Annotated in this window: 35 protein-coding genes and 1 pseudogene; 20 read left to right on the plus strand and 16 right to left on the minus strand. The window is 57.6% G+C overall.

Annotated features, from left to right (window positions below; all coding sequences use genetic code 11):
• Nucleotides 1–158: 158 nt before the first annotated feature.
• Both AC5RE1_RS00855 and AC5RE1_RS00860 read left to right on the plus strand, forming a co-directional pair.
• Nucleotides 159–359 (plus strand): LPXTG cell wall anchor domain-containing protein, encoded by a 201-nt coding sequence (locus AC5RE1_RS00855; RefSeq protein WP_006680342.1) that lies wholly within the window; start codon nucleotides 159–161, stop codon nucleotides 357–359.
• Nucleotides 360–554: 195 nt separating this feature from the next.
• The gene (locus AC5RE1_RS00860; protein ID WP_040318328.1) at nucleotides 555–854 is read left to right on the plus strand and encodes a hypothetical protein; all 300 of its coding nucleotides are present in this window, start codon (nucleotides 555–557) and stop codon (nucleotides 852–854) included.
• A 435-nt stretch (nucleotides 855–1289) separates the two neighbouring features.
• On the opposite strand, the gene AC5RE1_RS00865 is transcribed toward AC5RE1_RS00860, so the two are convergent.
• Entirely contained in the window at nucleotides 1290–3035 is a 1746-nt protein-coding gene (locus AC5RE1_RS00865) for a glycerol-3-phosphate dehydrogenase/oxidase (RefSeq protein ID WP_103632982.1), read from the minus strand.
• An 898-nt stretch (nucleotides 3036–3933) separates the two neighbouring features.
• On the minus strand, nucleotides 3934–4635 hold the full coding sequence (locus AC5RE1_RS00870; RefSeq protein WP_006680338.1) for a TetR/AcrR family transcriptional regulator: 702 nt from the start codon (nucleotides 4633–4635) through the stop codon (nucleotides 3934–3936).
• A gap of 93 nt (nucleotides 4636–4728) precedes the next feature.
• Between AC5RE1_RS00870 and AC5RE1_RS00875 the strand changes: the two genes are divergently transcribed.
• Complete coding sequence (locus AC5RE1_RS00875; RefSeq protein ID WP_006680337.1) at nucleotides 4729–5952, plus strand: MFS transporter; 1224 nt, start codon at nucleotides 4729–4731, stop codon at nucleotides 5950–5952.
• A 509-nt stretch (nucleotides 5953–6461) separates the two neighbouring features.
• On the opposite strand, the gene AC5RE1_RS00880 is transcribed toward AC5RE1_RS00875, so the two are convergent.
• The 11 genes and pseudogenes from AC5RE1_RS00880 to nrdI all read right to left on the minus strand — a co-directional run bounded on the left by AC5RE1_RS00880 (nucleotide 6462) and on the right by nrdI (nucleotide 18224).
• Entirely contained in the window at nucleotides 6462–7874 is a 1413-nt protein-coding gene (locus AC5RE1_RS00880; RefSeq protein ID WP_493938204.1) for an ABC transporter ATP-binding protein, read from the minus strand.
• Nucleotides 7871–8557 carry an energy-coupling factor transporter transmembrane component T family protein gene (locus tag AC5RE1_RS00885; protein WP_103632985.1) on the minus strand — a complete coding sequence of 229 codons (687 nt, stop codon included), beginning with the start codon at nucleotides 8555–8557 and terminating at the stop codon, nucleotides 7871–7873. Before AC5RE1_RS00885 ends, AC5RE1_RS00880 begins: the two co-directional genes overlap by 4 nt.
• Entirely contained in the window at nucleotides 8550–9146 is a 597-nt protein-coding gene (locus AC5RE1_RS00890; protein WP_103632986.1) for an MptD family putative ECF transporter S component, read from the minus strand. Before AC5RE1_RS00890 ends, AC5RE1_RS00885 begins: the two co-directional genes overlap by 8 nt.
• 36 nt (nucleotides 9147–9182) lie before the next feature.
• Entirely contained in the window at nucleotides 9183–10931 is a 1749-nt protein-coding gene (locus AC5RE1_RS00895) for an ABC transporter ATP-binding protein (RefSeq protein WP_285100993.1), read from the minus strand.
• Nucleotides 10928–12715 carry an ABC transporter ATP-binding protein gene (locus AC5RE1_RS00900; protein ID WP_285100991.1) on the minus strand — a complete coding sequence of 596 codons (1788 nt, stop codon included), beginning with the start codon at nucleotides 12713–12715 and terminating at the stop codon, nucleotides 10928–10930. The genes AC5RE1_RS00895 and AC5RE1_RS00900 overlap by 4 nt, the downstream gene beginning before the upstream one ends.
• 107 nt (nucleotides 12716–12822) lie before the next feature.
• Nucleotides 12823–12948, minus strand: a pseudogene (locus AC5RE1_RS00905) (terminase TerL endonuclease subunit); the annotation flags it as partial.
• Between the two features lie 729 nt (nucleotides 12949–13677).
• Entirely contained in the window at nucleotides 13678–14061 is a 384-nt protein-coding gene (locus tag AC5RE1_RS00910) for a primase alpha helix C-terminal domain-containing protein (protein WP_493938205.1), read from the minus strand.
• 102 nt (nucleotides 14062–14163) lie between these two features.
• Nucleotides 14164–14370 carry a hypothetical protein gene (locus tag AC5RE1_RS00915; RefSeq protein ID WP_480939358.1) on the minus strand — a complete coding sequence of 69 codons (207 nt, stop codon included), beginning with the start codon at nucleotides 14368–14370 and terminating at the stop codon, nucleotides 14164–14166.
• Between the two features lie 192 nt (nucleotides 14371–14562).
• Complete coding sequence (gene nrdF, locus AC5RE1_RS00920; protein ID WP_179369981.1) at nucleotides 14563–15585, minus strand: class 1b ribonucleoside-diphosphate reductase subunit beta; 1023 nt, start codon at nucleotides 15583–15585, stop codon at nucleotides 14563–14565.
• A 42-nt stretch (nucleotides 15586–15627) separates the two neighbouring features.
• A complete protein-coding gene (gene nrdE, locus AC5RE1_RS00925; RefSeq protein WP_218840341.1) occupies nucleotides 15628–17781 on the minus strand; it encodes a class 1b ribonucleoside-diphosphate reductase subunit alpha in 2154 nt (717 codons plus the stop codon).
• Nucleotides 17778–18224, minus strand: coding sequence for a class Ib ribonucleoside-diphosphate reductase assembly flavoprotein NrdI (nrdI, locus tag AC5RE1_RS00930; protein ID WP_464812787.1), 447 nt, complete (start codon nucleotides 18222–18224; stop codon nucleotides 17778–17780). The genes nrdE and nrdI overlap by 4 nt, the downstream gene beginning before the upstream one ends.
• Before the next feature lie 661 nt (nucleotides 18225–18885).
• Here nrdI and AC5RE1_RS00935 point away from each other — a divergent pair.
• The 5 genes from AC5RE1_RS00935 to AC5RE1_RS00955 all read left to right on the plus strand — a co-directional run bounded on the left by AC5RE1_RS00935 (nucleotide 18886) and on the right by AC5RE1_RS00955 (nucleotide 24350).
• Entirely contained in the window at nucleotides 18886–19230 is a 345-nt protein-coding gene (locus AC5RE1_RS00935) for a hypothetical protein (RefSeq protein ID WP_285100980.1), read from the plus strand.
• Nucleotides 19231–19241: 11 nt separating this feature from the next.
• Nucleotides 19242–19442 carry a helix-turn-helix domain-containing protein gene (locus AC5RE1_RS00940; RefSeq protein ID WP_006680313.1) on the plus strand — a complete coding sequence of 67 codons (201 nt, stop codon included), beginning with the start codon at nucleotides 19242–19244 and terminating at the stop codon, nucleotides 19440–19442.
• Between the two features lie 79 nt (nucleotides 19443–19521).
• Nucleotides 19522–20046, plus strand: coding sequence for a site-specific DNA-methyltransferase (adenine-specific) (locus AC5RE1_RS00945; RefSeq protein WP_285100978.1), 525 nt, complete (start codon nucleotides 19522–19524; stop codon nucleotides 20044–20046).
• Entirely contained in the window at nucleotides 20046–21362 is a 1317-nt protein-coding gene (locus tag AC5RE1_RS00950) for a DNA methyltransferase (RefSeq protein ID WP_493938206.1), read from the plus strand. Before AC5RE1_RS00945 ends, AC5RE1_RS00950 begins: the two co-directional genes overlap by 1 nt.
• A 15-nt stretch (nucleotides 21363–21377) precedes the next feature.
• Nucleotides 21378–24350: a restriction endonuclease gene (locus tag AC5RE1_RS00955; RefSeq protein WP_493938212.1), complete on the plus strand. Its 2973-nt coding sequence runs from the start codon at nucleotides 21378–21380 to the stop codon at nucleotides 24348–24350.
• A gap of 430 nt (nucleotides 24351–24780) precedes the next feature.
• Here the strand turns inward: AC5RE1_RS00955 and AC5RE1_RS00960 are convergent, their stop codons facing one another.
• From AC5RE1_RS00960 to AC5RE1_RS00970, 3 genes are read right to left on the minus strand one after another with little or no spacing between them, the layout of a single operon-like run.
• The gene (locus tag AC5RE1_RS00960; RefSeq protein WP_285100974.1) at nucleotides 24781–25242 is read right to left on the minus strand and encodes a septum formation family protein; all 462 of its coding nucleotides are present in this window, start codon (nucleotides 25240–25242) and stop codon (nucleotides 24781–24783) included.
• 5 nt (nucleotides 25243–25247) lie between these two features.
• The gene (locus AC5RE1_RS00965; protein WP_179369976.1) at nucleotides 25248–26309 is read right to left on the minus strand and encodes an inorganic phosphate transporter; all 1062 of its coding nucleotides are present in this window, start codon (nucleotides 26307–26309) and stop codon (nucleotides 25248–25250) included.
• Between the two features lie 3 nt (nucleotides 26310–26312).
• On the minus strand, nucleotides 26313–26945 hold the full coding sequence (locus AC5RE1_RS00970; RefSeq protein ID WP_179369975.1) for a DUF47 family protein: 633 nt from the start codon (nucleotides 26943–26945) through the stop codon (nucleotides 26313–26315).
• A 240-nt stretch (nucleotides 26946–27185) separates the two neighbouring features.
• Here AC5RE1_RS00970 and AC5RE1_RS00975 point away from each other — a divergent pair, with 240 nt between their 5' ends.
• The 12 genes from AC5RE1_RS00975 (at nucleotide 27186) to purL (ending at nucleotide 40656) form a co-directional block, all read left to right on the plus strand.
• Nucleotides 27186–29021 carry a phosphoenolpyruvate carboxykinase (GTP) gene (locus tag AC5RE1_RS00975; protein WP_006680307.1) on the plus strand — a complete coding sequence of 612 codons (1836 nt, stop codon included), beginning with the start codon at nucleotides 27186–27188 and terminating at the stop codon, nucleotides 29019–29021.
• Between the two features lie 146 nt (nucleotides 29022–29167).
• Nucleotides 29168–30157 (plus strand): AAA family ATPase, encoded by a 990-nt coding sequence (locus AC5RE1_RS00980; protein ID WP_493938207.1) that lies wholly within the window; start codon nucleotides 29168–29170, stop codon nucleotides 30155–30157.
• A 50-nt stretch (nucleotides 30158–30207) separates the two neighbouring features.
• Nucleotides 30208–31101 (plus strand): DUF58 domain-containing protein, encoded by an 894-nt coding sequence (locus tag AC5RE1_RS00985; protein ID WP_493938208.1) that lies wholly within the window; start codon nucleotides 30208–30210, stop codon nucleotides 31099–31101.
• Nucleotides 31091–31561, plus strand: a complete 471-nt coding sequence (locus tag AC5RE1_RS00990; RefSeq protein WP_493938209.1) for a hypothetical protein — start codon at nucleotides 31091–31093, stop codon at nucleotides 31559–31561. Before AC5RE1_RS00985 ends, AC5RE1_RS00990 begins: the two co-directional genes overlap by 11 nt.
• Nucleotides 31558–32577 carry a vWA domain-containing protein gene (locus AC5RE1_RS00995; RefSeq protein ID WP_103632481.1) on the plus strand — a complete coding sequence of 340 codons (1020 nt, stop codon included), beginning with the start codon at nucleotides 31558–31560 and terminating at the stop codon, nucleotides 32575–32577. Before AC5RE1_RS00990 ends, AC5RE1_RS00995 begins: the two co-directional genes overlap by 4 nt.
• Before the next feature lies 1 nt (nucleotide 32578).
• Nucleotides 32579–33655, plus strand: a complete 1077-nt coding sequence (locus AC5RE1_RS01000) for a vWA domain-containing protein (protein ID WP_493938210.1) — start codon at nucleotides 32579–32581, stop codon at nucleotides 33653–33655.
• Entirely contained in the window at nucleotides 33645–34742 is a 1098-nt protein-coding gene (locus AC5RE1_RS01005) for a hypothetical protein (RefSeq protein ID WP_493938211.1), read from the plus strand. Before AC5RE1_RS01000 ends, AC5RE1_RS01005 begins: the two co-directional genes overlap by 11 nt.
• Before the next feature lie 123 nt (nucleotides 34743–34865).
• A complete protein-coding gene (gene purD / locus AC5RE1_RS01010) occupies nucleotides 34866–36197 on the plus strand; it encodes a phosphoribosylamine--glycine ligase (RefSeq protein ID WP_006680300.1) in 1332 nt (443 codons plus the stop codon).
• 25 nt (nucleotides 36198–36222) lie between these two features.
• On the plus strand, nucleotides 36223–37134 hold the full coding sequence (locus tag AC5RE1_RS01015) for a phosphoribosylaminoimidazolesuccinocarboxamide synthase (RefSeq protein ID WP_006680299.1): 912 nt from the start codon (nucleotides 36223–36225) through the stop codon (nucleotides 37132–37134).
• A gap of 75 nt (nucleotides 37135–37209) precedes the next feature.
• Nucleotides 37210–37476 carry a phosphoribosylformylglycinamidine synthase subunit PurS gene (gene purS / locus AC5RE1_RS01020; RefSeq protein ID WP_006680298.1) on the plus strand — a complete coding sequence of 89 codons (267 nt, stop codon included), beginning with the start codon at nucleotides 37210–37212 and terminating at the stop codon, nucleotides 37474–37476.
• A complete protein-coding gene (gene purQ, locus AC5RE1_RS01025) occupies nucleotides 37473–38180 on the plus strand; it encodes a phosphoribosylformylglycinamidine synthase subunit PurQ (RefSeq protein ID WP_006680297.1) in 708 nt (235 codons plus the stop codon). Before purS ends, purQ begins: the two co-directional genes overlap by 4 nt.
• A 103-nt stretch (nucleotides 38181–38283) precedes the next feature.
• Nucleotides 38284–40656 carry a phosphoribosylformylglycinamidine synthase subunit PurL gene (purL, locus tag AC5RE1_RS01030; RefSeq protein ID WP_006680296.1) on the plus strand — a complete coding sequence of 791 codons (2373 nt, stop codon included), beginning with the start codon at nucleotides 38284–38286 and terminating at the stop codon, nucleotides 40654–40656.
• Nucleotides 40657–40677 lie beyond the last annotated feature (21 nt).

Consider the following 40677-nt stretch of genomic DNA (forward strand, 5'->3'; position numbering starts at 1 on the left):
AGGCCAAGGAACGTTCGCTTGCGTTAACAGGCCTATCTAGCAGCAATCTTCTCGGGATTGGAGCCGCTATGTTCGCAGTAGGAGTTATTGGACTATCTACTCGAAAGCGCTCAAAGGAGTAACTTCCTAGCTAGTTGAAAAGGAACGGAGCCAAGAATATGACAAAATCTTATTCTTGGCTCCGTTCCTATACTCACCAGCCGATTGTTCCTCCGACCCCTCCGGCTTCACCGAAGACGAAGTTGTCGAAGGCCGGTGCTTCCGGAATCCTGACACTGCTGGCCCTCGGTGGCCTGATGACAGCAGATGGAGCTCTTCTGGTGACACGTCGCAAGAAGAACCTCATGCGACCCATTTGATTACAAGGACCTAGTCCTGATCACACAATGGTGCGCCGTCGAATCTCACCGGTTCGGTGGCGCGTCATTATGTATACCCGCACATGAGCCTCGTCCCCCATGATCAGCACTGTTTACGCCTAGGCTGAAAGACAAAAACACCAACCACACAGCCAAAAGGCGAATACTGAAAAAAGGGGAAGCGCGATACCCAACGTGGAACTCAAACCACCTGAGGTGGATGCATCGCCCCTAGCCCCGCACTGCGTTGACGGAGCGAAGGTAGAGATTCTGACCTTGCGCGCAGTCCCTCTTGGAGGCTTGTGCGCAATGACTGTCGCACGCACGCTACTCCAACGCCGGTCCCTCATTGGCGCGTGGTGCTTTGTTGACCATTACGGTCCCGACAGGGTCTTAGACGTTGGCGGCATGGGCGTTGCTCCGGAGTTCCCGCGCGTCACTATCAAACCGCGCCTCAACGTCGAGCCCGTCGCTCGGTTAGACGTGCGGGCCTGATCAGCGTCTCAAAGCCGAGCCTTCCAAACATTCATCGGGTCGGGCGTTTCGATCTGCAGTCGGGTGGTCAGCCAAGATGTTCCCAATCGTCTGCGTGAACCCAGCCGTTATCTGCGATCCAAGCTCATCACGTTACCGGCTGCACTTAGTGCGACGGTTTTGGGTGTTTGAGCCTGGATGTGTCGCGTGGGGTGTACTTGGTGCGGTCGTGGGGGTGGTTCTAGGTCAGTAAACTTAGAATGATATTGTCTTATTTCTCGGGCATTAGCCCGAATATCGCATTATCGAAAGTGCTTTTACAGCAAGCGCCTAAAACTGAATTTTGCTCTGTTGCCAGAGCGGGTCTAGTGGCATCCGAAGCGCGTCTAAGGCCTTGGAGTACACGCCTCCAAGGCCTTAGAGTCAGCGATTTAAAAGGGAAAAATCCCCACGGATTTAACCGTCAATTTGCGGAGACACGTCAACAAATTCGGTTATAGGCGCCGCCTGCTCACGTACCTTTTGCGCTTCGGCTTCGCTAACTATAGCCTCTGCCTTTTCTTCGGCATCACACCGCGCCTTGTAGTTTTCTATCTCATGCGCCTTGGCCGCCTCGTCCCAGCCAAGAATATCCGCAGCTATTGTCGCAACCTCGTCAATAACAGCCAATCCGCGATCCCGATGCTCGTAAGAGAGTCTGGTGCGGCGCGCCAGTAAGTCTTCCACATGCAAAGCGCCCTCATGCAAAACACCAAACGCTATTTCTGCACGCAGATACTCTTCAGCGCCCTTAAGCTCCTTCCCTAAAGAAGGATCCTTCTCAATCATTTTGAAAATCAGCTTGATATCACTTCCGTACCTGTTTAACAGATCTTCTACGTGATCCACGCTCAAACCGTTTTTCTTTGCCAGCGCCTCACGCTGTTCCCACATAGCTTCATAGTCAACAGCTCCAGAAAGCGGAGTGCTTCTGGTAACGCACGGCATTTGCTTAGCCAGCTCCTTACCCAAGGCAAAATCAACAGCATCTTCAGCCATCTGCCTGTAACTCGTAAGCTTCCCACCTGCTATAACAGTGAGCCCCGGAGCAGCTTCGGTAACTGTGTGCTCCCTGGAAACCTTGGTTGACTTAGCCTTATCTCCGTCCAAAGTTCCTGGCTGCAACAAAGGCCGTAGCCCAGCGAAAGCCCCAATGATGTCATCACGTGTTAGCGGGTTAGCCAGCACCGAGTTCGCATGTTCAAGCAGATAATCAATATCCTCAGAATCAGGTACCGGTTCCAACCTGTTTTCATGGTATTTGGTATCAGTAGTTCCTATAACCCAATAACGCTTCCACGGGATTATAAACAACACAGACTTCTCTGTGCGCAAGAATAAACCAACTTTGGAATCAATCTTTTCCTTCGGCACAACAATATGAATGCCCTTGGAGGCCAAAACTTTCAAGCCACCCGTAGAACCGGAAAGAGACTGTGTTTTCTCAGTCCAAACTCCCGTTGCGTTAATGATGGATTTTGCCTTAACCACATGTTCAGCGCCTGTTTCCATATCACGAAGTTTGGCGCCAACCACCTTGTTTCCATCCTTGAGCATTTCAACAACCTGGGTACGATTCGCAGCCAAAGCGCCAAACTGAGCGGCCGTGCGAACCAGATTCACCACCAGACGGGCGTCATCCACCCTGGCATCGTAGTAAACCAAAGAGCCAATAAGTGCGTCTTTTTTCAACGCGGGCGCAAGCTCCAATGACCCTTTCTTCGAGTAGTGCTTTTGAATGGGCACTGAACCCCTATGTGCAAACTGTGCGATGGCGTCATACATTCCCACCCCAACAGCCGAATAAGCCCGCTCTATTACGCGCATTTTTATGGGCCACAAAAAAGGCTGTGCTTTCACCAAATGTGGAGCCGTGTGGGTAAGTAATAAGCCACGTTCCCTCAAAGACTCAGCAACCAAGGCAAAATTAAGTTGATAAAGGTATCGCAGACCACCGTGCACCAGCTTTGAAGATCGCGACGAAGTGCCGGAGGCCCAGTCTTGCGCCTCGACTATACCGACTCGTAAACCACGGCTTGCAGCATCCAGTGCGATCCCCGCTCCCGTAACACCTCCGCCAATCACTAAAACATCAAGCGGCTTTTCCTCCATGTTGCGTAGCGCCTCTTCGCGCTTGCTTGGCGATAACTGCGTTGTGAACATCGTAGCTCCAGTCGTATTAGTTGATTTAGGGCAACCCAATCAGCCCCTAAGGTTAGACTAACCTAAGTGAGCACTAATGGTCATCACGCTTGAACATTTTTTCACCGGCCTCTCGCCTTAGGGCATAAAATCACGTATTTACCCGTGAAAAATAACCCGGACTTAAAATAAGTAGAAAGAATTGTGTCCTTTGAAAACTCCCCAGGTCCGCTAAAAGCCCTAAAACAGTAAAGGGGCAATCAAAACAGGCCCTAATGCGCGGAAGGAAACATAAAATGGGGGTGGCGGTTATTAATCGAACCCCCGACAAGCTTTCGTTGGCCAATCACAGATGCGGCCAAAAGGAAGTATCAATTCTACTTAAGGGCAATGTAACCTCGCTGTGCGGCCTTTATTAAACGCCGTTCTGCGAGGGTGGACTGTGTGAGAAAACATCTAGCGGCACGGAATCCGGTAGCTACCACAGTCCTGACATCTTCCGAAGCGGGCATCAGTACTTCGTTGACATCCAGTGTTGCCCTGGTGAGTGTGGCTGCTGCCTCGACCTAGAGACCATCGACGTCGAGGGTTAGTCTGCCGGATTTAAATCCTTCAGTTGCCATGATGTTTCCTCTTCGTCCATACGCAATAGGCTGGGCTTAGGCTTCGGTATAGGCTGCGGATTCCTGGGAGAAGCCTGCGTGCTGTGAAGAGCGATAGCTAGTTCATTGGTGGTGACGTATTTGATGTAGTCGTACCAGTTGTTTGGAAAGCTCTGGATGCGGTGGATTTTCTTGTGTTTATTGGAAAATCGCAGGAAATAGAGGGAGAGGCTGAAAGGCTCTGTTCTTAGCTGGATGACTTGCGATTTTGGGAAATATTTTATGCGTATTGATGATTTCTCTTGTTCTCGGGTTCGCTAGGCGTTTTCGCGAGGCAAGATCGCTATCTCTAAACCGGCGAGTACGACTTCTATGATGATTTCAAAGTATTCCTGACTCATGCGGTCTTCGTTTTTCGGGTTGGCTAGCGGAATTAAGTAGCCCTGGATTATGTCGGTCAGCGTTGTGGAGCAGGCAGCTAGGGGCTGAAGTTGGGTAATCATTTGGCCTAGGTCGTGGCGCTGTTCCTGTTTGGTTGGGCTGCGCAAGTTGCGAGCAGTGATGCTCCACAGCGTCGTGTTGATGATAATTGAGTATGTGATGTGAATGTACTTGTTAAAACCAGCGTCCCGTAGTTTTTCGTAAGCCGCCTCCAAGATTGGTATAAACGCGGCGTCCATATGTCCATACATCAGTTTGTCGGTGACTCCGGGGAATTCAAGAAAGACGGGCCTGACATTTTCTGCTAGGGAGATGAACCAATCTTTCCATTCCAGCTGCTCGTCCGGTAGCTCGATGGTGCTAGTGATTTCGCCGATTACAGAAGCGGTAATGGCGTCACGGTTTTGGTAATGGTGGTAGATGACAGAGGGAACTACTCCCAGACGCTGCGCAAGGTCACGAATCGACCATTTTTCTAGACCGCACTCTCGGGTCAGTTCCATTGCGGTGTACGTGATCTTTTCCTGCGTCAGCCAGGCGCGTCTACCCGTGTTTACCCGCTTGTCTTTATTTCCCACGAAAACAGCATACCCTCAACCTCGACAATACTAGAACATTGTTCTAGTATTGTTTCGGCTTGATTGTCTGCTCACTTTGGAAAGGATGTTTTAATGTGCGCCACTAACGAACAAAACGAGAAAGTCGAATCAAAAATAACGGGACTGTTTCCCCTGTTTTTGACGGTGTTACTGGCGTATATGGGGCAGATGATTCTTAATCCAATTCTGGCTCCGCTATCGCGCGAAATCGGGTTGAAGGAATGGCATATTGGCGCCACCATTTCGTTAGCAGCCGTAATGTTTTCTCTTACCTCCACCAGGTGGGGACGGGTCTCATTGCGATGGGGATCTCGGCGTATCTTGCTTATTGGCATGCTTGCCGGAATCCTGGCTCTAGGCGGATTCGCTATGGTGGTGTGGCTAGGATTTAAGGGTCTGCTCACCGGCATAGCGTTGATTATAGGAGTAGTCATAACTAGGGGCGTGCTGTACGGCGGTGCCATCGCATCAGTTTCCCCAGCCGCGCAAACCTACGTTGTGACTCATACCTACAGTGAGACGCAACGGGTAAAAGGTGTGGGAGTCTTGGGCGCTGCGCAAGGATTCTCGTCTATTCTTGGAGCCTTAGTGGGTGGCAGCCTTGCAGCTATAGGAGGCTTCATGATGCCCCTGCTGGTGATGCCTCTGGTCATGCTTTTAGGCGTTGCCGTTTTGCTTCTAACATTCAAACCCACAGGTGGCGAAGAAAAAGTCGCTCAACCGGCAAAAGTTTCCTACTTTGATTCAAGAGTATTCGTGTTCCTGGCTTGCGGTTTCCTCATGTTTACCGCTTTTTCTACCGTGGCTACACTTTTCGGCTTTTTGCTGCAGGATGTTTTGAAGCTAGCGGCCGGCGCCACAGCAGGGTTCACCGCTTTGTGCATGTCAATAATGGGTGTGGTGATGATACTGGCGCAGGCCTTGGTGGCTCCAAGGTTAAACTGGGGTGCTAAAAAACTCTTTAGAAGAGGATTAATAATCGTTCTTCTCGGGTTACTGCTCTTGGTTTATCCACTAAATCTTGGACTGTTCATCGTGGCCAGCATCTTGACAGGCTTTGGTCTAGGTCTGGCGATGCCTGGCTACAACACGGCGCCTACTTTGCAAATGAAGCCCGAAGAGCAAGGTGGGCTGGCCGGGTTGATTAATGCTAACAATGGTGCAGCCTATGTAGTGGCACCGATAGCCTCCACCGCACTTTACGGACTCTCTCCGTGGCTACCAATGACATGTTGCACAGTTCTGATAGCTGCGGCAGTTTTGCTGAGTTTTTATCATCCCGAGTTCCGCGAATAATCTCTTTATGATTAGAAGCAAAAACCATAAAAATCCCTGCTAAAGCGGTGTTGACTTCAGCAGAACTATGATGTCTAGTCGCTGCGAGATTCAAACAAACTCAAACGTCTCAAAAACCCATGTAAACACGGGGGCATTCAGCTCAATCGCTTGTAATGGTGTGTATATTCTTCTTGGTAATGACCCTGAAGCTATTGAGAACACCTGGTGCTATATAGGCAAGACAGAAAACTTTGTTGAGCGCTTACGCGATCGTGACAAAAAGAAGCCGCAGTGGGAAAGAGAGTCGGCGAACGAGTGAACAACGTCGACGAGGAGGGTGCCAAGCTTCCTGTCATAAACGCGCCGATAGCTTGCGCCAGGACGATGCTAAACACGAGTCCGAATGCGATGGCGAGCTTTTTCGCAGATGTGAATCTGTGGCGGCTTCTTGCGCACTCGGCCCGTGATCGTGGTGGTGTTCGTTCACGATGAGTTCCTTGTAGAAACCCGGCTCGTGAATCCCTCGTTCACTCTTGTAGGCACATGTCTGAGCAGGTGTTGATTTGGTCGAGGTGGATAGCGTGGTCGGCGGCTTCGGTGACGAGTTCGGCGTCGTGGGTGATGACGATGACGACGGCACCGGTATCGGCGAGTTTGCGCATCACTTGAGAGATTGCGACGAGGTGCTTGTAGCCAACACCCGAGGTCGGCTCGTCAAAGATGTAGACATTTTTGTTCGCTGCAAGTGCTGTGGCGATGACCAGGCGTTGGCGCTGCCCGCCAGACAGCGCTTGCGGATGATCGGACTTGTGCTCCGCAAGATCGAGTTCTTCAAGGATCGCCTGGGCGTCGATGTGTTGTTTTTCGGCTCTCGTTATCCCGAGCGTGACTTCGTCAATGACGGTGTCTGAGAACAGCTGCCGGGTGGGGTCTTGCATGACAAGGTATGTGTCCCGGCTGGCGAATTTCTGTCCATTGAGTGTGATGGATGCACCTTTGGCCTTTTCAAGTCCGCAGAGGATCCGTGCCAGTGTTGATTTGCCCGACCCGCACGGGCCCAACAGTGCGCTGATTTTCCCTGCCGGAAAGAGCACATGGTCGATGTTGAGAACCGTTTTCCCGTGCCGGTAGGCGAAGGTGAGATTGCTGATCTCCAGCCCATCTCCTGCCGGTTGCGGAAGTTGTGGCATAGACACAGTCACTAGGGATCGCAGTCCAAGGTGTTTGCGCTCCTCATCCGAGGTAGCGTAGAACTCTTCGCCGGTTGCGGTGAGGGCGATGTTACCTTTGTCGAAGCAATAGACGCGGTCGACGATCCCGGAAAGGAAACTTAGCCGGTGTTCAGCAATGATGATGGTGTGTCCATCGGCTTTGAGCCTGGCGATGAGTGTGGCGAGTTGGTCGATAACGTCAGCGGACAAGTTCGCGGTCGGCTCGTCAAAGACGATCAGCGACGTGTTGTTGCACATGGCGACGGCGCAGGCCACGCGTTGCATCTGCCCACCCGACAGTTGTGTGACGCGGGATTCCAGCAGGTCGGCGATACCTAACTCGGCTGCAACCTCGTCAATGCGCGCACAAATCTCCTGCGGATCGCGGCCGAGGTTTTCTGGGCCGAAGGCGAGTTCTTGACGCACGTGAGTGGTGTAGAACTGGGTGCGCGGGTTTTGAAACACTGTCGAACAGTGGTGGGCAAGGCGTGGCAGGTCGGCTCGTGCCACGTCAATGTTGTCGACTGTGACGCTTCCGGTAAGGTCGCCGTCGTGGAAGTGCGGGATCAGCCCGTTAAACAGCCGTAGCGCGGTAGTTTTCCCAGACCCTGACGCGCCACACAGCAAGGTGACAGTTCCCGGCGAAATAGTGAGGTTGGCGTCATTGATTGAGGGGTGGTCTGCTCCTCGATAGGTGAAGGTGACGCCGGTGGCTTGGGCTGTTGTCATAGGACGATTCTCCATATCGCGAAGCCGATAACGATGAGCAGAATGCCTGCGTCGATCACACGGAATTTCACGACTGTGACTGAGGTGGGCTTTGCGGTTCCGCCCAGTCCGCGCACGAGGGCAGCAGATGCCAGTTCGTCCCCGCTGCGTACCACGGTCGATAGCAGCGGGATTGTGAAGTACTGGGCCGCGCGCAGGGAAAGCGTGGACATGCCGCGTAGCTTCATCGCATCTGAGATCGCTTTAACCTCGTGGCCGATCACGGGCAGCACACGTAAGGCAACCGAGATTGGGATCGTGAAACAGGTCGGGATCCGTGAGCTGGCGAGCGCTTTTTGCAAGGTTGCGGGTCGGATCACGCCGATCGCGTAGGCTCCCATTCCTGCGCTGACACTGAATCGCCACATCCACTGCAAAAACAGCACGAGGAACGCGCTGACCGTTGACTTCCACACCAGTGGTATCGCGAAGATGAGCCCGCCGGGGACCGCAAACGTGGCCAGGTAGACGGCCACCCAGCTCGGGCGCACGAGCGTGTTGGGGTTGATCGCAGCGCTCGCCAGCATCACGGCGGCGAATCCGCCCAGAGCACACACAAACCACGGCGAGTAGGCACTGTAGATCGTGGTGGAAACGATGACGAGCGCTACGATAATCGTGCGCGGGTCGGGAAGTTTAGACAAGACCGGCCCGTTCAAAGTGTTTGCGCGCGACCCTGGTTCCCAACAGACCAGCAAGCCAGCCAACGATGAGCATCACGACGAAGAAGCCCAGTAGAATCGGAATCGTGACAACCTGCGCCATCTTGGCGGCGTACTCTGCGCCCATTTGTTCGGCGATCTGCGACATATATGCTTTTTGGTTCATAAACAGCGGCATCCACGGGGAAACATAGATCGGCAGAATAAACAGTGCGTATGCCAGCGGGACGCGAACCTTCACGTTCTTCGGCCCCTTGGTGATGACTAGGTCGGCGAGCAGGCCGAACACAGCGGCCACCGCGATTCCTCCCACCCAGTGGCCGGTCACGAAAAAGAGGATTTCGACGAGGATCAGCATGATTGTCAATGCCCCCATCTTTGGGGTGCGTGCTGTGAACAGCGCAAAGATGATGCCGTTAACGAGGATAGAAAGCAAGAAACCGGCATACATGGCGGCGGGGATGAACCCGAGCATTCCGAACGCGAACACGATGACGAACATCAAAGCGGTGAAGACGCCGATGTTAATGAAGTCGCGCGTGTTGAGGCGCGAGGACGTGGGTGTGGACATAGTTATTCCTTTCACGATTGTGAACAGTGCTGTGTTTTAGACGAGTTGCCATCCGGCGGCGTTGATGCGCTCTTGCCAGAAATCGCGGTATTGACCCGGCTGGTTGACCAGCTCGTCGTGGCACCCGCGCTGGGCGATACGCCCACCATGGGAGAGCACAATGATTTGGTCGGCTTGGCGAATGGTTTCAAGTTTGTGGGCGATCACGATCAGTGTGGAGTGCTTGCGTAGCTCGTTCATCGCCGCAACAATGTTGGCTTCGTTTTCTGCATCCAGCGCGCTGGTGGCCTCGTCGAACAGCACAATTGGGGCTTTCTTCACCAAGGCGCGGGCGATAGAGACGCGTTGCCGTTCCCCACCTGACAGTGCGCGCCCGCCAGCCCCAGCCAGTGAATTCCAGCTGTCTGGGAGCCGGTTGACGATTTCGGTCACGCCCGACAGGTCAGCGGCCCACCTGATTTCTTCATCGGTGGCTTCGGGGTTGCCAAGGCGAATGTTAGCCTCGAGCGTGTCATTGAATAGGTAGACGTCTTGGAAGACCAGGGATATCTGGCGCATCAAATCTTCGGTGGTCTGCTCGCGCACGTCCACTCCGCCAACGCGCACGCTGCCGGACTGCACATCCCAGAAACGTGCAACCAACCTCGCGATTGTGGTTTTTCCGCAGCCGGAAGGGCCAACCAGGGCACACATGCCGCCTTGCGGGACATGGAAGGAAATATCGTGCAGCACCGGAGTGTCCGGATCGTAGCCGAAGGTGACGTCCTCGAAACGAACATCGCCAGGAGCGCTCACCGGTGTGGAGACATCGGGTTCGGACAGTTCGGGAGCGTCCATGACCTTGTCGACGTGATTCATCTGCTGGCGGCGTTCTTCCAGCCCGGTCATGCAGCCACCGATGTCTTGGAGCATGGTGGTGAACCGCAGGCACATGCCGATGGTGACCACAGCGTTCAACGCATTCATCTGCCCGCCGAGGGCGAGTTGGGCGGTCAGCCAAATCATTACTACGACAAGCGCTTGGACGAACATCCCATTAATCAGGTTCGCTAATGTTTCAATCCATAACGCGGTGCGGCCCTTACGGTCAGCCTGTTTGAATGCCTGATCAAGGGCTGGGTAGTCGTCGGCGACGTGGCAGGAACGTAACGCGCCTTGGCAGGTGGCGAATTCGACCATGCGAGCCGCCAACTCTGATTCGGCTGGTTCGGAAATCTGCTTACCTTTATTGAGTAGGACACGGGAGCTATGAAGGAAGGCGAGCATGATCGGGAAGGCGATCGTCAAGGTTAGACCCAGCCGCCAATCCCAGAACCAGGTTCCCACAGTGACTACGAGCACGGCTGAGAGTTTTTGGACGAGGGAGAAAATGAAATGTGCCGCTGACTCGCCCAGGTTCATCATTTCCTGGGTGACCATGCGCGACAGTCGGCCAGAGCTACCCGAATCGAACATGCCCAGTGGTAGGCGGGCTACCTTGTTACCCACCGCTTGGTGGACGTCGTGAATGAATCCGAGCGCGCCGATATAGCCGGTGCGCATGCCATAAAACTCGGTGCCTACACCCGCTACCGAGATCACCGCCAAGGCGATGAGCCAGCCCCAAAACGATAACCCCCACACCGGCATTCCGGTCGCTAGGGCACTTGCTGCGGGAAGCAAAGTCAGCAGGGCAAAGCCGTGACACAGTCCTGAGACCGCACCCCACGCTTGACCGACCGAGAGGTCTCGCCACGAGGCGGGTTCCATCAAACGCTTAAAGCGTGGCAGCAATAGTTGATTCATCGTGTCATCTCCTCGCATGCACCTTGGGCAAGAAGTGCCTGATAGTGCGCATTACCCAACAGCTCGTCGTGTTTACCGACCACAGCAATGCGCCCGCGTTCCATGACGACGATTTGGTCTGCCCCTCTGATCGAGGCCAGTCGGTGGGCGATCACAATCACGGTTCTGCCTTTGGCAAGAGTCGAGAGAGCTTGTTGGATTTTCGATTCCGATTCCGGGTCCGCCATCGCCGTCGCCTCGTCCAGCACCAACACTGGGGCATCAACCATGAGCGCCCGGGCGATCGCGATACGGGCTGCCTGCCCGCCCGAAACGTGGGTGTCCTCCCCCAACACGGTGTCGTAACCATCTGGCAGGCTCATGATGAACTCATCGATCTGCGCTGCCCGCGCCGCCTGCCGCACCTGATCCAAGGTTGCGTCTGGCGCGCCCAGGGCAATGTTGTTGTGGATGGTGTCGCGAATAAGCTGTGCATCTTGCAGGACAAATGCGACCGTCGAATACAACACATCCTGGGAAATGCTCTTTAGATCAACCCCGCCGATGGTGATCATGCCAGCGTCCGGGTCATCGAAGCGGGCCATCAAACTCGCCAACGTCGACTTCCCCGCACCCGACGGACCAACCAGCGCGGTCACCGTGCCTGCCGGAACGCTCAGGCTCACCTCGTCTAATGCCTGGGTGTCGTCATAGGCATACGACACACCCCGAATCTCAATATCATGACCGTGTGGTGTCTGTGGCGCATCGGGCTGACTCAACGCCGGTAGCTCCATGACGTTCACCAGCCTCACTGCCGCAGACCCTGCGAGCTGGTACGACCAGGCGATCGTTGCCACCGTCATCAACGCTCCCGGCAACACCAAGGCAATCAACGTCGTCGTTATCACCTCGTAGATGCTCACCCAACCGGCGTTCATCATCAACGCGCCACCGCCAAGGTTCACGATCAACAACACCGGGATCGACACCCACGAAAATGAGGCGACCGACATCGACACCAGCGGCATACACCACGCCCGGTAGAACTTAGAAAACTCGTTAGCTGCATCTAAATAGGCTTTATGTGCTTGGCCAACCTTGCCGAACGCTTTCACCACTGAGATACCGGCAACGAACTCGGCCATCGTTGCCGAAACCTGAGCGAGCTTGGTGTCCATTTGGGCGGTCTTCTCATTCATCCCACGCATCGACATGCCATACATGCCCACATAGAGCGGGATCGTCGCAATCGACAGCAACGCGAGTCGCCAATCCACCACAAACGCATATATCAACAAGGCGAGCGGGGATACGATCGCGTTCAGTTTCTCGATCGGCCCGTGCGCGATCACTGTGTGCACCGTGGACGTATCATCCTGAATGGTCTTGCGGATCTTCCCCTCACCCTCGCGGGTAAACCACGACAGCGGAGCAGTCGACATTCGGGCGGCAATTTGCCGACGCATCTGATTACGCAACGACAGGTCAATAAAATGCGTCACGCCCAATGCAACAAAATATAAGGTCAACCGGGTCATGTATGCGCTGACGAGAAGCATGACAATCCAGTTCACCCGCGCCGGGTCCATCTGGTCTTGCATAAGTTCTCTGCCAAGCTCCACCAGAGCCACATACGGGGCAATAGCCAACACACCAGAGAGAAAAGCCAAAACCTGCGCGACGAACAGCTTGCCTTTCACCGGCTGCGATAGCTGACGGATTGCGTTCTGGCCAGCGACAGATTTTTCCTTCGCGGACCCATACTCACCGTCAACAACCTGATCCGTTACACTATCGTTCACGCAAACACCATCCTTAATTAGATAAGGCTAAACTTACTTTATTTCTGGGAGGTGTACCTAACTGTGTGCGTCAACCGCTACAACATCATCCTTGCAGGGCCATGCTCACCGTCGATCTTCTCGGTGCTCTTTTGTTTGTCGGGTTTGATGTTGCCGGCCGGGTCGGTACGCGCGTGAATATTGTCAACCATCCACGATAGGACTGGGTGCCCGCTGTAACACACCCGCCCCTCGTGACAGGAGGTCCAGCATGACCTGAGGGTTCCACTCGAGGTGGGAGTCACTGGTCACTGAGTAACCTCCGCTGCTATCGTTCGTTAACGAAGACCCCGGAACGATCACCAGCCTCGGTTGCATCGCCGGGGTTACGTCTATTCCGGCACTGCGTCTACGCGAAAGCCCGTGCATGAACACGGGCCTCGGAATGGGAGCGCTATCTGGCGTCCCATAACGAGGTTAGCCGAATCAGCTCCCTGCCACCGGCAACTATAGGCAGCGCCTTGGCGTCGACGCCGGTCGATGAGTAAAGATCGGGTTAATACCCAAAGATCCAGCCCGCTCCCAGAAGCAAGGCTCCGAGACGGGCTGAACAATTATGCCCAGTTTAACCGATGCCAAGATGACGACTTTGCCCGGCCTTGCCCCGGCGAGAAACTCTGCCAGCGAGAACTCTAGATAGCACGCCGCCCAGGCTCCGCAATAGGCATGTCCCTCCCTTCGACCGATAAGCGAACTCAGATCTCGACGGGGATGATGTCGTCGATGCTGGGCTCAGCGCTGTTGCGGCCGGGTTGGGTGTGTTGCCAGTGGCATTCGACCAGGTCGAGCAGCACGCCCAGGGGCATGAGCGCGACCTCCCACCGGTCCAGATGTAGGTAGCGGTGTGCGAGGTATGTCAGACGGGTGAGGTTTTCACCCCAATTCCCTGACGGGCTTGTGGTTAGGCTTTTGGGGAGGCAACCTCACGCCGAGTTCCAAATCGTCGTCAGCTCGCTGTCACTGAGCGGTGGTTCGCATAGATTCGCTTTGTGGTCGAACAAGTCACGCGCCTGGTTGGTCTGCTCGTAGCGGATGAGGACCCGCCCGGCGAAGCGAGAGAGCGTGGCATTGCGTGACCCTTCACCGATCACGAGAGTGCTCTGATCGAAGGCAGCGAACACGTCGATCTCGTCAGCCGCGTCCAGCCATGCATCGAGGAGCTGATCGCCTTCATGCGCCGTCACCACAGCGTTCAACGTGCCGTAGATGAAGCGACCGGCATCCAGAGCATTGCGATCAAAGAAACCAAAGCGCTCTGGTGTGATCCGCTCGGTGTGGGTTTCGGTGTGGTCGTTGTTGATGCCCATGGCCACGCAGTCCGACGCTATGAAGGCTGCAGTTGAGCGGCGGCCATTCACGTACATGGCAGCAACGTGATCAAACCCGCGACCCCCGATAGTGAGGCCGCGTCAATGACCTGATGTGGGTTCGGGTAGTGGTTGTTGTTCTGAACGCCTGCCATCCATCCGGGGGTCGCTGCCCGGCAGGTTCCTGGTGCCGCCACCGTTGAGCACGGAGGGCGTGGCCGGGGTGCAGAACTGTTTGATCAGCCGCTTACCCGCCGTGTTCTTCTGAACCTCAAGGTCAAGAGCCGTACCGACCGCATCCAAGCTCATCGGCAGACCGATATCGAGGTCGTCGGCGTCGCCATGTCCGGACCGGAGGCGATCGCCCTCGTCGACGAGAAGCGCCTGGATGTGTCGCGTGGGGTGTAGGTGGTGCGCTCGTGGGGGTGGATCTGATCGCTCTCAGGAGCGATGAAGGGAGGAAGGCGGGCGGGCCCCATCGGGACCCGCCCGCCTGGCGGATCAGAACTCCCAATCCTCGTCGCTGGTGTCCTCGGCCTTGCCGATGACGTAAGAGGAGCCCGATCCGGAGAAGAAGTCGTGGTTCTCATCGGCCCCGGGGGCCAGGGCCGCGAGGATCTCCGGATTGACCTCGGTCTCCTCGGGCGGGAAGTACGCCGGGTATCCGAGGTTCATCAGGGCCTTGTTGGCGTTGTAGCGCACGAACACCGCGACGTCGTCCATCAAGCCGAAGGGCTCGTACAGCTCCCCCGAGTACTGCAACTCCAGCTTGTACAGCTCGGAGAGCAGCGCATGGACGAATTCGTCCATCTCCTCGCGCTCGGCGGCCGGGTGGGTTTCCAGGCCGCGCTGGTACTTGTATCCCGAGTAGTAGCCGTGAACCGCCTTGTCGCGCAGGATGAGCCGGATCATGTCCGCTGTGTTCGTCAGGGTCGCGTGAACCGAGAAGTGCAGCGGAAGGTAGAAGCCCGCGTACAGCAGCAGAGAGGACAGGAGGGTCGAGGAGGCCTTCCGTTTGAGCGGGTCGTCCCCGTAGTAGTGCTGCAGGACGGTCTTCGCGCGCTGTTGGAGCAGGTCGTTGTTCACCGCCCACCTGTAGGCCTCGTCGATCTGCGCGGTGTCGGACAGAGTCGAGAAGATCGACGAGTAGGAGCGGGCGTGGACGGATTGCATGAATGCGATGTTCGTGTAGACGGCCTCCTCGTGCTCGGTGCGGGCGTCCTGGATCTGGGACACCTCGCCGACCGTCGCCTGGACCGTGTCGAGCATGGTGAGTCCGGTGAAGACTCGCATGGTGAGGGTGCGCTCCTGCTCGCTCATCCTCTTCCACGAGCGCAGGTCGTTGGACAGGGGGACCTTCTCGGGCAGCCAGAAGTTCGCGGTGAGGCGGTTCCAGACCTCGAGGTCCTTGTCGTCGGACACCCGATTCCAGTTGATGGGGCGCAGGCGCGCATTCGGGTCGAGCCTGTAGTGGGGAGGGGTCACCGAGATGTCGGTGAGGGGCGCAGCGGTATTGGTCGTCATTGTCGTCTCCTGTTTCGGGTCAGCGGATCGGGTGGGCGGGGCTCACAGGGAGCAGGACACGCAGGTCTCGACCTCGGTGCCCTCGAGGGCCTTCTGACGAAGGCGGATGTAGTAGAGGCTCTTGATCCCCGCTCGCCAGGCGCGGATCTGCGCCCGGTTGATATCGCGGGTCGTGGCCGTGTCTCGGAAGAAGAGGGTGAGGGAGAGTCCCTGATCGACGTGCCGCGTGGCCGCGGCGTAGGTGTCGATGATCTTGTCCGGGCCGATCTCGTAGGCGTCCCGGAAGAACTCGAGGTTGTCCTGGGTCATGTGGGGGGCCGGGTAGTAGACGCGCCCGAGTCTTCCCTCCTTGCGGATCTCGATGGGCGCCGCGATCGGGTGGATGGATGCGGTGGAGTCGTTGATGTAGCTGATGGATCCCGTGGGCGGCACGGCTTGGAGGTAGGCGTTGTAGATGCCGTGCTCGGCGACGGACTCCTTGAGTTCGGCCCAATCCGCCCTTGTGGGGATCGCGACCCCGGCTTCGTCGAAGAGGCGGGCGACGCGTTCGGTGGCGGGTTTCCATTCGCGTTCGAGGTACTTGTCGAAGTAGGCGCCGCTCGCGTAGTCGGACTCCTCGAATCCCTCGAAACGCCGCCCGCGCTCTTTCGCGATGAGGTTCGAGGCTCTGATCGCGTGGTAGGCGACGGTGAGGAAGTAGATGTCCGTGAAGTCGATGCCCTCCGGGCTCCCGTAGTGGATGCGTTGGGACGCGAGGTAGCCGTGGAGGTTCATCTGCCCCAAACCGATGGAATGGGATGCGGCGTTGCCCGCCGCGACGGAGGGGACGGCGTCGATATTCGTCCGGTCGGACACGGAGGTCAGCGCCCTCACGGCTCGTTCGACGGTGGTGGCGAGGTCCCCGCTTCCCATGGCCTTGGCGATGTTGAGCGAACCGAGGTTGCAGGAGATGTCCTTACCCACGCTCGTGTATCCGCCGGCCGCGTCGTAGGTCGAGGGGCTGTTGGATTGGAGGATCTCCGAGCACAGGTTCGACATGTTGATTCGCCCGGACACGGGATTGGCGCGGTTGACGCTGTCCTCGAACACGAGGTACGGGTAGCCGGATTCGAATTGGAGTTCGGCGAGGGTCTTGAAGAAGTCCCTGGCGTTGATCGTGCGCTTGCGGATGCGCGGATTGGCGACCCATTCGTCGTAGTGGTCGGTGATGGACAGGTCGGAGAGGGGCGCGCCGTATTCGCGTTCGATGTCGTAGGGGCTGAACAGGTGCATGTCCTTGTTGTCGCGCGCCAGAGCGAAGGTGATGTCGGGGATGACGACGCCCAGGGAGAGGGTCTTGATCCGTACCTTCTCGTCGGCGTTCTCCCTCTTGGTGTCGAGGAAGGCCATGATGTCGGGGTGGTGGGCGCTGAGGTAGACAGCTCCGGCTCCCTGACGGGCTCCGAGCTGATTGGCGTAGGAGAAGGAGTCCTCGAGGATCTTCATGACGGGGACGATCCCGGAGGCCTGGTTCTCGATGCGCTTGATGGGGGCGCCCGCTTCGCGCAGGTTGGTGAGCAGAAGGGCGACGCCGCCACCTCGTTTGGAGAGTTGGAGGGCGGAGTTGATGCCGCGGCCGATGGATTCGAGGTTGTCCTCGAGGCGCAGCAGGAAGCAGGAGACGAGTTCGCCGCGAGCGGCCTTGCCGGCGTTGAGGAAGGTGGGGGTGGCGGGTTGGAATCGTCCGGAGACGATGTCGTCGATGAGCCCGAGGGCGAGGTCCTCGTCGCCTCGTGCGAGGAGCAGGGCGGTGATGACAACGCGCTCCTCGTAGCCCTCGAGGTACTCCTCGCCGTCGAAGGTCTTGAGCGCGTAGGAGGTGAAGAACTTGAAGGCGCCGAGGAAGGTGCGGAAGCGGTGGCGGTGGGCGGCGGCGCGTTCGTGAGCGGCGACGAGAAAGTCCCGCGAATAGGGGGCGAGGACGTCGGCCTCGTAGTAGCCGTTGTCGACGAGCCAGTCGAGCCGGTCGAGGACGGAGTCGAAGCGCTTGGTCGCGGGGATGATCTTCTGGAGGAAGAACTGTCGGGCAGCCGCGCGGTCCTTGTCGAATTGGATGGTGGAGTCGGGGCCGAAGATGTTGAGTTCGGCGTTGAGCGCGTGGTAGTCCTCGCGCTTTCCGGCGCCGGTGGTCGTCGGCGCGCTGATCGTGCTGGTCATCGTGTTCCTTCTTCGTTGAGTCGTTCCCAGAAGCGGTCGAGTCCCTCCGCGACTTTCTCGACGTCGCGTCGGGTTCCGAGCAGTTCGAACCGATAGAGCTCCGGCACCGCGCATTTGGCGGAGATCGTGGGGCCGGCGATGCCGTAGTGCTCGCCGAAGTTCGTGTTCCCGGAAGTGATGACGCCGCGCAGGAGGCGGCGGTTGGCGGGGTCGTTGAGGAATGCCGCGACCTGTCGCGGGACGGCTCCTCGGGGGTCGCCGCCTCCGTAGGAGGGGACGATGAGGACGTAGGGGTTGCTCACGCGGATCATGCCCTCGATCGCCGGGCGCAGGGGGATTCTCACGGCGGGGCGGCCCAGACGTTGAATGAAGCGGTGGGTGTTCTCCGAGACGGAGGAGAAGTAGACGAGGTCGGGGGATTCCTCGGGCGACAGTTCCTTGATGGGCCTATCGCGTTCGAGTCGGTTGGAGGTGCCGGGCACGGATGTCCTTTCTGTATGAAGCCACCACAAGAAACACTAGATATTGGGTCGAAATGATCATTCCGCCACTACATGTAGTGTCTTGATGGGCTTTTACGATAAGTTCGGCACGCCGAATCCTCTAGTTCGCCACGCCGAACTTTTGATGTTCCGTGCGTCACACCCGCACTTCTCATCCATTACCCAGAGCCCCGCCGTAAGGAGCCGCTTGCCCCGCCGAATCGGACTCGTCGTCGGAAACGGACGGATTGGTGGAGCTGACCGGAGTTGGCATTGACTCGTCCCTTCAAATGAAGGGAGAGCCGTTGAGCTGTTACGGGCTCACAACGGGAGGAAAACTGGTAAAAAGACCAAGGCGGGCACCCCGCAAACAGGGCACCCGCCAGGTCAACTCAACAGCTCTCCCACGTGAACACGTGGGACCGGGCTTGATCAGGGCCTGGCCAAGAATCTCGGCCAGTCACCCACACTCGCGATGGGACCTGAGTTACACTATTTTCCTAGGAATTGATGGGAACCAGTTGGATCTCGTCTCGAGCGTGGAACGAACCCTGCCGTTCATCTCTGACATCAACCGTGATGTTCAGAAGGTGCAGAACGTTCGGAATTTTCGGGAGTAGCCATGGGCCAGCTTGAACAGCCACATGTTCGGCTCACAGGCGGCACGTTGCTCGCCTTACTTAAGGGTGCCTTCCGCACGCGTTCTAAGAAGCGAGACTCCTACGAAGGTAAGTCGGATGGCCTGACCGATGTGAGAATCCTGTGCTCAGGCATCCGCGTGGAGTACTGTGCGATCGATACCGTCCCTCAACGGGTGATCAACGATCTGCTCACAGAGTTGGACCTGTGGGGCAATAGCCGATTCAACGAGCTCAACCAGACACACTGGGCCCTGAAGAACGTGGACCTCCTTGGGGTTCTAGGAGCCGCAAGCGCCCCAATGCGGGGCGTCGCCAACGCACTGTAGGGAGGCAAATCATGACGAACGACGTCAACGAACCCTGGGTGAATCTAGAACAAGTAGCCGATCACCTGACAGTCAGCAAAGACACCATCCGTAACTGGATCAAAGAGGGACTCTTGCCCGCCTACAGGGTCGGCAAACTGTACAAGTTCAAACTCTCTGAAGTAGACCAGTGGGTGCGCGAAGGACGACTGGACTTGGAAGCCAAACAATGAGCAGTCGCAGTGACAAGATGCCAGATAGGCCGGCCCCAGCGTTTCGCCCCAATCCCAACAATCACCGGAGTACAGAAGAATGAACGAAGAAGACATCCAGCAGGTTCCGCCCACAACACTGAACCTTCACACCGACGTCGCACGCAAGCTCGCAGACCTCCTGCCCGAGGTCGTTGCTGACGGCAAGATCGATGTCGCCGCGCTCCAGGCTGTACTCGGCGATGACGCCACAACCGGCACCGAGCGCTTCGGCCTGTTCTGGCCGGGCAAGACACAAGCCATCCGCGCCGCCCAAACACCCACCACGGCCACGCTCGCACCCGACCGGGAGAACTCTCTGAACTGGGACACCACAGGCAACGTCATCATCGAAGGCGACAACCTTGAAGTGTTGAAAGTGCTGCAGAAGCACTACTACGGCAAGATCAAAATGATCTACATCGACCCGCCCTACAACACTGGTAGCGACTTCGTTTACCCGGATGACTACGCAGACCCGATCGGTACCTACCTCGAAAAAACAGGGCAAATAGGACGGGGGGGGGGAGACTTTCCACTAACCCGGAAACAGGCGGACGATTCCACTCCAACTGGCTCAACATGATGTATCCGCGCCTCAAACTTGCAAGGAATCTTCTGACCGATGACGGTTGTCTCATCGTCTCGATCGGCGACGAGGAGATTGATCACGCAAGGGCGGTTCTGTCGGAAACGTTTGGCGAAGCTAACTACGTCGGCACCCTCGCCGTTATTAGGGCGGAGGGAGGCGGCCTGGCAAAACATTTAATCCGAGGACACGATTATGCACTCGTTTTTGCAAGAAATATTGGGACGTTTCAGCCCCTTCTGCGGCCCAAGGATATCCGAGGCTCGCGGGTAGTGATCGATGGGGAGGAATACTGGATCGAAGAAGACTGGCTTCGTAAAGAATTCGGTAAGTACGGTACCTGTCTATATGAGGAGATAGAGAAGTACCATGGCGCGAAGAAATTGGCTGAAATAGACGAAGGACTTGCAGCCGGAAAATATGTGTTGAAGAAGAAGGCTGAAGGCCACATCGTCGGACGTTACCGAAAAGTCAGCGAAGATGGCTCCAAATTCTATTCCGTGATTAAGCATCTCAACAAAGATGGCGTCCATGATCTGGCTCAACTTGGCTCTGACCTGAGCGCTTCTTTTGATTTCCCCAAGCCTGTCTCCTTGGTGAAATCATTTATTCGAGGCGCGACAATGAAAAGCTCATCAAACGCCGACATCATTCTTGACTTTTTTGCTGGTTCGGGTACGACGGCTCATGCTGTGATGACGTTGAATGCTGAGGATGGTGGGAACCGTCGGTGTATTTCGGTGCAGTTGCCTGAGCCGACCGATGAGAAGTCTGAGGCCCGCAAGGCGGGCTATGAGAATATCGCGGAGATTACGCGTGAGCGTATCCGTAGGGCTGGGGCGAAGATTCTGGAAGAGGAATCTGCCAAGCTCGATGGGCGTGCTGAAGGCTTGGACGTGGGCTTCCGTGCTTACCGGTTGGTGGATACGAATTTTGCGAAGTGGCGTGCGGACTCCTCGCTGTCCGAGGAGGAGCTGGCCGATTTGTTCGCTGGGATGGGTGAGTCCGCGGATGATGACGCCCGCCCTGAAGCGCTGTTGACTGAGGTTCTGCTCAAGCTTGGTTTCTCGCTGACCGAGCAGGTTGAGCGTGTGGATGTGGCCGGGCTGGAGGCGTTCAGCGTCGCCGGGGGCCTGGTGGTCGCTTATCTGAACGAGCACGTCAAGCCCACCCTGGAGCAGTTGCGTGCCATGGTCGCCCTCGAACCGGGTCGTCTGGTGGTGCTTGAGGATGCTTTCCAGGGCGATGACGTGCTCAAGACGAACCTGGTTCAGGAATGCCGCTCCCGTGGCGTGGACTTGTGGACGGCCTAAGAGGGAGCGGGTGTGATGCGTTTTCAGTTTGATCCTCATCAGCCGTATCAGGCTTCCGCGATCGAAGCGGTCACGGACTTGTTCGATGGGCAGCCCGCGGACGCGGACCAGCTGGTGACCACCTTCCGGCTGTTGCCGTCCGAGCCTGCCTTGTTTGACCAAGACGAGGTGTCTGGTCAGGTGAGTTTGGATATCGCTGCCGAGGTCGGCGCGGTGGGTAACAACTTGGTGCTGGACGAGGACACGATCCTGGCGAACGTGCAGCGGGTTCAAGACCGTAACGGTCTGGAGAGTGCTCAGGCGCTTGCTGATGGTTTGCAGTTTGATGTGGAGATGGAAACCGGTACGGGCAAAACCTACGTGTATTTGCGTACCGCGTTTGAGCTGGCCAAGCGTTACCGGTTTACCAAGTTCATCATTCTGGTGCCGTCGGTGGCGATCCGTGAGGGCGTGAAGACCTCGATTGATTTGATGCGGGAGCATTTCCGCCACTTGTATCCGGAGATCAATATGGATGCTTCGGTGTATGCGGGTGAGCGCGCTGAGGAGGTGCGTGATTTCGCGTCGGCGACGAGTTTGCAGTTCCTGGTGATGACGATTGATTCGCTGCGTGGGGATAAGAACACGCGCATCATGCACCAAACCAGGGACAAGCTTGCTGGACTGCGGCCTCTGGATTATTTGCGGGCGACTCGTCCGATCGTGATCATGGATGAGCCTCAGAACATGGAGTCACAGTTGGCTCAGTCAGCGGTGGCTGATCTGGACCCGTTGTGCACGCTGCGCTATTCCGCAACCCACAGAGTGACCCGTAACGTGGTGTACCGGCTTGACCCGCTCGACGCCCACCAGCTCGGCCTGGTGAAGACGATCGTGGTCTCGGACGCTCAGGAGCTTGGCGGGAGCGCTAAACCGTATGTGAAGCTGCTTGGGGTGTCTCGCGACCCGTTCAAAGCCTCCCTGGAGTTGGTGTGCCGTAAGAAGGACGGCTCGTACGCCAAGCGTAAAGTGACCGCTACGCAGGGTGATGACTTGGAGCATGTCTCTGGCGGTAACCCGGCTTATGAGGGTAACTGGCGGGTGAGCGAGATCAGTGTTGAGCCTGAACGCATCGAACTATCCAACTACGGGTACCTGCATGTCGGGGATGAGATCGGCTCGAACCAGGACGCGGTGTTCAGGGAGATGATCCGCGAGACCATCCGCGAACATATCCGTAAAGAACTCCAGGTTCATGCCCGGGGTATCAAGGTGCTGTCTTTGTTCTTTATCGACAAAGTCGCCTCGTATCTGGGCGACGGTGTCAACAACCTGGACGCGAACGGTGATTTTGCTACCTGGTTCGATGAGCTTTACACCGAGGAGCTGGATCGCCAGCCCGAGGCCAGGGACATCATGCCTGTTACGGCGTTGGAGGCGCGTAGTGGTTATTTCGCCCAGATGAAGTCTGGCAAGGGCAAAAACGCGGTGATGACGTTCAAGGACTCGTCTGGCAAGACCAAGGCTGATGATGACGCGTATGAGTTGATCATGCGTGACAAGGCCCGCTTGTTGAGTATGGATGAGCCGGTGCGGTTTATTTTCTCCCACTCTGCTTTGCGTGAGGGCTGGGATAACCCGAACGTGTTCCAGATCTGCACGCTGCGTGACATGGCCTCGGAAACCGAGCGCCGCCAGACGATCGGTCGTGGCCTGCGTCTACCAGTGAACCAGGCCGGGCAGCGCATTAGCGATACTGGGCTGGCGCAGTTGACGGTGGTGGCCAGCGAGTCGTATCAGGCGTTCGCTTCAGCGCTTCAGAACGAGTACCAGAAGGCGGGCGTGGCGATCGGGTTTGTGCGTAAGCAGGAATTCTCGCGCCTGCCGATCACGGTTGATGGGAAAGAGACCGTGCTGGGTGCGAAGCGGTCGGCCGAGATCTGGGATCACCTCCACCGGCGCGGTTTCATTAACGAGCAGGGTGAGGTCCAGGGCAGCTGGGTGCCCGAGCAGCTTGGCTTCACGGTTGATCTGCCCGAGCCCTATGCGGAGTACGAGGATGATGTCATCAACATCGTCAACGCGTGCAAGATGGAAACCATCATCAAGCGCAAGCGCAAGCGCAAGCGTGTGGCCCGCAAACTGAACAAGGAACTCTACGCAGCCCCTGGGTTTGAGGAGTTCTGGGACAAGATCACCCAGCGCACCATCTACCGGGTCAACTTTGAACGCCAAGCCCTGGTGGACGCGTGCGTGAACCGAATCAAGACGGCTCCCAGGATCGAGCCGATCCGTATCCAGGTCACGCGCACGAAAATGACGATGACTCGTGGTGGCACCAAGGGCAGCGCGCTTGGGTCGCGTGGCGCGAACCTGACCGGCTCCTACCCTCTGCCCGATATCGTGGCCCAGCTGCAGGAAGCGACCTCGCTGACCCGGCGGACGATCATCGATATCCTCACCGACTCGGGGCGGCTTGGGGAGTTTTTGGGGAACCCGAACGACTTCATCAAGATGGCGTCGACCTGTATTCAAGAAGAACTCGCTCACGTGGTGGTTGAGGGTATCCAGTACGAGAAGATCGGCGGGAGTATCTACGAGCTGCGCGAGTTGCAAGAAGACGGCCTCGAGGAGAAAGACCGCTTCCTTGACCAGCTCTACAAGGTGACCAACACGGGAAAGACAGACTTTGACTACGTCGTCTTTGACTCCGCGGTCGAGCGCCAGTTCGCCGAGCACCTGGACGGGCGAGAAGACATCCGCTTGTTCATGAAACTGCCCGACAAGTTCCGTATCCCCACCCCGGTTGGGGATTACAACCCGGACTGGGCGATCATCAAAACCGAGGAGGGACAGGACCGGCTGTATTTGATCCGGGAGACGAAGTCGAGCCTGGATCCGACGAAGCGTCGCCCGGGTGAGAACGCGAAGATTAACGCGGCGATCAAGCACTTCGAAGCCATCGGGGTGAACTACAAGGTCGCCGCCCCGGACAACTGGAGACTGTAACCGTGATGGAGGGTGGTGTGCTCAGCGATTAGCAGGCCAAGTTCTACGCCTACGAGCTGGATCGCTCCTATGCGGATCTGGCGCGCTCGATCACGGTTAATTAGAAAGCCGTCAAACTCGTTGACGCTCTCGAGCAAGGCTTTGATCGTCTGGGTGAGATCGGCGGTCGTGGGGGTGGTTTGTGTGCACTGGCTGCACTTGGTGCGACGGTTTTGCGCGAAAGAGCCCGGATGTGTCGCGTGGGGCGTAGGTGGTGACGCTCACCAGCTGGTCGCTTCCTTATCGACGAGGCCGCCTCCACCGCAACCCGCTTAACCGCATCTGATGGCGGACCGGAACAGCTAATCATCCGGTAAAAACACACGGGGTGGGGGCGTCTCGGCAAGACGCCCCCACCCCGTATACAGCTTCAAAGCCGAAGAAGCGAGCCCTACAAGTTCGAATCTTTCACAGACTGCGTGAGCTTTTGATCGCCCTGGGCATACACAACGCACGCAATATGACGATCTCCGTCCTTCCAAGACTGTTCAGTCGGAACAAGCCACGATACATCCAACGATGACGTCACATAGTTTGACCCAACATAGTCGGTAAAAGAGGAAACGCACGCCTCTTCAGCCTGCGAGTTCAGTTTGGAAGCGCCAGGGAACGCATCATCAGCACCGTTTGGGTTTGTCTGAACAACGGCTGAAACCTCGCCCCGATGTTCCTCGGAACAGGACGTGCGATCGATCGTCACCGCCGTCTCTGTGTTCGGCAGCTGAATACAATCACCGACCTTCAAATCAAGGACAGACGAATTCGAACACCCTGCTATTAGCGCGACGGCTGAAACAGCGAACGCGCCCGCGCCGGTGGCGTGGGCCGTTCGGCCTCGTAAATTGGCGAACACTATCGTCACAGTCCAACAGCCGCGTGAACGATGAAGTACACGATCGCCGCAACCGCAGCAGCAGCCGGAAGCGTCAAGAACCAACCGACCACGATGTTGCCAGCAACACCCCAGCGGACAGCCGAGAAACGCTTCGTCGCACCCACACCAAGGATCGCCGACGTAATCGTGTGCGTCGTAGAGATCGGAGCATGAAGAACGAATGCGGACAGGTATAGAACGATGGCGGAAACACCCTCGGCGACGAAGCCACGAGCCGGATCCAGATCGATGATCTTACGGCCGAGCGTACGCATAATGCGCCAGCCACCGGCATACGTGCCCAGCGAAATTGCACCTGCGGCAGCGAGCTTGACCCACAGCGGAATCGTGAGGTCACCCGTCACCGGGTCAATCACGTTGTGCGTCTCGCCGTAGCCACCGGCGATCAGCGCCATCACAATGACACCCATCGTCTTCTGAGCGTCCTGCAGGCCGTGGCCAAGGGCCATTGCTGCAGCTGACAGAGTCTGAAGAATACGGAAGCGACGCATCGTGCGGTGATAGGGCAGATTCTGCAACAGCCTCATCAGGCCCTTCATGAGGAAGAATCCCAGAAGGAAGCCGATCACCGGGGACGCGAACATCGGGATGATGACGTGCTGAAGAATTCCAATCCACTTCACCTGGGTCGCTGAAGCAAGGCCAGCGCCCACCAAACCACCAATCAAGGCGTGTGATGAGGACGATGGAAGCCCAAACCACCATGTGATCAGATTCCACACAACCGCACCGACCAGAGCGCCCAGCACAATCGCCAAGCCCTCTCTCTGTTGAAGAACGTCGGACGAATTCGTGTAGTGCGAGATATCGATGATGCCCTCACCGATAGTTTTTGCGACCTCCGTGCCCAAAAGTGCGCCAATAATGTTCATGACAGCAGCCATGAGGAGAGCGGCTCGCGGGGTCAGTGCCCTGGTGGACACGGAAGTTGCGATTGCATTCGCTGCATCGTGGAAGCCGTTGGTGTAGTCAAAACCAAGAGCAATGATCACGACCAGCGAGACCAGGACCAGATTAAGATCCACGGGTCAGGACTCCTTCACCGCAATCGTTTCAACGCAGTTTGCGAGGTCTTCGAATGCGTCGGATGCCGATTCTAGGACCTCAACAAGGTCCTTCAGCTTGATGATCGTCACCGGATCAAGGCCGGAATCGAAGATCGAAGTGAGAGCACGACGGTAGGTCGTGTCACCTTCGTTCTCAAGGCGGTTCAGCTCAACCCAGAAGTCGCGCATGTCCAGTGGGGACTTGAGGCCGGGGATCTGCTCTGCCGTCAGCGCTGCGCAACGAGTCAAGATATCGACCTGCTCGTGTAGAAGCGAGTGTATGTAGTCCGGTAGGTCGTTCAGACCGTACATGACGTAGAGGTCGCCGGCCTCGTCGATGAGGTCCATGCAGTCGTCGAGGCACGAGGCCAAGGCGCCAAGGTCTTCACGATCGAAGGGGGTGATGAAAGTCTGGTTGATGAGGTTCAAAATGTGGTGATTAATTTCATCACCGGAGTGTTCGACCTCGTGCAGTTGATCGCGCATTGCGACCTGTTCCTGCGGTGAGGAGTCAAGGATTGACGAAAGAATCGTCGTGCCGGAAACAAGGTTCGCGGCCTGCTGTGAATACAGGTCGAAGAAGGACGGGCCGTCAGCGGCCTTACGAAGTCCCACGATTTTTCCTCCTGAGGATTGGGGATGCGTTCCAAAACGCACTTACAGATTAAGGCACTCGAGGCGTTCAGATGAATGAAGGAAGACGAACGGATACCGACGCGCCACGTTTGTGAAGTGTTGCACACATGCTCACGGGACTTATCGCCCGCGCATTTTCCTCCACTATCTGGGATTATGGAACACGTAGAACAGGGGCGCACCCGTCGCCCTGGAATACCGAAAGCCTCAGGAGGCAAAATGTCCGTGACCGAACAGGATGTGCGAGCAGCAGCTCCGTCCAACGCTCCAGAAGACGTTCTCGCATGGGTTGCTAAGATCGCCGCGCTGACGACGCCTGACGCCATCGAGTTTGCCGATGGTTCGCAGGAAGAGTGGGATCGCCTGACCTCTCTCATGGTTGAGACTGGCATGTTCACCAAGCTCAACGAAGAGAAGCGTCCGAACTCCTTCCTTGCTCGCTCCAAGCCCTCTGACGTTGCACGTGTCGAGTCCCGTACGTTCATCTGCTCCGAAAAGGAAGAGGACGCCGGCCCGACCAACCACTGGGCAGACCCGACCGAAATGAAGGCCATCCTCAAGGAGAAGTTCACCGGCTCCATGAAGGGCCGCACGATGTACGTGATCCCCTTCTCCATGGGCCCGCTGGGCGGTCCGATCTCGCAGCTCGGCATCGAGATCACCGACTCCCCCTACGTTGTCTGCAACATGCGCATCATGACCCGCATGGGCACGGCTGCAATGGACCTCATCGCTGAAGGTGCAACCTGGGTTCCCGCCGTTCACTCCGTGGGCGTTCCGCTCGAAGAGGGCCAGGTTGATGACAACTGGCCGTGCAATGACGAAAAGTACATCACCCACTTCCCCGAGACCAACGAAATCTGGTCCTTCGGCTCCGGCTATGGTGGCAACGCCTTGCTCGGCAAGAAGTGCTTTGCTCTCCGTATCGCTTCGACCATGGCTCGCCGCGATGGCTGGATGGCAGAACACATGCTCATCCTGCGCCTGACCCGCACCGAGACCGGCCAGCAGTTCCACGTCACAGCTGCGTTCCCGTCAGCATGTGGCAAGACCAACCTCGCTATGCTCCAGCCGACCATCCCGGGTTACACCGTTGAGACCGTCGGTGACGACATCGCCTGGATGCGCCCGGGTCCGGATGGTCGCCTGTACGCAATCAACCCGGAAGCCGGCTTCTTCGGTGTTGCACCGGGCACCTCGTACGACACCAACCCGATGGCTATGGACACCATGCGCGCCAACTCCATCTTCACCAACGTCGCACTGACCGACGATGGCGATGTGTGGTGGGAAGGCATCGACGGCGAGGTCCCGGCACACCTGATCGACTGGCACGGCAACGACTGGACCCCCGAGTCCGGCGAGAAGGCTGCTCACCCGAACAGCCGCTTCACTGTCCCGGCATCGCAGTGCCCGATCATCTGCTCCGACTGGGAAGCACCTCAGGGTGTTGCCATTGACGCCATCCTCTTCGGTGGCCGTCGCGCCACCAATGTCCCGCTCGTTGCAGAACAGTACGAAGCAGCACACGGCGTCTTCATCGGCGCATCCGTTGCTTCCGAGGTCACCGCAGCAGCAACCGACGTCAAGGCCGGCTCGCTCCGCCACGACCCGTTCGCAATGCTCCCCTTCTGTGGCTACCACATGGCTGACTACTGGGGCCACTGGCTCGAGATGCAGGCAGAGCTTGGCGACAAGTTCCCGAAGGTCTACCAGGTCAACTGGTTCCGCAAGGACGAGAACGGCAAGTTCATGTGGCCGGGCTACGGCGACAACTCGCGCGTCCTCGACTGGATCGTCCGTCGTGCCGCTGGCGAGGTTGAGGCAATCGACGGTGTCACCGGTCGTTACCCGAAGTTCGAGGACTTCAACCTCGATGGTCTCGACATTGACGAGTCCGTGTGGGCCAAGCTCTTCGCGATTGATCTCGACGCATGGACCGCTGAGATGGACGACACTGAGGAATACTTCAAGCAGTTCGGTGACAAGCTCCCCAAGGAGATCACCGAGCAACTCGCGAAGTTCCGTGAGCGCATCGCAGCAGCCCGCGCCTGATTTCAGGTAGCGCTCTAGCGCGCGCGATCTATACCGGTGGTCGGACCCGATGGGTTCGGCCACCGGGCTTTTATATGCAAACCGTGTTCTCGGTGGCCTGCGATAAAATTTCGGCAATACACACAATCGAGTGGGGGAGGCCATTGGTGGCACCAACTATTTCCGCTGAAGAGATTGAAAAGGCCGGGGAGCTTTTAGGGCGAGTCTCCGACATCTTCTCTTCGAAAGTTGTCGGCCAGCACGACCTCAAGCGTGCACTGATGGTGGGACTGCTGACTCGTGGTCACATCCTGATTGAGTCCGTACCCGGCCTAGCGAAAACGACTGCCGCCCAAACGCTTGCTTCCGCTGTCTCCGGTTCGTTCCGCCGAATCCAGTGCACACCGGACCTGATGCCTAACGACATCGTCGGTATGCAGATCTGGAACCAGGCAACCGCAGAAATGAGCACTCAGCTTGGTCCTGTCCACGCAAACTTCGTGTTGATGGACGAAATCAACCGTTCCAGCGCGAAAACCCAGTCCGCGATGCTTGAAGCAATGGCGGAATATCAGACAACGATTGGTGGCGTGAACTATCCGCTTCCCCAGCCGTTCATGGTGATGGCCACCCAGAACCCGATCGAGGAAGAAGGCACGTACGTTCTTCCCGAGGCTCAGATGGACCGCTTCCTTTTGAAGCAGGTCATTACATACCCCCAGCCACGCGAAGAACTTGAGATCCTGACCCGCATTGAGTCTGGCCAGATGGCGAAACCCTCAACGGGTGACCCGATTTCGATCGAGGAGCTGGTGGGATTGCAGGACACCGTTCAGAAGGTGTTCATTCATGACACGTTGAAGGGCTACATCGTAGACTTGATGAACACGACCCGCGGTTCCGGGCCCGTTCCGTTGCCAGCGTGGGCACATCATGTGCGTGTGGGTGCGTCTCCGCGCGGTGGTATTGCGCTGATGCGTGCCGCTCAGGCCATTGCGCTCCTTGAAGGTCGTCATTTTGTTGTTCCCGACGATGTGAAGGCCATGCGCTATTCGGTGCTCCGCCACCGCATCATCCGCACGTTCGATGCGTTGGCTGACGATGTGTCGGTTGAAGGCCTGATTGATGCTGTCTTCAACGCTGTCCCTGTTCCGTGAGCCCCGCTTCATGTTATTTCGGTCGAATTCTAGGAAGCTGATACGCCGTCATGCCCGTTCGTAGTCGCGAGATCCACGCGTTGTCGTCGCGTGCGCGCTTGCCGATCATGCGCAAACTGCTGTCCATCATGGATGGGCAGCATTCCGGCGTGCGTCCGGGCCGTGGCTGGGATTTCCTTGATCTTGCCGAATATCATGCGGGCGATGACGTCCAGGATATTGATTGGGCTGCGACCGCTCGTACCGGGCAGGCGATTATTCGTCGCTATGAGTCGACGGCTAACCTGCAGGTTGTCATGCTGGTCGACACGGGGCGTTCGATGGGGGCGCTTGCTCCATCGGGCGAGCCGAAGATCGATGTTGCCGCCAGAGCCTGTGAGGCGATCGCATGGTTGGCGGTAGCGCGTGGCGACCAGTTGGGTGCGATTTCAGGGGATAGTCAGAAGATCACGATTTCCCCGGCGCGTTCAGGTAATGCCTACGCGGAGATGCTTCTGCGACGGATCAGCCCGGCGATCACGCTTGAAACACCCGCGTCGAATGTGACGGCGCTTCTTGAGCGAGCGTGTGTTGCGATTCGTCGTAGGTCCCTGATTGTTCTGGCAACGGATTCGCTCCAGCCTGAGCCAGGTTCGCAGGCGGATGCAGTCTTAGCGAAGCTGACGCGCAAACATGCGGTGATCGTGGTGTCTGTAGATGATATGAATCCGACGGACTTGCCGAAGGGGACTCGCATTATCGATGTCGATCAGGGGCCGTTGCCGGATTTCCTGTTGGGTGACAAGCAGTTGGCCGACCAGGCAAAGTTGATCGTGTCGGCCAGGCGTCAAGAGGTCGCATCCCTACTGGATCATCGCGGTGTGATCCGAGTGTCGGTTTCGGGCTCGAAGGACGTGCCACGTGCTCTGATGAGCGCCCTCGAAAGGGGGACTCGTGTCAGGTAACATTCTGGACGGTGTTCGCGAGCCGGTCGTGTATCCCGAGTGGATGTGGGTTGCCGGTCTCATTCTGTTCCTCATCATCGTCGCGTGGATTGTGGCGTGCCTTGTCCGCTGGTGGAAGTCGGATGCGAATCGTCCGCGGGGCCTGCGTGATCTGAGCGCTGAGCAACGTCGTGCATACCGTGACAATCTTGTGCAGATCGAAGCGAATTTCTTCGCCGGAGAATGGAACGAATCCGAGGTTCACTTGGCGGTTGCGGGCTTGATGCGCGCGCTGGGGACCGAGCGGACGGGGCGCAATCTTGAGTCCGCGACGGTCGCTGAGATTCGCGCGCTCGTGCCGATGTGGCCGGCGTACGTGCATCTGATGGAGCGCTGCGTCGAACCCTCGTTCTCCGGCCAACCGACGCGCAAGTGGGTGTCGACGCTTCTTGAGTCAGCGTTGAAGGTGATCGATCAGTGAAGTTCACCTTTTTCGTTGTTCTCGTTATCGGAGCCGCCCTGGTCGCGTTGGTCGTTGGGTGGAGGCGTGCGGCCTCGTCCTCTATCGCGAATGATTCACGAGGCTGGGTGGCGCATTCCGGCTATATCTCAACGTTGCCCGGCTTTAAACGCCTGGTCAGGCGTAGTCGCATCATGCTTGCGGGCGCGATTGTCTTTTTGAGCTTGGGCATTGTCGGCGTGGCATTCAGTGCCGGGGCACCCATTGATCGCGTGATCCAGGATGAGAAGACGGCGTCACGTGACATTGTTTTGTGCCTGGATACGTCGGGGTCGATGATCCCCTACGACGGGAATATCGGCGATGCTTTTTCGCGGATTGTTCAGCATTTTGCAGGCGAAAGAATCAGCTTGAACCTGTGGAATTCTCGCACGTTGGTGAAGTTCCCGCTGACGAACGACTACGACCTTGCGGTGTCTGAGCTCGACGAGATGAGCCGAATCATGAAGGAAGGCTACCTGGGTGAAAGCGCCGACGGCGTGTATGTCACGCAGGAGCTGATTGACTACACGGCGGCGACCCTTGACGACGAAGAAGAAGCCGCGTCGCTTGCAGGCGACGGCTTGGCGTCGTGTGTGCTGAGTTTTGACCACTCCGGCGAAGACCGTTCACGTCTGATTCTTTTTGCCACGGATAACGAGATCAACGGTCCGCAGATTTACACGCTTGCTCAGGCGTTTGATTTTGCTCATCAGCAGAACGTTCAGGTGACCACCCTGTATCCCGGGGATGGTGACCTGCTGACCACCGAGGGTGAAGAACTGAAAGAGCTGACCGAAGACAACGGCGGTGTCTTCTATGATGCCTCCGACGCTGCGAGCGTCCAAGGGATCATCCAAGAAATCGAATCTCTACAGCGCATCGAATTGTCCGAGCATGCGAAGGTTCTTGAGATCGATAAGCCGGCTGGCTTCCTCAGTCTTGCCGCTGTTGGCATTATCGGGTTCCTCGGTCTGCTTGCGATCGGGAGGCTCTGACATGTTCTTCCGTCCCGTGTTTTCTTTAACAGCTTTCATTCTTGTGGCGCTTGTTGGATTCGCGCTGGTCCTGCTTGGGCTGAAGCGAGGTACTCGCACATCGAAACGTGAAGCCGCCAGACGTGCCACGATCGTTGCTCTGTTGGTCTTTATGATGGCGGGCCCCTCCATTCCTGGCAAGGCAAGTGACGTTGGCTCGGCGGCCGAAGCGTGGATTGTCATCGACCGGACAGGATCGATGGCGGGTGAAGACTGGGATGGCGATCGGCCTCGAATCGAGGGTGTCAAACAGGACGTTCAGACCATCCTTGATGCAATGCCGGGTGCTCGCATCACGATCATGGTCTGGGATTCGAATGTCAGCACGGTTCTCCCTCTGACGACGGATCGGGATGCTGCCGACAGCTATCTGACGAACCTGCGTCAGGAGCTTTCTGACTCGTCCCACGGGTCGACACCGAATCGTCCGGCTTCAGCTCTTTTCAGTGCGCTGTCTGACGCTGAAGAACAAGATCCGGACGCAATCCGTGGGCTTTTCGTCTTCTCTGACGGGGAAAGCTCGAATGAAGACGTCTGGAGTCCCATCGACGACATGAGTACGTCTTCGTGGGGGTTGATGAGCCGATACGTCGACGGTGGTGCGATCATCGGGTACGGCACGAAAGAGGGTGGGCCGATGAAGGTGCGTCGCCTGACGGGTGACGCACAGGAGCGCGGATACACCGAAGACTCTCAGTCGGGCGATCAAGCAGATGAAGTGGTCGAAGACGAGTACATTCGCGATGGTTCCGAGCCGGATTCTCCGATCGCGATTACGCGCATTGACGAGGACGCCTTGAAAGACATTGCCGAGCAAACGGGGCTGACGTACATCCACTCGCCGGCAACTGCCGAGGTCAAACAGGCTGCGTCGACTCTGGATGAAAACTCGCAGGTAGTGGCCACTCAGCGAGCCCAAGTGAAGGCAGCACGCTACCTGATTTGGCCGTTTGCCCTGTTCTTGGGCGGAATGCTCGCGTGGGAAACCGCGATCGTTGCAGGTAAAGCCCGAAACATGAGGAGGGCTCGTGCCATCTAAGAAGAACACCCGTAAGGCGAATAAGTACGAGGTCGCGCTTCCCTTCGGTGGGCGTACTGCCGGTGATCCTGAACGCCAGCCTGTTCCGGCAAAGCGGGAGCGAACAAAGGAAGATCTGCGCAGACTCCTGAGGTCTACGCCCCTCATTGTCGTTGCTAGCCTGATTGCGTCGTTCCTTGTGGGGCTTCCCGTCTGGTCTCATCACACGCGAGACCAGTGGCAGGCGGGCGAGTACACCCAGGCAACGGGCGAGTATTCAACGCAACGTACGTTGACGACCTACGGGCCAGAGTCATGGGTGGCGCATTACAACGTGGGCACGTCTCTTTTGAAAGAGGGCAAAGCAGGTCAGGCGCTCAGCGAATTGCAGATTGCTCTTGAAGGCGTCCCGAAGGCTACACAGGACGAAGAGGGGCACATTCAAGCCTTCTCTTACGAGTGTCAGGTGCGTATTAACACTGCTCTTGCGCTCGAGGTATTGGGCGACCAGGCGACGGAATCCGGCAAGGGCGATGAAGCGGATCAGAATTACCAGCAGGCGGATGAAATGCTTGTTGCGTGCACTCTTGATTCCCGGCCGCAAGACACGTCGGATCCGCAGGATCAGTCCTCCGGTGGCCGAGGGGGCCAAGGTGGCGATCAAGGTCAGTCTGGCGATTCCGACCAATCGAGTTCGTCGCAGTCCGGTTCGTCTTCGGATAACGAGGCCGACCGGCAGGGCGGAGACTCTCAGCCTGACCAGGGGTCGGGTGACGGATCTGCTGATCAGGAAGAATCTTCCCAATCTGAGCAGGCAAGTAGGGCTCGCGAGCGCTTGAAGAATAAGCGTCAGCGCGCACAAGGTAAGCCGGATAAGTCGAATAATTCGCAGAGCAGCGACTCTTCGGGCCAGAGTTCTTCCGGTGGCGGTCAAGAACAGAGTCAGCAGGGTGATTCGTTGGACCAGGAGGGCGATGAAGAATCGAAGCCATTGACCCCAGAAGAGCAACGTCGTCAAGAAATTGAACGTCGATTGCGTCGTAGCACTGACGTTGATGAAGATTCGTCTGCGACCACTCGGACCGGCGATTCGAATGGCGCATGGTAGGTCGGATCCGGCCTCGTCAATCACGAAACTGGGCGGCGCGGAAGGTGGATTCGTGGCACGTCCCACGTCGGGAGGAATTGGACGAGTGTCGCGCCAGCTCGCAAACATCGATAGGCTGAAGCCATGAAGGTCCTCTTAGTGGGAAATGGGGGGCGCGAGGTCGCCCTCGCCCGAAACCTCGTACGTACTGCATCTTCATCTGATCCGGTTGAACTGATTGTTCAGGCGGGTAACCCGGGGCTTGAGCCACTGGGGCAATCACTTGTATTTAACCCGCTGAATCCGGATGATGTCGCTGTGCGCGCGAAGGGTCGCGGAGTGGACCTGGTTGTTGTTGGCCCTGAGGCTCCTCTTGTCGCCGGCGTCGCTGACGCTGTGCGCGCTGAAGGTATCCCGGTTTTTGGCCCGTCGAAGGTTGCTGCTCAACTTGAGGCGTCCAAGGCATTCGCTAAAGAGGTCATGGAAGCAGCTGGTGTTCCGACCGCTCGCGCTTTCACCTGCCGTACGACCGAAGAGGTCGAGGCTGCGTTCAACGCATTCGGCGCTCCCTACGTGGTGAAGGATGATGCGCTTGCCGCTGGCAAGGGTGTTGTGGTGACTGATGATCGCAATGTGGCGCTTGCTCACGCAACCACCTGCCTGAACCGTGAAGATGGCGTTGTCTTGGTTGAGGAATACTTGGATGGCCCCGAGGTCTCTCTGTTCTGCGTCAGCGATGGCACGACTGTTGTTCCGCTAGTTCCCGCTCAAGACTTCAAGCGTGTTGGCGACGGAAACTCCGGTCCGAATACGGGTGGCATGGGTGCGTACACGCCGCTTCCGTGGCTGGATGACTCGGTTGTCGACGAGGTCGTGAAGACCGTTGCTCAGCCGACCGTTGACGAGATGGCTCGTCGCGGAACCCCGTTCGTGGGGCTGCTTTACTGCGGTCTGGCAATGACGTCGAAAGGTATTCGCGTCGTCGAATTCAATGTTCGCTTCGGTGATCCTGAGACGCAGGTTGTTCTTGAACGCCTCGATTCGTCACTTGCTGACCTGCTCTACGCCGCGGCGACTGGAACGCTTGCTCATTTGCCTGCTCCCATCTGGTCCCCGGATGCGGTGGTCACGGTTGTGATGGCATCGGGTGGCTACCCGGACACACCCGATACCGGACATGAAATCACAGGCATTGAGGACGCGGAAGCTATCGACGGCGTGCATGTTATTCACGCGGGTACTCGTTTTGAGATCACATCTTCGGCGGAGGAGGTTGCACTGGGGTGTTGCGGGTTCGAACCCGACGAAATGCTGGTGAATTCCGGTGGGCGTGTGCTGGACGTCGTGGGACGCGGCGCAACCGTTGAAGAAGCCAGAGCCAAGGCCTACGAGGGCGTCGATTGGATCAGCTTCGCTGGTGAGCATCACCGTAAAGACATTGCAACCTGGCCGGCCGAGCTAGACGCTAAGAACTGAACTGAATAGAGACGGAGGACGCGTAATGGCTGCTATGGAACTTCCAGGATGGAAACATGTGTCCTCCGGCAAGGTGCGTGACATCTACGCGCCCGCCGATCAGGAAACACCTGACCGTCTTCTTCTGGTGACCTCGGACCGCATCAGCGCTTACGACTACATTCTGCCGTCGGAAATCCCCGGAAAGGGCAAGGTGCTGAACCAGCTTGCTCTCTGGTGGATGGAACAGCTACGCGACGTGATTGAAAACCATGTCATCACTGCTGAAACTGATGCCACAGATCCTTTGAGCGTTCCGGCTCCCCTCGTCGGTCGATCAGTGGTTGCCAAGGCTCTGAATATGATTCCGATCGAGTGCGTCGTTCGCGGATACCTGACGGGTTCCGGCTTGGTCGAATACAAAGAGTCGGGCACCGTTTGCGATATCGCTCTTCCCGAGGGTCTGGTTGAAGCCTCGCGCCTCGAAACCCCGATCTTTACTCCCGCTGCCAAGGCGGAACTGGGCGATCACGACGAGAACATTTCCTTCGGACGCGCAGCTGAAATGGTCGGCGAAGAACTTGCGTCTCGCCTGCGCGACGTTTCTATCGCCCTGTATGAAGGTGCTCGCGAAATCGCTGCCGAGCGCGGTGTCATCATCGCCGACACCAAGTTTGAATTCGGGCTGGATCCCGCAACAGGCAACCTGGTCCTGGGCGACGAAATCCTGACCCCTGATTCCTCGCGATTCTGGCCCGCCGACCAGTGGCAGCCCGGCCAGATCACCCCGAGCTTCGATAAACAGTACGTTCGCGACTGGCTGACCAGCGCCGAATCCGGATGGGACAAGAAGTCGGGAGAAAATCCGCCCGTCCTTCCAGAATCCGTTGTGACCGCAACTCGCGACCGTTACATCGAAGCGTTTGTTCGCCTGACCGGCGAAGAACCGACACTATAACCATCACCACCAATTAAGCGGGTCAAGCCCGTCACCCAACACGCGGAAATTCCGCACGCACAATAGGAGGACGCCGTGGGGCGAATCATCGTGGAAGTGATGCCGAAGCCGGAAATCCTGGATCCCCAGGGTAAGGCAGTGGGATCTGCACTTCCGAGGCTTGGAATCACAAGCTTTGCTTCTGTTCGCCAGGGCAAGTGCTTCCACCTGACGGTTGACGGCCCGGTCACCGAGGAACTTCTCGCGGATGCCCGCAAGGCAGCTGAAGAGGTTCTGTCGAACCCGATCATCGAAGATGTCGTCCGCGTCGAGGCGCTGGATGAAGGCGAGGCCACCAAGTGACCCGCATTGGTGTTGTTACCTTCCCGGGCACCTTGGATGACCGGGATGCTGCGCGCGCCGTCCGCCTTGCCGGTGGCGAGCCCGTCGCTCTCTGGCATAAGGATGCCGACCTGCACAGCGTTGACGCGGTCGTCATCCCCGGTGGTTTCTCCTACGGCGACTACCTGCGGTGTGGCGCAATTGCTGCGACTGCTCCCGTGATGGGTGAAATTGTCGAGGCAGCCGGTAAGGGTATGCCCGTTCTTGGCATCTGCAATGGCTTCCAGGTTCTCTGCGAAGCGCACCTGCTTCCCGGCGCTCTGATCCGTAACGATCATCAGAAGTTCTTCTGCCGCGACCAGGAACTGCGCGTCGAAAACGCCGATACCGCGTGGACACGTGCGTTTAGCGCTGGCGAGCACTTCACGGTTCCGCTGAAGAACGGTGAAGGCAACTTCCAAGCCTCCCCGGCTGAGCTGGAGCGTCTCGAAGGTGAAGGCCACATCGTCTTCCGCTACATCGGCCTGAACCCGAATGGTTCCGCGGACGATATTGCTGGCGTGACAAATGCTGCGGGCAATGTCGTTGGTCTGATGCCACACCCCGAACACGCGACCGAAGCGGGCTTTGGTCCGCTGGCCACGAAGGATGGCGTGCACTCCGGACACGGTGGTACCGAAGGCCTGAAGATCTTCCAGTCCGCCCTGATGGGATTAGTGGGGTAATCCGACGTGTGGCCTCGTGAATAGATACGAGGCCGCGCCCGCTGAATTTTTCACGAAACGTTCATAGACGCGAACCGAAACGTGCGTAACGAATGGAGCAGGTATGACCGCGAAGGTCAAAGCAGAGAATCCTCGGGAATTGCCGGATACGACAGAAGATGCGGCCGCAACCCCCACGAAAGATATGCCCTGGAAAGAACTGGGCCTGAAGGAAGACGAATACGCCAAGATCTGCGAGATATTAGGTCGTCGCCCCACGAACGCTGAGCTGGCGATGTACTCCGTCATGTGGTCAGAGCACTGCAGCTACAAGTCATCGAAGAAGCACCTCGCTGAGCAGTTCGGCGAGCGCACCACCGAAGAAATGAAGCGCCACCTGTTGGTCGGCATGGGGCAGAACGCTGGCGTCGTCGACATCGGTAACGGGTGGGCGGTTACCTTTAAGGTTGAGTCGCACAACCATCCGTCGTTCGTTGAGCCCTACCAGGGTGCTGCAACCGGCGTCGGCGGTATTGTCCGCGACATTATCTCCATGGGCGCGCGCCCGGTCGCCGTCATGGATCAGCTACGTTTCGGCGCGGTTGACCACCCGGATACCCCGCGCGTCGTTCACGGTGTGGTTTCCGGCGTGGGTGGCTACGGCAACTGCCTCGGCCTGCCGAATATCGGTGGTGAAACTGAATTTGACCCGTCCTACCAGGGCAACCCGCTGGTCAATGCACTCTGCGTCGGTACCCTGCGTCACGACGACATTCACCTGGCAAACGCAACCGGTGAAGGCAACCTGGTTGTCCTCTTCGGCGCGCGCACCGGCGGTGACGGCATCGGTGGCGCATCGATTCTGGCGTCCGAAACCTTCGAAGACGGCATGCCCGCCAAGCGTCCCTCCGTGCAGGTCGGTGACCCCTTCATGGAGAAGGTCCTCATCGAATGTTGCCTCGACCTGTTCAAAGCGGACGTCGTTCAGGGTATCCAGGACCTCGGCGCCGCAGGTATTTCCTGCGCCACCTCCGAGCTGGCCTCTAACGGTGATTCTGGTATGCACGTCGACCTTGAGAACGTGCTGTTGCGTGACCCGACCCTGACCGCAGGCGAAATCCTGATGTCCGAGTCGCAGGAACGCATGATGGCGATCGTGACCCCCGAAGATAAGGAACGTTTCTTCGAGATCATCAACAAGTGGGACGTCGAGGCGTCGATCATTGGCACGCTGACCGGTGACGGTCGCCTGACCATCGACCACTTCGGACACCGCATCGTCGACGTTGACCCGAAGACCGTTGCCCATGACGGCCCGGTCTACGACCGTCCCTACGCCCGCCCAGCATGGCAGGACGAACTGCAGGCGAACACGTCCGCATCCCTGAAGCGTCCCGAAACTGGTGGAGAACTGCTCGCGGATATCAACGCGGTGATCTCCAACGTTAACCAAGCCTCTAAGGCTTGGGTCACCGACCAGTATGACCGCTACGTGCAGGGCAACACCGCTCTTGCTCAGCCCGATGATGCCGGCGTTATCCGCGTCGACGAAGAAACCGGTCTCGGCGTTGCCCTGGCCACCGACGCAAACGGCTGGTATACGAAGCTCGATCCTCGTGAAGGTGCGCTACAAGCACTCGCGGAATCCTACCGAAACGTCGCCATCGTTGGTGCCGAACCGGTCGCGATTACCGACTGCCTCAATTTCGGTAACCCCGAAGACACCGACGCCATGTGGCAGCTGGTTACTGCAATGACGGGTCTGGCCGACGGCTGCATCGAATTGGGCGTGCCCGTCACCGGCGGTAACGTGTCACTCTACAACTCATCCGGTACCGAGAAGAACCTTCCGACCTCGTCGATTAACCCGACGCCGGTTGTGGGTATGCTCGGCATCATGAAGGACGTGACGCGCGCGAACCCGTCCGGCTTCACCGAGGAAGGCCTGGCAGTCATTCTGCTCGGCCAGACTCAAGAGGAACTCGACGGTTCCGCGTGGGCACGTATCTGCCACGATCACCTGGGCGGTCGCCCGCCGAAGGTGGATCTGAAGGCTGAAGTTGCCCTCGGCAACGTGGTCCGTGCCCTGTCCGAGGCCGATGGTCCGGATGGTCGCCCGCTGATCCGCTCGGCACACGACCTGTCGAACGGTGGCTTGGCACAGGCTCTCGTTGATTCGGTGCTCCGCTTCGGAATTGGCGGTGCCTTCGACCTGACCGGTGCACAGGGTCAGAACGGTCTGAGCGACTTCGACATGCTCTTCTCCGAGTCGCAGGCACGAGCGATCATCGCCGTTCCTGAAGGTGCACTTGACGCGGTCTACGCTGCCTGCCAGGCAGAAGGCATTGACTTTGCTCGCATCGGTACGACCGGTGGTGACATGCTGGTTCTTCACGGCTCTGATCTGCTCGCTGACTCGGGAGAGTCTGTTGGTTGGATCGCCGACCTGGACGACCTTCGCGCTCAGTCAGAAGCTGCCCTGCGAGACCGATTCTGAAATACGACTGAACTCATACGG

It is taken from the genome of Actinotignum sp. usb-actsch-rep-73, assembly GCF_059082735.1.

Excerpts from the sequence above, each read along its gene's own strand:
- AC5RE1_RS00855 (WP_006680342.1), top strand. The coding sequence starts at position 159 with ATGACAAAATCTTATTCTTGGCTCCGTTCCTATACTCACCAGCCGATT.
- AC5RE1_RS00865 (WP_103632982.1), bottom strand. The coding sequence starts at position 3,035 with ATGTTCACAACGCAGTTATCGCCAAGCAAGCGCGAAGAGGCGCTACGC.
- AC5RE1_RS00875 (WP_006680337.1), top strand. The coding sequence starts at position 4,729 with ATGTGCGCCACTAACGAACAAAACGAGAAAGTCGAATCAAAAATAACG.
- AC5RE1_RS00880 (WP_493938204.1), bottom strand. The coding sequence starts at position 7,874 with ATGACAACAGCCCAAGCCACCGGCGTCACCTTCACCTATCGAGGAGCA.
- AC5RE1_RS00890 (WP_103632986.1), bottom strand. The coding sequence starts at position 9,146 with ATGTCCACACCCACGTCCTCGCGCCTCAACACGCGCGACTTCATTAAC.
- AC5RE1_RS00895 (WP_285100993.1), bottom strand. The coding sequence starts at position 10,931 with ATGAATCAACTATTGCTGCCACGCTTTAAGCGTTTGATGGAACCCGCC.
- AC5RE1_RS00910 (WP_493938205.1), bottom strand. The coding sequence starts at position 14,061 with ATGGGCATCAACAACGACCACACCGAAACCCACACCGAGCGGATCACA.
- AC5RE1_RS00915 (WP_480939358.1), bottom strand. The coding sequence starts at position 14,370 with ATGAGCTTGGATGCGGTCGGTACGGCTCTTGACCTTGAGGTTCAGAAG.
- nrdF (WP_179369981.1), bottom strand. The coding sequence starts at position 15,585 with ATGACGACCAATACCGCTGCGCCCCTCACCGACATCTCGGTGACCCCT.
- nrdE (WP_218840341.1), bottom strand. The coding sequence starts at position 17,781 with ATGACCAGCACGATCAGCGCGCCGACGACCACCGGCGCCGGAAAGCGC.
- AC5RE1_RS00935 (WP_285100980.1), top strand. The coding sequence starts at position 18,886 with ATGGGCCAGCTTGAACAGCCACATGTTCGGCTCACAGGCGGCACGTTG.
- AC5RE1_RS00940 (WP_006680313.1), top strand. The coding sequence starts at position 19,242 with ATGACGAACGACGTCAACGAACCCTGGGTGAATCTAGAACAAGTAGCC.
- AC5RE1_RS00945 (WP_285100978.1), top strand. The coding sequence starts at position 19,522 with ATGAACGAAGAAGACATCCAGCAGGTTCCGCCCACAACACTGAACCTT.
- AC5RE1_RS00950 (WP_493938206.1), top strand. The coding sequence starts at position 20,046 with ATGTATCCGCGCCTCAAACTTGCAAGGAATCTTCTGACCGATGACGGT.
- AC5RE1_RS00955 (WP_493938212.1), top strand. The coding sequence starts at position 21,378 with ATGCGTTTTCAGTTTGATCCTCATCAGCCGTATCAGGCTTCCGCGATC.
- AC5RE1_RS00975 (WP_006680307.1), top strand. The coding sequence starts at position 27,186 with ATGTCCGTGACCGAACAGGATGTGCGAGCAGCAGCTCCGTCCAACGCT.
- AC5RE1_RS00985 (WP_493938208.1), top strand. The coding sequence starts at position 30,208 with ATGCCCGTTCGTAGTCGCGAGATCCACGCGTTGTCGTCGCGTGCGCGC.
- AC5RE1_RS01000 (WP_493938210.1), top strand. The coding sequence starts at position 32,579 with ATGTTCTTCCGTCCCGTGTTTTCTTTAACAGCTTTCATTCTTGTGGCG.
- purD (WP_006680300.1), top strand. The coding sequence starts at position 34,866 with ATGAAGGTCCTCTTAGTGGGAAATGGGGGGCGCGAGGTCGCCCTCGCC.
- AC5RE1_RS01015 (WP_006680299.1), top strand. The coding sequence starts at position 36,223 with ATGGCTGCTATGGAACTTCCAGGATGGAAACATGTGTCCTCCGGCAAG.
- purL (WP_006680296.1), top strand. The coding sequence starts at position 38,284 with ATGACCGCGAAGGTCAAAGCAGAGAATCCTCGGGAATTGCCGGATACG.